Below are 56,143 nucleotides of genomic sequence, written 5' to 3' on the forward strand. Positions count from 1 at the left end.
CCATGGCCGCGCGACGCCGCCCGATCTGGGAGGGGGTGACGCGCTCGCTGCGGCGCTCGCTGCAGTGGCGCGTCGTCGCGGCGAGCATGGCGCTCTCGACGCTCGCGCTCGTCGGCGTCTTCGGCTACATGTCGCTCTCGGTCGGGCAGAACCTCTTCGAGACGCGCCGCGACGAGGCGCTCGTCGAGGCCGTGCGCGCCTCGGGCGAGATGCAGCAGATCTTCGACGAGGCGGTCACGGCCACGCTCACGAGCGGTGAGGTGGATGCGCTCCAGGACCGGGCGCTCGACGCCGTCACGGGGCTCATCGCGAGCCGCACGTCGACCGAGTACGCGATGCTCCGCACCGACCGGCAGGGCGAGACGCTCCTGCAGATGAACGACGTGCAGTCGCAGGCCTTCGACACCGACCTGCTCTCGACCGAGCTCCGCACGGCCGTCGCCGACGCATCCGACACCGCGCCGTACTACCAGTCGGTGCGGCTCGAGCAGGGCGGCGGCTCGGAGCCCGCGATCATGGTCGGCACGACCGTCGACGTGCCGCTCGCGGGCCGCTACGAGCTCTACCTGCAGACGAGCCTGCAGTCGACGCAGGCGACGCTCGGCTTCATGCAGCTCACGATGGTGCTCGGCGGCCTCGCGCTCATCGCGCTCATCGGCCTCATCACGTGGTTCGTCGCCCGCATGGTCGTCGGGCCGGTGCAGCAGGCGGCCGACTCGGCCGCGCGCATCGCTGCCGGCGAGCTCGACGTGCGCATCCCCGTGCGGGGCGACGACGAGGTCGCGACGCTCGGGCGCTCGTTCAACGACATGGCTGACTCGATCGAGGTGCAGATCAACGAGCTCGCGACCCTCTCGACCGTGCAGCAGCGCTTCGTGAGCGACGTCTCGCACGAGCTGCGCACGCCGCTCACGACGATCAAGCTCGCGGGCGACGTGCTGCACGACCGGCGGGAGGCGTTCGATCCCGTCGCCGGCCGCACGGTCGAGCTGCTGCACACGCAGATCGAGCGCTTCGAGCGGCTGCTCGCCGACCTGCTCGAGCTCAGCCGCTTCGACGCGGGCGCCGCGCAGCTCGAGATCGAGCCGACGAACCTCGTGCGTCTCGCGGAGGGCGAGATCGCGGCGCTCGAGCCGCTCGCCGCCGAGCACGGCAGCGAGCTGCGGCTCGTCGCGCCCGGCGGGCACTTCGAGGCGGAGGTCGATCCACGCCGCATCCGCCGGATCCTGCAGAACCTGCTCGGCAACGCGATCGACCACGGCGAGGGGCGCCCGATCGTCGTCACCGTCGACTCGTCGAGCGACGCGGCCGCCATCGCGGTGCGCGACCACGGCGTCGGCATGACCGAGGAGCAGGCGTCGCGCGTGTTCGACCGCTTCTGGCGGGCCGATCCGTCGCGCCAGCGACGCACGGGCGGCACGGGCCTCGGCCTCTCGATCAGCCGCGACGACGCGGCCCTGCACGGCGGCTGGATCGACGTGTGGTCGCGGCCGGGGGAGGGCACCGCGTTCCGGCTCACGCTCCCGCGCGCCGGCGCGCGCGCCGTCGTCTCGCCCATCGACCTGCCGCCCGCCGAGGAGCCGCCGAGCGAGGCGCCGCCCGCGCAAGCGGCCGACGACACGGCGAGCGCGCCCATCGCGCTCGTCGACCCCGCGACCCGCACGACCACCGAGGAGGTGGAGCGATGAAGCGCGCCCTCGCCGCCCTCGCCGCGCTGCTCGTGCTCACCGGCTGCGTCGCGATCCCCGACTCCGGCCCGGTGACCGCCGGCCGCGTCGACGACGCCGAGCAGGCGAGCGACCTCGTCTTCATCGCCGAGTCGCCGCGCGTCGGGGCGACGCAGGAGGAGATCGTGCGCGGCTTCCTCGCGGCCGCGATCACCCCCGACGACGACTTCGCGATCGCCCGCGAGTACCTCGTCTCGGGCGAGGCCGAGCGCTGGCGCCCCCAGGCGGGCGTCATCGTGCGCTCGGGGCAGCCCGAGATCTCGCTCGGCGGCGAGACCGCCGCGACGGCGGTCGTGACGGCGGTGTCGGAGCTCGACGAGGGCGGCGCGCTCGAGCTCGTCGGCAGCGACCGGATGCTCGAGTTCCGGATGCTGCGGGTCGCGGGGGAGTGGAGGATCGCGCAGGCGCCCGACGGCATCGTGCTCTCCGCCTTCCACTTCGCCCAGCTCTTCCGCTCGCACGCGCTCGCGTGGGTCACGCCCGACGGCGCTCGCGCGGTGCCGGAGGTGCGCTGGTTCGAGCGCACCGCCTCGACGCTCGCGGGCCGCATGGTCGACGCGCTGCTCGAGGGCCCGTCGACGTGGATCTCGCCGGCGGTCACGACCGCGGGCGCGCCCGAGGCGCGGCGCGTCGGGGAGCCCGTGGTCGAGGGCTCCGTCGCGACCGTGACGCTCGACTTCGCCCAGGTGGAGCAGCGCGGCAGCGCGAGCCTCCAGCAGCTCGCCGCGCAGCTCGCGCTCTCGCTGCGGTCGCTCGGGGTGCGGGAGGTGCGCGTCGAGATCGACGGACTCGACGGGCTCGCCGCCTCGAGCGCCGACGCGGCGCCGCTCGACGACGGCGACGTCGACCAGCGACCGCTCGTGCTCGACGGCTCGACGCTGCGGCCGATCGGCGGCGGCGCGTCGAGCATCGACGACGTCGGCCCGACCCTCGCGTCGATCGGCGCGACCGACTACACCGTGGGCGCCGCGGGCGGCGTCGCGACGACCGGCACGACCGCGCTCTGGCTCGCGCCCGGCGCCGACACCGTCGCGGTCTCGGCCGACGCCGCGCTGCCCGCGACGACCGACGACAGCGGCTGGGTGATCGTGCAGGAGGCCGCGGCGCCGCAGCGGCTGCTCGCGTGGCGCGCGGGCGAGCGCGCAGAGCTGCAGCTGCCCCCGGGCGCCGATCGCATCGCGGCGATCGAGCTCTCGCGCGACGGCGCGCGGCTCGCGATGACGACCGTCGACGGGAGCGTGAGCCAGGTCTGGGTCGCCGCGGTCATCCGCGACGCCGCGGGCCGCCCCGTCGCGCTCGGGGAGCCGTACGCGCTCCCGCGCGTCGACGGCGCCGCGAGCGACGTCACGTGGGCGAGCGCGACGCAGGTCGCGGTGCTCGCCGCTGCCGGCGACCAGTCGCAGATCGTGCTGCTCGAGGTCGGCGGCGCCTCCGAGCAGCTGCCCGCGCCGGGCGAGCCCGTGCGGGCGGTCGTCGGCGGGAGCGAGGGGGCGTCGACGCTCCGCGCGCTCGGCGTCGACGGCTCGCTGCTCGCGCTGCGCGGCAGCGTCTGGAGCCCCGTGCCGGGCCTCGGCCCCGTCGCGCTCGTCGCGACGCAGCAGTGACGTCCTCCACAGCGGCGCCGACGGCCTGAGCGGACCGGCGCGCCCGCGTGCGACCGTGCGGGCATGCGGATGCGCTCGGCACGCCACGCGGCACCGGTCGCGGCACCCGTCGAGGGGCTCGGCACCGCTCTGCGCGCGGCGCTCCGCGAGGCGGCGAGCGTGCTGTGGCCGGTGGAGTGCGCCGGCTGCGGCGCCCCCGACATCGCCGTCTGCCCGGCGTGCGCCGGACTGCTGCTCGCCGGCGCCGAGCGCGAGCTCCTCGACGGCGTGCCGCTCGTCGCCGCCGCGCGCTACGAGGGAGCGGTGCGGGCGCTCGTCGGCGCGTGCAAGGAGCGCGGCGACCGGGCGACGGCCCGCGCGCTCGGCGCCGGGCTCGCCCTCGCGATCGCCGCGGCCCCGGCGGGGCAGCTCGTGCGCGTGCCGTCGAGCCGCGAAGGGCTGCGGCGGCGCGGCTTCGATCCCGTCGAGCTCGTGCTCCGCGGCGCGGGCATGCGGGCCGTGCCCCTCCGCCGCGTCGCCTCTCGCGCCCCGCCCGGCACGCAGAAGGAGCGCTCCGCCGACGAGCGCGCGCTCGCGGCGCACGGCTCGCTCGAGCTCGGCCGGCGCCACACCGCGCGGCTCGCCGGCACCGCCGCCGTGCTCGTCGACGACGTCGTCACGAGCGGCGCGACGGTGCGCGAAGGAGTCCGGGCGCTGCGCGCCGCGGGCTGCGAGCCGGTCGCGATCGTGGCCGTCGCGCGCACGCCGCGACGCCTCCCGGCGCGCCCGGCCCACGCTCGGACGAGCGGGGTATGGTGATCGCCACGCAAGTCGGCCCGCAGCCGCTGGCGCCGACGCCGTACCTGATGGGAGGCAACGATGGAGATCACATTCGGCGCGAGGGGCGCGAACATCACCGACAGGTTCCGGGCCTACGCGGAGGAGAAGCTCGGCAAGGTCACGCAGCTCCTGCCGCGAGCCACCGCCCTCGACGTCCGGCTCTCGCGCCACGCCGACCCGCATGCGGCCGCCGGCGGCCGGGTCGAGATCACGGTGCACGGACCGGGCTCGATCATCCGCGCCGAATCCGACGGCCCCGACAAGTACATCGCCTTCGACGCCGCGTTCCACCGCATCATGGAGCGCGCCCGCCGCGTGCACGACAAGCGGCACGATCACAGCGCCCGACGCCGCACGCCGCTGCGCGAGGCGGTCGTGACCGGCTTCGAGCAGGTCGCGATCACGCCCGCCGACCCCGAGATCGTCGAGGCGGTCGCGACCGGCGCCATCCCGGTCGTCGAGCAGCAGCCCGAGCAGGAGCAGGAGTGGTCGCCGGTCGTGATCCGCAAGAAGCGGTTCCCGGCCAAGAAGATGAGCGTGAGCGACGCCGTCGACCAGATGGAGCTCGTCGGGCACCCCTTCTACCTCTTCGTCGACGAGGCCACCGACGAGTGCGCCGTCGTCTACCGCCGCAAGGGCTGGTCCTACGGCGTCATCTCGCTCGACGCATCCATCGCCGAGCCCGAGGCCAGCGAGGAGAGCGCTCCCGCGGCCGCATCCTGACGCGACCCCGCGGCGCCGCTGAGCATCGCAGGGGCGCCGCAGGGCGCCGGTTGCTACGATGGGCAGTCGGTCAAGGACCGTCCCTTTCCCCCAACGCACGGGAGGCATCCCTCGTGGCCAACTTCTTCGAGAAAATGCTGCGCGCCGGCGAAGGCCGGCTGCTGCGGCGCCTCGAGCGCATCGCCGCCGACGTCGCGAAGCTCGAGGATGCCTTCGAGGAGCTCACCGACGAGGAGCTGGCGCAGGAGACCGCCGAGTTCCGCCAGCGCTACGCCGACGGCGAGGCGCTCGAGACGATGCTGCCCGAGGCCTTCGCCGCGGTGCGCGAGGCCGCGAAGCGCACGCTCGGGATGCGTCCCTACGACGTGCAGATCATGGGCGCCGCCGCGCTCCACCTCGGCAACATCGCCGAGATGAAGACCGGTGAGGGCAAGACCCTCGTCGCGCCGATCGCCGCCTACCTCAACGCCATCACCGGCGAGGGCGTGCACATCGTCACGGTCAACGACTACCTCGCGAGCTACCAGTCGGAGCTCATGGGGCGCGTCTTCCGCGCGCTCGGCATGACGACCGGCTGCATCATCGCGGGCCAGTCGCCCGAGGTGCGGCGCGAGCAGTACGCCGCCGACGTCACCTACGGCACGAACAACGAGTTCGGCTTCGACTACCTGCGCGACAACATGGCCCACTCGAAGGAGGCCATGGTGCAGCGGGGCCACGGCTTCGCGATCGTCGACGAGGTCGACTCGATCCTCATCGACGAGGCCCGCACGCCGCTCATCATCTCAGGCCCCGCCGCGGGCGAGGCGAACCGCTGGTTCGCGGAGTTCGCGCGCATCGCCAAGCGCCTGCGCCCCGACGTCGACTACGAGGTCGACGAGAAGAAGCGCACCGTCGGCGTGCTCGAGCCCGGCATCGAGCGGGTCGAGGACCTGCTCGGCATCGACAGCCTCTACGAGTCGGCGAACACGCCGCTCATCTCGTTCCTCAACACCGCGCTCAAGGCGAAGGCGCTCTTCAAGCGCGACTCCGACTACGTCGTCATGAACGGCGAGGTGCTCATCGTCGACGAGCACACCGGCCGCATCATGCAGGGCCGCCGCTTCAACGAGGGCATCCACCAGGCGATCGAGGCGAAGGAGGGGGTGCAGATCAAGGCCGAGAACCAGACGGTCGCGACGGTCACCCTGCAGAACTACTTCCGCCTCTACAAGAAGCTCTCGGGCATGACCGGCACCGCCGAGACCGAGGCCGCCGAGTTCATGTCGACCTACAAGCTCGGCGTCGTCCCCATCCCGACGAACAAGCCGGTGCAGCGCATCGACCAGCCCGACCTCGTCTACTCGACCGTCGAGGGCAAGTTCAAGCACGTCGTCGAGGACATCGTCGAGCGCCACGAGGCCGGCCAGCCCGTGCTCGTCGGCACCACGAGCGTCGAGAAGAGCGAGTACCTCTCGGGGCTGCTCGCGAAGGCGGGCGTCGCGCACGAGGTGCTCAACGCCAAGAACCACGCGCGCGAGGCATCGATCGTCGCGCAGGCCGGCCGCCTCGGCGCCGTCACGGTCGCGACGAACATGGCCGGTCGAGGCACCGACATCATGCTCGGCGGCAACGCCGAGCACCTCGCCGTCACGCGCATGCAGGAGCTCGGCCTGAGCCCGGCCGAGACCCCCGAGGAGTACGAGGAGCGCTGGGACGAGGTCTTCGCCGAGGTGAAGGCCGCCGTCGAGGCGGAGGCCAAGCAGGTCGTCGAGGCCGGCGGCCTCTACGTGCTCGGCACCGAGCGGCACGAGTCGCGCCGCATCGACAACCAGCTCCGCGGCCGCTCCGGCCGTCAGGGCGACCCGGGCGAGAGCCGCTTCTACCTCTCGATGCAGGACGACCTGCTGCGCCTGTTCGGCGGCGCCGTCGCGCAGCGGTTCATGGCCGTCGACGCCGACGAGGACGAGATCCCGCTCGAGTCGAAGATCTTCTCCCGCACCATCCGGTCCGCGCAGGCGCAGATCGAGGCGCGCAACGCCGAGATGCGCAAGAACGTCCTCAAGTACGACGACGTCATGAACCGCCAGCGCGAGGCGATCTACTCCGACCGCCGCCACATCCTCGACGGCGACGACCTCCAGGGCCGCGTGCAGGGCTTCCTCGAGGGCACGATCCGCGAGCTCGTCGACGCGCACGCGGTCGGCGGCGACAGCGACGAGTGGAACCTCGAGGCGCTCTGGACCGAGGCGAGGACGATCTACCCCGTGAGCATCACGATCGACGAGGTCGTCGCCGAGGCGCAGCCGCGCCTCACGGCCGACTTCCTCTACGAGCAGCTCGTCTCCGACGCGAAGCTCGCCTACGAGCGCCGCGAGGAGTCGCTCGGCTCGCCCGCGATGCGCCTGCTCGAGCGCCGCGTCGTGCTCTCGGTCATCGACCGCAAGTGGCGCGACCACCTCTACGAGATGGACTACCTGCGCGAGGGCATCGGCCTGCGCACGATGGCGCAGCGCGACCCGGTCGTCGAGTACCAGAACGAGGGCTTCGCGCTCTACCAGCAGATGATGTCGGCGATCCGCGAGGAGTCGGTGCAGTTCCTGTTCAACCTCGAGGTCAAGGTGCACCAGGGCGCGAGCCCTGAGGCGCCCGCGATCGAGGGCGGCGGTCTCGAGGAGGTCGAGGACGACGCGGCGAAGCTCACCTACTCGGCACCCGACGAGGACGGCGAGGCGTCGGTGCACGACTCGCGCGGCAAGGAGCTCACCGCGGCGACCGCGAAGGGGCGCGCCAAGAGCGGCAACCCGGCGGTCGCGGCGAAGGCGCAGGCGCAGGGCGGCAACCGCCAGCAGCGGCGCGCGGCCGACAAGCAGGCGAAGGCCGCGCCGAAGAAGGTCGGCGCCTTCGGGCAGTCGCAGGACGACGCGAACGACTGACGCGCGTCAGCCGTCGATCGACCGCAGCCCGTTCCAGGCGGTGACGCCGAGCGGCGGACCGTAGGCGCCGGTCGCGCCGCCGTTGGAGAAGACCGCGGTGATGTGGCCGGCGCCGGTCGTCGGGTCGAGGTTCGAGACGAACGCCGAGCCTGAGGCGCCGTCGCCCATCTCGCAGTCCGCGCCGTAGTTCGCGTCGCCGCCCGCGCCGTAGTCGAGCCGGTCCTCGGCGCAGTGCCGCAGCACCTCGCTGTCGAACGGGTCGTTGCCCGGGTAGCCGGCGATCACGACGCCGTTCGTCTCGGCCGTGAAGCTCACGCCCTGGCCGCCCACCGCATCCTCGAGGGTCGCGCCGTCCTGCGGCGCGAAGCGGATGAAGCCGAAGTCGAAGCCCATCCAGCCGTCGTCGTCGGCGCCGTCGAGCCAGCGGTCGTTCGCCTCGAGGTACTGCTCAGGCACCCACCACTCCTCGGCGACCCAGGTGCCGAAGGGCGCCTCGCCGCGCTCGTAGGCGGGCGCGAACGAGATGCGGTCGTACCAGTCGCGCGTGTCGTCGTCGAAGATGCAGTGCGCGGCGGTGAGCACGATGAGGCCCGACTCGCTGTTGATGACGGTGCCACTGCACGTGTACTCCGCGCCGCCCGCCGAGAGCTCGAGCCGGCCGCTCGTCGTCAGCAGCAGGTTGCCGCTGCCCTCGTGCGCCGTGCCGGGCAGCAGCTCGTCGCCGTCCTCGTGCACGGGGAGCGCGATGCCGGGCCGCACGACGGGGGTGCCGGCCGTCGGCGGCAGCACGACGTCGACCGCGGCGTCGGGGAGGAACCCGTCGCTCGTCTCGCCGGCCTCGCCCGCGTAGAGCTCGCCCGTGTCGCTCGCGGTCGTGTCGCCGCTCGTGACGGGCGCGTCGGGCTCGACGGGCACGACCTCCGGTGCCGCTGCGCCGCTCGGCGTCGTCGGGGCGCGCGGAGCGGTGCGCTCGACGGGCCGCTCGGGTGGGGAGGGCAGCAGGCAGCCGCCCAGGGTGAGGGCGGCGGCCGCCACGAGGGCGGCGGTCGCGAGTCGGGGGAGGCGCACTCGCACCACGCTAGCGGCGCGTCAGGCGGGCGGCGCGACCGCGACGATCACGATCGCGGTGAAGTGGCACACGAAGGCGATGAAGGTGCACGCGTGGAAGATCTCGTGGAAGCCGAAGTGCCCCGGCACGGGGTTCGGCCGCTTCATCCCGTAGACGATCGCGCCCACCGTGTAGGCGAGGCCGCCCGCGATGACGAGCAGCGCCGTCGTCGGGTTCGCCGCCCAGATCTGCGGCAGGAAGGCGACGGCCGCCCAGCCGAGCGCGAGGTAGATCGGCACGTAGAGCCAGCGCGGCGCCCCGATCCAGAAGACGCGGAACGCGATGCCGAGCAGGGCGCCGCCCCAGATGACGGTGAGGAGGATCCAGTCGGTGGGCGAGGGGAGCGTCAGCAGCGAGATGGGCGTGTAGCTGCCGGCGATGAGCAGGAAGATGTTGGCGTGGTCGAAGCGCTTGAGCAGCACGCGCGTGCGCTCCCGCCACGTGAAGCGGTGGTAGACGGCCGAGACGCCGAACATCAGCAGGCTCGAGAGCGCGTAGACGGCCGTCGAGAGCTGCGCGGTCGCGCCGTCGGCGACGAGCACGAGCACGATGCCGGCGACGAGCGCGAGCGGCGCGGTCACCGCGTGGATCCAGCCGCGCCACGAGGGCTTCGCCTCGACCTCGGCCTCGGCGATCGCGTCGCCGGCCGCCTCGATGAGCGGCAGGTGGGGCACGTCGTCGCCGGGAGCGGGATCCGGCTCGCGCCGCAGGCCGTCAGCTTCGGGATCGGAGGTCACGGGCATGCCTACAGCGTACGGCGTACGCAGTGCCGCTGCGGACATCCGGTCGTGTCCCCCGGTAGATTCGACGCGTGCGACTGCGCAGCGCCCCGGGGTCACGACTCGTGTACCGCTACTACGAGCGGCGGCTGCGGCGCGACCTCCAGGGCAGCCCCGTGCCGCGCCACCTCGCGATGATCATCGACGGCAACCGGCGCTGGGCTCGCGAGCAGAAGCTCGCGAGCGTCGGCCACGGGCACCGCGCGGGCGCCGCGAAGCTGCACGAGTTCGTCGAGTGGTGCGCGCAGATCGGCGTCGAGGTCGTCACGCTCTACCTGCTCTCCCGCGACAACCTCACCGGCCGCGCGAGCGAGGAGCTCGGCGAGCTGTGCGAGATCATCGCCGAGCTCGCCGACGGCCTCTCGCACACGCCGGGCCGACGCATCCGCCACGTGGGCGACCCGCGCGGGCTCCCCGAGCCGCTGTGCGCCGCCCTCACCGCGGCGGCGGAGCGCACCGAGGGGGAGCCGGGCATCGTCGTCAACCTCGCGGTCGGCTACGGCGGCCGGCACGAGCTCGTCGAGGCGGTCAAGCGCATCCTCGAGACGGCCGACGGCGCGAGCCCGGCCGAGATCGCCGAGCGGTTGAGCCCCGAGCTCATCGCCGACCACCTCTCGACCGCGGGCCAGCCCGATCTCGACCTCGTCATCCGCACCTCGGGCGAGCAGCGGCTGAGCGACTTCATGCTGTGGCAGAGCGCGCACAGCGAGCTCTACTTCGTCGAGGCGCTCGGGCCCGACCTGCGCGAGGTCGACTTCCTGCGGGCGATCCGCTCCTACGGGCTGCGCGAGCGGCGCTACGGGCGCTGAGAACCCTCAACCTCCGCTCGAGGTGAACTCTCGGTGACGGCGGTGTGTCTTCCGACACGGCGCATCGGGAGCGCGCGTACATTCAGCCGTGTCGGGCACCTTCGCCCGGCGAGCGAGCGGCCTTCGCGCCAGCGAGCACCTCGGGAGGCGACGGCCGCGTGAGATCCGACCTCGGTCGGAAGGGAGCGCCACGTGCCTGCACGCACCACCACCTCCGGAAGCGCCGTCGAGATCGCCGAGACCGACACGCGCCAGCGCACCTACGTGCTCGACACGAGCGTGCTGCTCTCCGACCCGGGGGCCATCCACCGCTTCGCCGAGCACTCGGTCGTGATCCCGGTGGTCGTCATCGCCGAGCTCGAGAAGAAGCGGCACGACCCCGAGATCGGCTACTTCGCGCGCAAGGCGCTCCGCAACCTCGACGACCTGCGCGTCGAGCACCACCGGCTCGACTTCCCGGTGCCGACCGAGGGCGGCGGCAGCCTGCGGGTCGAGCTCAACCACTCCAACCAGCAGATCCTGCCGAGCGGGCTGCAGCTCGGCGACAACGACTCGCGCATCCTCGCGGTCGCCTCGAACCTCGCGGCCGACGGGCTCGACGTGTGCGTCGTCTCGAAGGACCTGCCGATGCGCGTGAAGGCCGCATCGATCGGCCTCTCGGCGGAGGAGTACCTCGCCGAGCAGGCGGTCGACTCGGGCTGGACCGGCATCGAGCAGCTCGCGCTCTCGGGGGAGGAGATCAACCGGCTCTACGAGCACGAGCGGCTCGAGACGGCGGCCGTCGCCGACATGCCGGCCAACACGTGCCTCGTCATCTCGTCCGAGCGCGGCTCGGCGCTCGGCCGCGTCAAGCGCCCGGGCGTCGTGACGCTCGTGCGCGGCGACCGCGACGTGTTCGGCGTGCACGGCCGCTCGGCCGAGCAGCGGCTCGCGATCGACCTGCTGCTCGACGAGGAGGTCGGCATCGTCTCGCTGGGCGGCTCCGCCGGCACGGGCAAGTCGGCGCTCGCGCTCGCGGCGGGCCTCGAGGCGGTGCTCGAGCGGCGGCTGCACAAGAAGGTCATCGTCTTCCGCCCGCTCTACGCGGTCGGCGGCCAGGAGCTCGGCTACCTGCCCGGCGACAAGGACGAGAAGATGAACCCCTGGGGCCAGGCGATCTACGACACGCTCGGCGCGCTCGTGAGCGACAACGTGCTCGACGAGGTGGCCGACCGGGGGATGCTCGAGGTGCTGCCGCTCACGCACATCCGCGGCCGCTCGCTGCACGACGCGTTCGTGATCGTCGACGAGGCGCAGTCGCTCGAGCGCAACGTGCTGCTCACGGTGCTCAGCCGCATCGGGCAGAACTCGCGCGTCGTGCTCACCCACGACGTCGCGCAGCGCGACAACCTGCGCGTCGGCCGTCACGACGGCATCGCGAGCGTCATCGAGACGCTCAAGGGGCAGGACCTCTTCGGCCACATCACGCTGCAGCGCTCGGAGCGCTCGAGGATCGCGGCGCTCGTCACGAGCCTGCTCGAGGGCTGAGGCGCTCGAGCCGTCGCCTGCGGGACCCCTTCCGCCACGCGGGACCCGGTGCACCGGCTCCCGTTCGGTGGCAGGGGTCCCGCGCGCGAGGACTCTGCCCGCCCGCGCGGTCGGCGGATGCGTCGGCGAGCGGATGCGTCGGCGCGCGTGGGCGGGCGGGGCTACCGTGGGCGCATGGTCGGGCCCCGCTCGGAGACGCCGACGCAGGCGCGGCGGCTCCGCCTGGCCTCGCAGCGGCTGCTCGGGTCGACGCTCGCGCCCGCGGACGTCGTCCGCCGCTTCGTCGCGATGCAGGGGCAGGACCTCGCGGGCGTGCTGCGCGCGATCGCGATCCGCTCGGCGCCCGGCACGACGCTCGCCGACGTGCGGGCCGCGTTCGACGCGGGGCTGCTCGTGCGCTCGTGGGCGATGCGCGGCACGCTCTTCGTCGCGGCGCCCGACGACCTCGCCGCGCTGCACGCCGCGACGGCCGAGCGGATGCGACGGCAGGAGCGGCGCATGTGCGAGCAGCGCGGCATCGACGAGGCGACGGCCGAGCGCGCCGCCGAGGTGCTCGTCGAGCAGCTCGCGGCCGGCCCCACCCGCCGCCGCTCGATGCTCGAGGCGTGGGAGGCGGCCGGCATCGGCACGGCGGGCGGCGACGGCTACCACCTGCTCGCGCTCTGCGCCTACGACGGCCTCGTGCGCTTCGGGCCGTTCGAGGGCGACGAGCAGCTGCTCGTCGGGGGAGCGCCGCCCGAGATCGCCGACCCCGAGGCGGCGCTCGGCGCCGCGCTCGAGCGCTTCGCGATCGCCCGCGGACCCGTGCGAGCCGACGACGCCGCGTGGTGGCTCGGCGCCGCGAAGCGCCCCGTGCGCGCCGCGCTCGAGCGGGCGAGCCGGCTCGAGCGCGCGCGGCTCGGCGAGGAGGAGCTGCTCGTCGAGGCCGGCGCCGAGCCGGGCGGCCGCGTCGGCGTCACGCTCGTGCCCGCGTTCGACGAGTGGCTCCTCGGGTACGAGGGGCGCTCGCGCGACGTGAGCGAAGCGGTGCTGCGCGCCGCGGTGCCGGGCGGCAACGGCGTCTTCCGGCCGCTCGTGCTCGTCGACGGCGTCGCGGTCGGCACGTGGCGCATCCCCGTCGCGCGAGGCCGCGCGGCAGAGCCGCTGCTCGAGCTCGTCGAGCCGGTGCCGGATCGCACGCGCGCGGCGATCGAGCGGGCGCTGGAGCGCTGGCCGCACCGCTGACGCGGCTCAGCTCTCGAGCGCTCCCCGCCAGAGGCTGTCGCCCGAGTGCGTCGGGTCGCCGTCGAAGGGCTCGACCGAGACGTCGACGATCGGGAACGCGTCGAGGTCGAGGCCGCCCGGCAGCGCGAGCTGCGTCGTCGAGGCGTCCATGACGCCGAGGCTCACCATCTGCTGCGCGTCCGGGTCGAGCAGCCACACGTCGAGGTAGCCCTCGACCTCGGGCAGCTCGTCGACGTCGACGACGAGCAGCCGCTGCCCGTCGCGCTCGACGACCTCGGCGCGAGCCGCCCCGACGGTCGTCGCGAGCGGGTCGAGCGTCGCCTGGGCGACGTTCGTCGACCGGGGGTCGCTGCCGAGCTGCGTCACGACGAGCACGGCGATGCTCGCCGCGACGGCCGCGGAGGCGAGCGATGCCGCGACGAGTGCGCCGACGCCGAACCTGCGCCGCCGACGGCGCGCGACGTCGATCGAGGTCACGGGAGCGCCGGTCGATGCGGGTGCCTCGAGCGAGGCGGCGGATGCGTCGCTCGCGCTCGTCGGCGCGGCGCCCGTCGCGCTCGGCACGTCGAGCTCCGCCGCGATGCGGTCCCACACGCCGGCGGGCGGCGCGACGGGCACGACGTCGGCGGCGCGGACGCGCTGCGCCGCGGTGCGGAACGCCGCGATCTCGGCGCTGCAGGTCGCGCACTCCGCGGCGTGCTCGCCGCCCTCGACGGCCTCTCCGAGGGCGAGCGCGACGAGCGACTCCTCAGGCAGATGCTGCATGCGACTCCTCCCATCGGTCTCGCAGTCGTCGCAGTCCTCGCGACAAGTGGCTCTTCACGGTGCCGGCCGGCATGGCGAGGCGCTCGGCGATCCAAGCGGTGGAGCGGTCCTCGACGACGGCGAGCCGCACGATCGTGCGGGCGGGCTCACCGAGCCGCTCGAGCTCCTCCTGCACCGTCAGGGCGTTCTCGACCGCGTCCGACACCGGATCCCCCTCACCGGCCTCGAGCGCGCCGTGCAGCGTCTCCGGATCGACGGCGAGCTCGCTCGCCGAGCGGGAGCGCCAGTGGTCGGCGATCCTGCGGCGCGCGATCGCGACGATCCACGCCCCGAGGGGTCCCGCATCCGGGTCGTACGACTCGCGCGAGCGCCACACCGAGACGAAGGTCTGCTGCACGACGTCCTCGGCGTCGTGCGGCGCCATCGCGCGGCACGCGATCGCGAAGACCATGCCGCCCCAGCGCTCGTACGCCTGGCGCAGCGCTTCGGGGGAGGGATCGTGGGCGAAGGCTCGCGAGAGGCGCTCGGCCTCCACCGTCTCCTCGCTCGACACCGCCAGAACGTATCACCCCTCCGGCTCGGTCACGGCGCATCGGGCACTGCCGTGACGACGATGTTGTCCTCGTAGGCCCCGGCCGCGGCATCCCACTCGCCGCCACACGTGATGAGCCGCACGAGCGGGTCGCCGTCGCGCGCGAAGATCGCGTCGAGCGGCAGGTCGTCCTTCGAGAACCGCTCGACGGCGACGATGCGGAACCGCAGGTCGGCGCCCGAGGTGGTCGCGACCTCGACGCTCTCGCCCGCGCGGGCGCTGAGCAGCTCTGCCATCGGCGCTCGGCCGCGGTCGCTGTCGACGTGGGCCGAGAGCACGGCCGAGCCGCGGTCGGCGCCCGGCGCGGGGCCGAAGCGGTACCAGCCGACCTCGCGCACGAGCTCCGGCACGTCCATCTGGCCGTCTTCGCGCACCCCGACCGGGATGACCTCGAGGTCGATGCCGACGGAGGGCACCTGCACGCGCGTCGGAGCGTCGACCGCGGTCGTCGCGGCGCCGATCGACGCGTCGCGGGTGCCGACCGCGCTCGGCACGGGCGCGGCCGTCGCGGCCGCGTCGGGCAGGGCGGATGCGCTCGGCGCGCTCGTGGGGGTCGGCTCGGCCATCGGCGTCATCGACGCCGTCGGCGAGTCCGGCTCGAGCGAGTCGGGCAGCAGGAGCCACACGCCGATCGCGGTGGCCGCGGCTGCCGCGATCGCGGCGAGCACGGCTGCCGGCCGCCACGCGCGCCGAGCGGGCTCCCGCCGCGCGGTGCGCGGAGGGAGCCCGTCGGTGGTGCGCATGTCAGCCGCGCTGCTTCGCGAGCTGCTGCTGCCGCACCGCGATGGTGGTGAGCCCGAGCGCGCCGGCGAGGGCGAGCAGGAGCGCGAGGGCCGACGGCGACGCCGCGCCGCCGTTGCCCGAGGGGACGCCGCTCGGGGCGCTGTGCGCCTCGACGGTCTGCACCGCGAGCGCGAGGTTGCCGTCAGCGGCCGAGCCCCACGCGGTCACGATCGTGTGGACGCCCTCGGCGAGCTCGAGCTCGGCCGGGCCGATCGCGACGTCGGTCGTGCCCGCGAGCACGACATCCGCCGACACCGTGCCGGCCGTCGTGACGAGCGAGGCCTCGTTCGGGTTCGTGAGTCCGGGGGCGACGACCGTCTCGTTCGCGCGGATGTCGACCGCGGGAGCCGCGGCGAGGTGGCGGACGGTGAGGCGGGCCTCGCCGGCGGCGACGGGCTCGGTGCTGTTCGCGAAGGCCGCGAGCGCGGGCTCGCCGGCCTCGGTCAGGTGCGCGTAGAGCGTCAGGTTGGCGTTCGCGGGCACCTCGACGCCCATCGCCTCGATCGCGGGCTCGGCCGTGTCGGGCGTGCCGCCGTCGGCGAAGACCTGGATGTCGTAGCTGCCGGCGGGCAGCATCATCGGGTCGGTGAGCGTGCCCGGCGCGAAGTCGCTGATGGCCTCGTCGCCGTTGATGAAGACGTCGACCGTGAGGCCGGGCACGCCGTGCAGGACAGACACGGTCGAGTCGCCCTCGGCGGCGAACGCGGGGGCGCCGCCGAGCGTGGCGAGAGCGAGAGCGGCGCCGGCGCCGATCGCGAGCTTGCGCTTCATGGTGTTCTCCTTGATGTCTGGTCGGGCACTCGGTGCGCCCTCTCTGCCCCCATATCGGCGGAGGGCCCCGGATCGGTTGCAGGTAGTTCGAAATCGAACATCCCGGGCGTGTCGCGCCGCCGTGGTGGTTGTGGAGAGCGGCCGCGCGCTGCGCTCCGCCGCGGCTACCGTGACCGCGTGACGACCGCAGCGACCGCACCGACGCCGACCCTGGCGCCGCCGCTGCGGCTGCGGCCGGTCGATGCGCTCGGTGTGCCCCTCGCGCTCGCGACCGCGTGGTCGCTCATCGACGCGGGCCTCGACGCCGCCGCGGTCGTGCCGCTCTTCGCGGCCGCGCTCGCGGCGCCGCTCCTGTGGCGCGTCGACGTCGCCGAGCACCGGCTGCCCAACGCGGTCACGCTCCCGCTCCTGCTCGTCGGCGCGGTCGGCGCCGCCGCGCGCCTCGCGACCGGCGACCTCGCGCCGGTCGCGGCGCTCGCGAGCGCGGGCGTGCTGCTCGTGATGGCGGTCGCGGGCGGGATGGGGATGGGCGACGTCAAGCTCGGCGCGGCGCTCGCGCTCGCGACCTCGACCCTCGGCTGGATCGCGCCCCTCGCCGGACTCGCCGCCGCCGTCGTGGTGGGCGGGCTCGCGGGCCTCGTCGCGCTCGCGGCGGGGCGCCGCTCGCTCGCCTTCGGGCCCTCGCTGCTCGCGGGGCACGCGCTCGTGGGCGCGCTCGCCGTCGCGTCGTCGGCAGTGTGACGATCCGTGACGGCGCCGCTGGCGGCCGGTGCTGTCTGATTCCTACCATGGAGACAGTCCCACCCCACGAAGGAGTCCGCCCATGTCCACCCGACGCATCCGCCCGCTCGCCATCGCCGGTTCGCTCGGCCTCGCCGCCGCCCTCGTCGGCTGCAGCGCGAGCGCCGGAGCCGGCGACGCCTCCGCAGCCCTCGGCTCGGCCGACAACCCCGTGCAGCTCGGCGTGGTCGGCGCCGCCGAGCCGTACTGGGCCGCCTACGAGGAGGCCGTCGAGGCCGAGGGCATCGAGCTCGAGATCGTCGACTTCACCGACTACAACCAGCCGAACCCCGCCGTGAGCGAGGGCGAGCTCGACATCAACCAGTTCCAGCACATCATCTACCTCGCGAACTACAACGTGCAGGCGGGCGACGACCTGCAGCCGATCGGCTCGACCGCGATCTACCCGATCGGGCTCTACTCCGACAAGCACCAGTCGCCCGACGAGATCCCCGACGGCGCCGAGGTCATCGTGCCGAACGACGACACGAACCAGGCGCGTGGCCTGCTCGTGCTGCAGTCGGCCGGCCTCATCGCGCTCGAGGGCGGCGGCAGCCCCTACTCGACCGTCGAGGACGTCATCGAGGGGGAGTCGCGCGTCACCGTGCGCGCCGTCGACGCCGCGCTCACCGCGACGTCGCTGCCCGATGTCGCCGCGGCGATCATCAACAACGACTTCATCACCGACGCGGGCCTGAGCCCCGAGGACGCGATCGCGCAGGACGACCCGAACGACCCGGCCGCGGCGCCCTACATCAACATCTTCGCGACGACCGCCGAGAACGCCGACGACGAGGTGCTGAACCGCCTGGTCGAGATCTACCAGACGAACGAGGAGGTCCAGGCGGGTGCGCTCGAGGCCTCGGGCGGCTCCGGCATCTTCACCGTCACGCCGAAGGCCGACCTGCAGGCGGCGCTCGAGGCCGTGCAGGCGGAGCTCGAGGCGAACTGACCGATCCGGACGGGCGGGGGATGCGTCCCCCGCCCGTCCGCGCGGTCCGGCAGGCAGAGCGAGAGGAGGCGGCATGGCGCAGCACATCGTGCTCGACCGGGTGTCGAAGCGGTTCCCGCCCGCGAAGCGGGGCGGCGAGGAGATCGTCGCGGTCGACGACGTGTCGCTCTCGATCGACCGGGGCGAGGTCTTCGGCATCATCGGCTACTCGGGCGCCGGCAAGTCGACGCTCGTGCGGCTCATCAACCAGCTCGAGCCCGTCTCGAGCGGCCGGATCACGATCGGCGACGTGCCGATCACCGAGCTGCGGGGGCGGCGCCTCCGCGAGCAGCAGACCGGCATCGGCATGATCTTCCAGCGCTTCAACCTGCTCACGTCCCGCACGGTCGCGGGCAACGTCGCCTACCCGCTCGAGGTCGTCGGCGTCGAGCGGGCGGAGCGGAAGCGCCGCGTCGCGGAGCTGCTCGAGTTCGTGGGCCTCGCCGGCCGCGCCGACGCCTACCCCGAGCAGCTCTCGGGCGGGCAGCAGCAGCGCGTCGGCATCGCCCGCGCACTCGCGACCAACCCGCAGGTGCTGCTCGCCGACGAGGCCACGAGCGCGCTCGACCCCGAGACGACCGTGGAGGTGCTCGACCTGCTCGCGCGCGTCAACCGCGAGCTCGGCGTGACGATCGTCGTCATCACGCACGAGATGGAGGTCATCACCCGGATCGCCGATCGCGTCGCCGTCATGGAGGCGGGCAGGGTCGTCGAGGTCGGCACGACCTACGACGTCTTCACCCGTCCCTCGACGCCCGTCGCGAAGCGCTTCGTGCAGACCGTCGTGCGGGCGCTCCCGCAGGGCGACGAGCTCGAGCAGCTGCGCGCGAAGCACGAGGGCCGCCTCTTCACGATCTCGTTCACCGACGAGGGCGCCTCCGAGGCGCGCGTCTTCTCGGCGCTCGCGAAGGCGGGGATCGACTTCAACCTCGTGCACGGCGGCGTCGACGACATCCAGGGCCGGGTCTACGGGCTGCTGACGATCGCCGTGCGCGGCGACGCCGACGCCATCGCGTGGGCGCTGCAGCGGGTGGGCGCCGGCGTGCGGGTGGAGGAGCAGCGATGAGCGAGCTCGCGGGCATCCTCCCGACCCTGCTCGAGCAGACCGCGATCATGCTGTGGATCGTGGCGGTCTCGCTCGTCTTCGGCGGCTTCGGCGGCCTCGTCATCGGCACGGGCCTCTACGTCACCCGCCGCGGCGGCATCCTGCAGCAGCCCGTGATCTGGTGGGTGCTGGGCGTGCTCGTCAACACCTTCCGACCCATCCCGTTCATCATCTTCCTCGCGGCGATGCAGCCGATCGGACGGCTCGTCGTCGGCAAGGGCATCGGCACCGAGTACGCGATCTTCGCGATCGCGCTCGCGGCGACCTTCGGCATCGCCCGCATCGTCGAGCAGAACCTCGTCTCGATCCCGACGGGCGTCATCGAGGCGGCGCGCTCGACCGGTGCGAGCCCGTGGCGCATCATCCGCACCGTCATCCTCCCGGAGGCGCTCGGGCCGCTCGTGCTCGGCTACACCTTCGCGGTCATCGCGATCGTCGACATGTCGGCCGTCGCGGGCCTCGTCGGCGGGGACGGGCTCGGCAACTGGGCGATCACCTACGGCTACCGCCAGTTCGACCCGCTCGTGACGTGGTCGGCGCTGCTCGTGATCGTCGTCGTGGTGCAGCTCATCCAGGCGCTCGGCAACTGGCTCGCGCGCCGCATCATGCGGCGCTGAGAGCAGCCCTGCCTCAGCAGCGGGCGGCGCGCGCGTCAGACGGGCGGATGCGTGAGGTCGGCTGCGTAGGCGAGCACCGACCGGCGGTAGATCGGCAGCGTCGGCGCGAGCGCTTCGAGCGCGACCCGGAGCGCCTCGTCGTGCCGGCCGGCGCCGTGGAGCGCGAGCGCGAGGAACGCGTCGCGCGCCGCTCCCGTCGAGGGATGCTCGGGCGCCGCCTCGAGCATCGCGATCGCCTCGTCGACGTGCCCGAGGTTGCGGAGCGTCGACGCGTGCTGGATCACGAGCTGCGCGGCCCGCGCGGGATCGGCCTCCGCGAGGCCGGCATCGGTCGCCGCGCGGTACAGCACGTCGGCGTCCGCCTCGAGGCCCGCCGCGTCGTGCGCGCCCGCGAGCTCGAAGAGCCCGATCGCCACGACCGGCGCGCGCTCGGCCAGCGCCGACATCGGTGCGATGCGCGCCTCGTCGTCGAGCGACTCGTCGTCCCACAGCGCCGCGACCTCGTCCTCCCAGGTCGCGGCCGACGCATCCGTCATCGCACGTCCAGCCCGGTGTGGTGCGCCGCGAACGCGAGCTGGTCGGCGAACTCGAGCGCCGCCGCGTCCTTCGGCTTGCCCATGCCGTGCCCGGCGCGCGTGTCGACCGAGAGCAGCACCGGCGCATCCGCCCCCGTCGCCGCTTGCGCGCGCTGCAGCTCGGCGGCGAACTTGAACGAGTGCGCGGGCACGACGCGGTCGTCGTGGTCGCCCGTCGTGATGAGCGTCGGCGGGTAGGCGACGCCGTCGCGCACGTTGTGGAGCGGCGAGTAGGCGCGCAGGTACGCGTGCGCCTCGGCGTCGTCGGGGTCGCCGTAGTCGCTCGCCCACGCCCAGCCGATCGTGAAGCGGTGGTAGCGCAGCATGTCGAGCACGCCGACGCCCGGCAGGACCGCGGCCCACAGCTCGGGCCGCTGCGTGAGCGCGGCGCCCGCGAGCAGGCCGCCGTTCGAGCGGCCGTGCAGCGCGAGCTGCTCGCGCGTCGTCACGCCCGTCGCGATGAGGTGCTCGGCGATCGCGAAGAGGTCGTCGAAGACCTGCTGCTTGCGCTCCTTCGTGCCGCCCTTGTGCCACTCGGAGCCGAACTCGCCGCCGCCGCGCAGGTTGGGCACGACGAGCACGCCGCCCGCCTCGACCCACGCCGCGAGCACGGCGCGGAAGGCGGGGTTCATCGGGATGTTGAAGCCGCCGTAGCCCCAGATGAGGGTGGGGCGGGGCGCGTCGCCCGCGTCGCCTGCGGGCCGCACGAGGAACGCCGGCACCTGCTGCCCGTCGCTCGAGGCGGTGCGGATGCGGTGGGTCGCCGCGCGCGGTGCGGCCGGTCCGGGCGCGAGGAGCGCGCGGTGCTCGACGAGCCGGGCGCCGTCGACCACGATCACGTGGCGCGTGCCGCGGTCGACGAAGCTCGACGTGGACGCGAAGACGGTGCCGGTGCCGCTCGACGCCTCGGAGCCGGTGATCGAGACGCCGTCGCCGAGCGGCACGGCGTCGCCGAGCTCGCCCTCAAGGCTCGCGAGCTGCATGCGGTGGCTCGCGTCGTGCGAGTACTCGAGCACGAGGCCCCGCTCGGTCAGGCTCGCGTCGAGGAGCACGTCCTCCTCGTGCTCCGGCACGATCGTCGACTGCTCGCCCGTCTCGAGGTCGAAGGCGGCGAGCCGGTAGCGCGGCGCCGACTCGTCGGTCACAGCGAAGAGGCGGCCGCCGTGGATGCCGATCGCGCTCCACTCGTGCTCGTGCCCCTCGACGAGCTGGCGGAGCGCGGCCGCCTCGTCGCCGTGGCGGCGCACCGCGAGGTCGTTGCCGCTCGACGAGCCCGTGTCGGTCGAGAGCACGAACCACTCGTCGTCGCGCGGCCAGTGGCGCGCGAAGAGCCGCGGCTCGTCGGGCCGGGCGAAGAGCACGGCGTCGGTCGAGGGGTCGGCGCCGATCTCGTGGCGCATGAGCCGGCCCGCGCCCATCTCGTCGGTGAGCGCGTCGCCCGTCGGGGCGTCGTAGGCCCAGTAGCTGAAGGCGCGGCCGCCCGGCAGCCACACGGGCGGGTTCCACTTCGTCCACGGGATCTCGTCGGCGAGGTCGTCGCCCGTCGCGACGTCGCGCACCCGGATGGTGCGCCAGTCGGAGCCGCCGTCGGAGACGCCGTAGGCGAGCAGCGCGCCGTCGGGCGAGACGCTCGCGACGTTGACGGCGACGGTGCCGTCGGCCGAGAGCGCGTTCGGGTCGAGCAGCACCCGGCCCCGCTCGAGCTCGTCGACGGCGTCGGCGACCACGAGCACCGGCTGGTTCTGCTCGCCGCCGTGCCACGCGAAGACGCGGCCGCCGCGCTCCCACGGGCAGCCGCGCGTCGGCGCCGTCAGCAGCGCCGCGACCCGCTCGCGGAACGCCTCCCGGGCCGGGAGCGCCGCGAGGATCGGCTCGGCGAACGCGTTCTGCGCCTCGATGAACGCGCGCGTCTCGGCGGCGTCGCCGTCCTCGAGCCAGCGGTACGGGTCGGGGATCGCCTCCCCGTGGACCGTCTCGACCGTGCCGTCTCTTCTCACCTCGGGGTAGCGCATCCGGCCACCCTACGACTCGGTCGGGCCTGTGCCCGCGTCAGCGCGCGAGGATGCGGCCGAGCGTGCGGGCGTAGTCCTCCTTGATGACGTCGTAGTGCGTCCACGACTCGAGGGCGCTGACCTGCTCGATGCTGCGCAGCTCCTCGATGACGTCGAGCAGCGGACCGGAGGCGGGGCCGGCGACGGTCGCGATGAAGTCGAAGACGCCGTGCGAACGGGCCGCGAAGTCGATCGCCGCCGACTCGAGCAAGTAGTCGCGGATCGGGGCGGTGTCGCCGACCGCGGTGATGCCGAGGCCGATCGCGAGCCGGTTGGGGGAGGGGCCGCCCGCCTGGATCGCCGAGATGCGCAGCACGCCCGCGTCGATGAGCCGGTGCACGCGCGCCCGCGCCGAGGAGGGGGAGAGGTGCACCGCGTCGGCGAGCGCGCGGTAGCTCGCGCGCCCGTCCTGCTGCAGGTGCGCGATGAGCGCCCGGTCGAGCGCGTCGAGCACGACCTCGTCGCGGCGCTTCGAGACGAAGAACCCCTTGAGCACCTCCGCGTAGGTCGACACGCGCACGCGCCGCACGCTCGGCAGGCTGCGCATGACGTCGAGCGCCTCGTGCAGCTCGGTCACGCTCCCGTGGCGCGACTCGACGACGAGCGGGAGCGCGCCGCTCGTCATCGAGACGAAGACGGCGTCCGGCAGCTCGGCCACGAGCTGCGCGACCGGCCGCACGGGCCCGTCGACCGCGAGCATCGTGTGCACGAGCACGTGGTGCCCGACGACGCCGGGATCGAGCGCCGCGACGACGCGCAGCCCGTCGCGGTGCAGGCGCTGGAGCCGCTGCGAGACGAGGTCGCGGCTCGCGCCGACCGTCGCGGCGAGCTCGCTGATGCTCGCGCGACCGTCTGCCTGCAGCGCGCGCGCGAGCGCCGCATCGATTCGGCTGCCGTCCCTGCCGGGCTCCGTGGCCATGCTCGCTCCTCGTCGGTGTGGCGAAGTCCGCGCATCTGCGGCGCGGGCGACGCAGATCGCCGGTGCCGGCCATCGTACGTGACGCATCCTCGGCCCGATGCCGTCGACCGGCACGCACATCGTCGGTCGACGCCCCGGTCCCGCCGCAGATCTGGGGTCGCGGCCGTGCGCCGGCTGGCCTATCGTCGTCGCATCGCCGCACGCAGTGCTGGCGCATCCACTGAGCGAGGGAGCTCTCATGACCACCGCCGCCGCGCACCCCAACACGCACCGCCGCGCGCTGAAGTCCGGCACCGCAGCAGCCGTCGGCACCACCATCGAGTGGTACGACTTCTACGTCTACGCGACCGCCGCCGCGATCGTGTTCCCGACCGTCTTCTTCCCCGACGCCGACCCCGCGATGGGCACGCTCGCATCCTTCGCGACCTACGCCGTCGCGTTCTTCGCCCGCCCGCTCGGCGGCATCATCTTCGGCCACGTCGGCGACCGCCTCGGCCGCAAGCCCGCGCTGACGATCACGCTGCTCCTCATGGGCATCGCGACCGTGCTCGTCGGCCTCGTGCCCGACTACAACACGATCGGCATCGCAGCCCCGATCCTGCTCATCGCGCTGCGCATCTGCCAGGGCCTCGCGGTCGGCGGCGAGTGGGGCGGCGCGAGCCTCATGTCGGTCGAGAGCGCCCCGCCGAAGTGGAAGACCTTCTACGGCGGCTTCACGCAGCTCGGCAACCCGCTCGGCGCGCTGCTCGCGACCGGCGCCTTCTGGATCCTCGCCGCGATGGGCGACGACGTGCTCATGACGTGGGGCTGGCGCGTGCCGTTCCTCGCGAGCATCGTGCTCATCGGCGTGGGCCTCTGGGTGCGCTGGCGCGTCGAGGAGACGCCGGTGTTCGAGGAGAAGGTGCAGGAGCGCCAGCAGTCGACGCCGCTCGTCTTCGCGCTCAAGAACAACTGGTATCCGATGCTGCTCGGCTTCGGCATGGTCGGCATCGCGTCGGGCGGCTACTACCTCGCCACGACCTACGTGCAGAGCTACGCGACCTCGCCCGACGTCGGCCTCGACGCCGAGATCATCCTCGGCGCCATGACGGTCGCCTCGTTCGTCGAGGCGCTCGTGACGCTGCCGCTCGCCTACCTCGGCGACAAGTTCGGCCGCAAGCGCCTCATGTACCTCGGCATCGGCCTCTCGGTGCTGCTCGTCGTGCCGCTCATCCTCGCGATCGGCGCGCACGAGGTCGCGCTCATCTACGTGCTCGTCTCGGCCATCCGCCTGACGATGAGCGGCACGTGGGCCCCGCTGTCGGCGCTCATGTCGCAGATGTTCCGCCCGCAGTCGCGCTACACCTCGATGTCGCTCTCCTACGGCGTCGGCGCGGCGGTCTGGGGCGGGCTCTCGCCCGTCGTCGCGGCCGCGCTCTTCGCCGCGACCGGCAACATCTGGACCGTCATCGGGCTCTACGCCTTCCTCGGCGTCGTCGCGTGGGTCTCGACCGCGCTCGCGCCGCAGCACTCCGACGAGGCGCCCGTGACGAAGTCGTTCGAGCCGCGGCTCGACACCACCGCCGTCCAGCGACCGAAGGGGGAGTGACGTGCGCCGCCTCGCCACGTTCGACGACCGGGACTCGCGCCCGACGATCATCACCGCCGACCGCATCCTGACGGTCGACGACGGGCAGCCCGAGGCGCGCGCGATGCTCACCGCGGGCGGCCGGATCCTCGCGATCGGCGAGGTCGCCGAGGTCGAGGCGGCCGCGGCCGGGATGGACGCCGAGCGGGTGGACCGGCCGGGGACCACGATCGTGCCGGGCTTCATCGACGCCCACGCGCATCCGCTCATGTACGGGCAGCTGCTCACGTGGATCGACGTGTCGCCCGCGAAGGCCGGCTCGATCCCCGAGATCGTCGAGCTGCTCCGCGAGGGCGCGAAGCGGCTGCCGGCCGGCGTGCCGATCCGCGGCTACGGCTACGAGCAGCGCAACCTCGCCGAGCGCCGCCACCCCACGCGGCACGAGCTCGACGAGGTGGCGCGCGACCGCGAGGTGTACATCATGAACGCCTCCGGCCACGGCGGCGTCGTCAACTCGTTCACGCTCGAGCGCTACGGCGTCACGCGCGACACCCCGAACCCCGAGGGCGGCGAGTTCTTCCGGGATGCGTCGGGCGAGCTCACGGGGGAGCTCTCGGACGCCGCGTGCAACGTGCTCACTGGCCTCCACGGCGTGAAGATCGGCCACCACGGCCCCAACTTCCACCTCGCCGACGAGCCCGCCGAGCACCAGCGGCAGCTCGACCTCGTGCAGCGCGAGTTCCTCGCCGGCGGCGTGACCGCGATCGGCGACGCGCAGGTGTCGAAGCGCGAGCTCGCCGCCTACCTCGAGATGGCCGACCGCGGCGCCCTCTCGATGCGCGTCTCGATGTACTTCCTCTCCCACCTGCTCGACCAGGTGATCGAGCTCGGCATGACCGGCCCGTTCGGCAACGCCTTCCTCTCGGCGACCGGCATCAAGCTCTACGCCGACGGCACGCTCGGCGGGTGGACCGCCTACTTCCCGGAGGGCTACGTCGGCGACCCGTGCCGCACGGGCCAGCTCTACCACGACCCCGAGGAGTACGCCGGGCTCGTGCGCCGCGCGCACGCCGCGGGGCTGCAGACCGCGACGCACGCGCAGTCGCCGACCGCGATCGCGATGGTCGTCGACGCGCTCGAGGCGGCGCTCGCCGAGCGGCCCGACGCCGACGCGCGCCACCGCATCGAGCACTGCGGCCTGCCCACCGAGGGCGACATCGCCCGCATGGCCGAGCTCGGCATCCGGCCCGTCAACCAGCCGCAGCACCACTACAACTGGGGCGAGGGTGTCGAGCAGGCGATCGGCACGCCCGGCGAGCGCTTCAACCCGCTCGGCGAGTTCGTCGCCGCGGGCGTGCCCGTGACGATCTCGTCCGACGCGCCCGTCGCCGAGCCGCGCCCGCTCGAGGCCATGCAGGCCGCCGTGACGCGCGTCACCCGCCGCGGCACGAAGCTCGGTCCCGACGCGCTGCGGATCGACGCGGCGACGGCGCTCCGCGCCCACACCCTCGAGGGCGCCGTCTCGATCGGCCGCGAGCACGAGCTCGGCTCGCTCGCGGCCGGCAAGCGCGCCGACTTCGCGGTGCTCTCGGCCGACCCGCTCGCGGTGCCGGGGGAGGAGCTCGCCGCGATCCGCGTGCTCGAGACGTGGGTCGACGGCTCGGCGCGGTACGCCGCGGAGCAGCCGTGACGACCACCGTCGGCCACGCGGTCATGGCGACGCTGCGCGCCTATGGCGTCGACACCGTCTTCGGCATCCCCGGCACGCACAACCTCGAGCTCTACCGGCCGCTCGCCGAGCTCGGCATCCGCCCTGTCACGACGAGGCACGAGCAGGGCGCGGGCTACGCCGCCGACGGCTGGTCGCAGCGCACGGGCCTCCCCGGCGTCGTCGTCACGACGAGCGGCCCGGGCCTGCTCAACGCGCTCTCGGCCGCCGGCACGGCGTTCGCCGAGTCGCGGCCGATGATCCTCATCGCGCCCGGACCCGAGCGCGGCCGCGAGTTCGCCGACGCGGGCACGCTCCACGAGACGAAGGACCAACTCGGCGCCGCGAGCGCGATCGTCGAGCGCGCCGTGCGCGCGCAGTCGCCGGCGGAGGCCGTCGAGGCCGTGCACGACGCCTTCGCGCTCTTCGCGACCGGCCGGCCCCGCCCCGTCTACCTCGAGCTGCCGCTCGACCTGCTCGCGGAGGACGCGGGCCTGCCCGACGACGCGCTCGTCGCGCGCGAGTCCGCGCCGCGCCCCGCGATCGACGGCGGCCTCGTCGCCGCGGCCGCCGCGCTGCTGCGCGAGGCGGCCGACCCCGTGATCCTCGCTGGCGGCGGCTCGCGCGGTGCGTGCGAGGAGCTCCGCGCCCTCGCCGAGCGGCTCGGCGCCCCGGTCGTCACGACGCTCAACGCGAAGGGCGTGCTCGACGAGCGCCACGAGCTCTCGCTCGGCGCGAACCTCCGCCTCGCCGCGGCCCGCGACCGCGCCCGCGACGCGGATGTGCTGCTCGTCGTCGGCTCGAAGCTCGGCGAGGCCGAGCTCTGGGTCGACCGGCTCGAGGCGCGCGGCCGCGTCATCCGCGTCGACGTGCTCGAGTCGCAGCTGCAGCGCAACCAGCAGGCCGAGCTCGGCATCGTCGGCGACGCGCGCGCCGTGCTCGCGGTCCTCGCCGCCGAGCTCGGCGAGGGGCAGCCGCGCGACGCCGCCGCGGGAGTCGCGGCGACGCTCGAGCGCGTGCGCGCCGAGTCGTTCGAGCTCTCGGCCGAGAACACCGCGATCGCCGAGGCGATCGCCGCGGCGCTCCCGGCCGAGGCGATCGTCGCGACCGACTCCTCGCAGATCGCCTACTGGGGACTCGTCAACGCGCTGCGCGCGAGCGAGCCCGGCACCGCGCTCTACATGGCGACCTACGCGACGCTCGGCTACGGCCTGCCCGCGGCGCTCGGCGCCCGCGTCGCGAGCCCCGAGCGGCCGACCTTCGCGGTCGTCGGCGACGGCGCGCTCATGTTCTCGGTGCAGGAGCTCATGACGATCGTCGAGCAGCGGCTCGACGTGACGGTCATCGTGGTCGACAACGGCGGCTACGCCGAGATCAAGCAGAACGAGCTCGACGCGGGGATCGCGCCCGTCGGCGTCGACCTCGCGCAGCCCGACTGGGCGAGGCTCGCGGATGCGTTCGGCGGCACGGGCCGCCGGGTCGCCGACGCCGCGGGGCTCGGCGAGGCCGTCGACGCGGCCCTCGCCGCGGGCGGGCTGCAGCTCATCCACATCGAGCAGGCGGCGTTCGACGCCGGGCCGCGCACGGCCGACGACGCGAAGGAGCAGGGATGACGACGCAGCTGACCGCCGAGGCGAAGGCGACCGCGCAGGCCTGGATCGACGAGCAGCTCGAGCAGCTCACCGAGTGGCACACCCGCATCTGGGAGCTCGCCGAGCCCGCGTGGCGCGAGTACCGCTCGCAGCGCTGGTACGTCGAGCTGCTGCGCGCGGAGGGCTTCGAGGTCCAGGACGGCTCGGCGGGCATGCCGACCGCGTTCAGCGCCCGCTGGTCGAACGGCGAGGGCCCCACCCTCCTCACCTACGCCGAGTATGACGCCGTGCCCGGCAACAGTCAGGCGGCCGCGACGAGCGAGCAGCCGCGCGAGGGCCTCTCGCGGTTCGCGCCCGGCCACACCGACCCGCACTCCGCGCTCGGGATCTCGACGCTCGCGGGGCTCCTCGCGACGAAGCACGCGATGCAGCAGCACGGCATCGGCGGCACGCTCCACTACACGGGCGAGCCCGCCGAGAAGATGCACGGCTCGAAGGTCGTGCACGGCCTCCGCGGCTACTACGACGACGCCGACGCGATCGTCTCGTTCCACCCCTTCTACATGCTGCCGCTGTGCAACACGGCGCGGTGGGACACGCAGTGCGGCGCCTACTACTCGAAGGTCTACTCCTTCGTGTGCGACCACCCCGAGTCGTGGCAGCTCTCGAGCGCCGACCCGAACTCGCCCATCCCCGCCTCGCACTCCGCGGCGCGGGCGCCGGGCGCGAACGTCTCGCTCATGCAGATGTACACGGCCTCGCGCACGATGCTCGACTCGATGCTCCCCGCGACGGGCGGCTGGAGCTTCTCCGACGCGATCCTCACCGACGGGCAGGCGACGGCCGACAACCTGCCGCAGCGCGTCGCGCGCATCCAGTTCTCGTGGCGCACCCCCGACGTCGAGATGGCCGAGCACATCCTCGCCGTGCTCGACCGCAACGCGCAGGCGGCGGCGATGATGGGCCACTGCGAGGTCGAGGAGCGCTGGATCGCCCGCAGCCGCCCCGGCCGCACGAACCACGCGATGGCCGAGGTGCTCTACGCCAACCTCGAGCGGGTCGGCGCCCCGAGCTACGGCGACGAGGCGATCGCGGTCGCGCAGGAGATCCAGCGGAGCCTCGGCCTCGAGCCGAGCGAGCGGCCGTTCCTCGCCGAGACCGAGCAGCTCATCGCGCCGCGGGAGGCGGAGCGGCTGCTCCGCGAGCACATGCCGGCGTGGCAGCGCAACTGGACGAGCGACGACTACGTCGAGATGTCGCACTACGCGCCGCTCGTGCGCTTCTACGTCTCGCGGCCCGCGCTGCAGCCCGTCGAGGGCGCAGGGCCCTACCCCGCGTGGGTCATGAACGCGCTCGGCGGCATCCCCGCGACGATCGCGCCGACGATCGTGACGGCGGGCAAGACGGTCGCCGGCACCTTCCTCGACCTCCTCACGCGGCCCGAGCTGCTCGCGGCGGCGAAGGCAGAGTTCGACGAGCGGGTCGCGGCCGAGCCGATGCCGGCCCTCCTGCCCGCCGACTTCGAGCCGCCGATCGACCTGCCGTGGCCCGACTACGCCGGCGCGGGCGACGACCGCCGCTGGTGACACCGGCGCGAGAGAGGGGCACCCGCCGCGTGAACTGACCCCCGGGAGTTGGACTGAGTAATTCAGTTCCGACTCCTGGGGGTCAGTCATATGGACCAGCGAAGTTCGCTGACGGAGCAGCAGCGCGAGTTCGCTGTAGCGTGCTTCGAGGAAGGTCGCGGCGAAAAGTCGGTCGTGACGGAGTTGGGCGTGAGCGGGCCGGCGGTGAAGCGGCTGTACGACCGCTGGCGCGTGCGTGGTCGAGGAGCGCTGGTGACCAAGCCGACGAAGCAGTCCTACCCGTTCGAGATCAAGCTCGCGATCGTCACCCGGTTCCTCGGGGGCGAATCGAAGGTCGCCCTCGCTCGCGAGTTCGAGCTGTCGTCGCCGAAGCTCATCGAGACCTGGGCGCGCAAGTATCGCAACGATGGTGAGGAAGCGCTGCGGCCGAAGCCCTTGGGCAGGCCGCCCGGCTCGGCGCCGCCCGCAGGCGGTGAGGAATCGGAGCTGCAGCGGCTCCGGCGGGAGAACGAGTACCTGCGGGCTCAGAACGCCTACCTGGGAAAATTGCAGGCCTTGATGGACCAGCGACGACGGACAAGGTGAACGCCGTCGTCGCCCTCAAGGCCGACCACCCCCTCACCGCCCTGCTGACGGTCGCCGGGCTCGCCCGGTCGACGTTCTTCTACCACCAGGCGCGCCTCGACGCCGAGGACAAGCACGCAGGCCTGAAGGCCGAGATCGAGCGGATCTTCGACCGCTGCAACGGCCGCTACGGGCATCGCCGCATCCGCGACCAGCTGCGTGCCGCCGGCTGGGCGGTGTCGAAGAAGACGGTGCTGAAGCTGATGCGGGAGCTCGGGCTGCGGTGCCAGATCCGCCGCAAGCGCTACGCCTCGTTCAAGGGCGAGGTCGGCAAGATCGCCCCGAACCTGCTGCGACGGGACTTCACCACCACCGCCCCGAACCAGAAGTGGGTCACCGACGTGACCGAGTTCCGCGTCGGCGACCGCAAGCTCTACCTCTCGACCGTGATGGACCTGTTCGGGCGAGAGATCATCGGCCACGCGACCAGCTCGTCCCCGAACCTCGAGCTGACCAATAGCTCGCTGCGGCAGGCGCTCACGCGGCTCACGCCGCGCGAGCAGCCGATCGTGCACTCCGACCAGGGCTTCCAATATCAGCACGCGACCTGGCGCAGGCTGCTGGAAGGTCGCGCGGTCCAGTCGATGTCGCGCAAGGCCAACTGCCTCGACAACGCCGTCATGGAGAGCTTCTTCGGCCACCTCAAGGACGAGCTCTACTGCAACACCACGTTCCTCAGCACCGAAGCGCTGACCGCGGCGATCGACGACTACATCGCCTGGTTCAACACCGAGCGCGGCCACTCAACGCTCGAGGGCCTGAGCCCGGTGCAATACCGGACCCAGGCCCTCGCGGCGTAGGCTCCTACTTGGCCAGTCCAACCTTCGGGGACCAGTTCACGCGGCGGGTGCCCCTCTTCGTGGGGGTCGGCTACTTCGCGACGCCCGGGTGCGTCATCGACAGCAGGTCGAGCGCCTTGTCGAGGTCGGCCTCGGTGAGCTCGCCGCGCTCGACGTAGCCGAGGTCGATGACGGCCTCGCGCACCGTGATGCCCTCCTTGACCGAGTGCTTCGCGATCTTCGCCGCCGCCTCGTAGCCGATGAGGCGGTTGAGCGGCGTGACGATCGAGGGGCTCATGCCCGCGAGCGCCGCGGCGCGCTCGAGGTTCGCCTCGAGGCCCGCGATCGTCTTGTCGGCGAGCACGCGCGAGGCGTTCGAGAGCAGCCGGATCGACTCGAGCAGCGCCGTGCCCATCACCGGGATCTGCACGTTGAGCTCGAACGAGCCCGACGCGCCGGCCCACGCGATCGTCGCGTCGTTGCCGATGACGCGCGAGGCGACCATGAGCACGGCCTCCGGCACGACCGGGTTGACCTTGCCCGGCATGATCGACGAGCCCGGCTGCAGGTCGGGGATCGCGACCTCGCCGAGGCCCGTGTTGGGGCCCGAGCCCATCCAGCGCAGGTCGTTGTTGATCTTCGTGAGCGAGACCGCGATCGTGCGGAGCGCCCCGGATGCCTCGACGAGACCGTCGCGGTTGGCCTGCGCCTCGAAGTGGTTGCGCGCCTCGGTGATGGGCAGCCCGCTCGACGCGGCGATCTCGGCGATGACCTTCTCGGGGAAGCCGAGCGGCGTGTTGATGCCCGTGCCGACCGCCGTGCCGCCCTGCGGCACCTCGGCGACGCGGGGGAGCGCCGCCTCGATGCGCTCGATGCCGTAGCGAATCTGCGCGGCGTAGCCGCCGAACTCCTGGCCGAGCGTGACGGGCGTCGCGTCCATGAGGTGCGTGCGGCCGGGCTTGACGGCGTCGGCCCAGAGCGCCGCCTTCTCCTCGAGCGCCCCGGCGAGGTGCTCGAGCGCGGGGATGGCCTGCTCGACGAGCGCGCCGGTGACGGCGATGTGCACCGAGGTCGGGAAGACGTCGTTCGACGACTGCGAGGCGTTGACGTGGTCGTTCGGGTGCACGGGCTCGCCGCGGTGCTTCGTCGCCAGCGTCGCGAGCACCTCGTTCATGTTCATGTTCGACGACGTGCCGGAGCCCGTCTGGTAGGTGTCGACCGGGAACTGGTCGTGGTGCGCGCCGCCGATGACCTCGTCGGCCGCCGCCACGATCGCGTCGGCGATCGACGCCTCGAGGATGCCGAGGTCGCGGTTCGCGATCGCGGCGGCGCGCTTGATGCGCGCGAGCGCGACGATCTGCGCGGGCTCGAGGCCCGAGCCCGAGATGGGGAAGTTCTCGACCGCGCGCTGCGTCTGCGCGGCGTAGAGCGCGTGCTTCGGCACCCGCACCTCGCCCATCGTGTCGTGCTCGATCCGGTACTCGACGTCGTTCACTGCGCTGTGCCTCTCACTCGGGTTCGCCCTGCCGGGCTCGGTTCTCTCGTCACTCGACGGCCGTCAGCGCTGCGCTGACGGCCTCGACGAACGTCTGGATCTCGTCGTCGGCGGCGGTGCCGGCGACGACGACGGTGGATGCGTCGTGCTCGGTCGTGAGCACGAACGCGAAGTTCCCGGGGTCCTCGGCGTCGCGCTGGTCGTGCTCGGTCCACGTGAGCCCGCCGACCGTGCGCTCGCCCGACTGGACGGCGACGGCCCCGTCGGTCGCGGCGAGCAGCCACGTCGGGTTGGCGTCGAGGGCCTGCGTGAAGGAGACGAACTGCTCGGCGGGCGTCACGTAGCCCGCGTACCAGGTCGTGACGCCATCGGCGCCGACGCGGATCTCGGCCGCGTTCGAGTCGAAGCCCTCCGGCAGCTCCGGCGCGATGAGCGGTGCGCCCACGCTCGGCTCGGCCGAGGCGGCGGCAGCGGCGACGTCGATCGGCTCGCGGGGCGGCGGCGAGGGCCGCAGCACGACGAGCACCATGACGAGCACGAGGCCGAGGCACGCGACGATCGCGACGATGAGATTGGAGAAGGTCTGGTTCTCGCGGTGCCGCCTCGACGCGGCCGCCTTGCGCGCGGCCGCCTCCTCCGGCGTCTCCGGGCGGCCGAGCTCGGCGACGACCCGGGGCTGCTTGGGGCTCATGCCTCGGCAGCCCCCTCGGCGGGCGCGGTCGCGCGCGCGGCGTCGAGTCGCGCCTTCGCGCCCTGCAGCCACTGCTCGCAGCGCTCGGCGAGGGCGTTGCCGCGCTCCCACAGCGCGAGCGACTCCTCGAGCGACGCCCCGCCCGACTCGAGCGCCTGGACGACGCGCACGAGCTCGTCACGGGCCTGCTCGTAGCTCAGCTCTGCGACAGCGTCGCTCGCGGGGGTGGTCACGGTGCCAGTCTACCGTCGGGCCGCCGACGTCGAGCGCTCATGCAGGCGCGATCGGGGGACGCCTGCGAGGATCGATCCATCCCCACCGCCGACCGTCAGGACGTGTTCACCGTGCCCTCCGCATCCGCCGCGACCATGGCCGAGATCGAGCGACTGCTCCGATTCGACACCACGAGCCGCGACTCCAACCTGCCGCTCATCGACCACGTCGCCGCCCTGCTCGGCGACCTCGGCATCGAGTCGACGCTCGTGCCGAGCCCCGACGGCGCGAAGGCGAACCTGCTCGCGACGATCCCCGCCGCCGATGGCAGCGTGCGCGGCGGCATCGTCCTCTCGGGCCACACCGACGTCGTGCCGGTCGACGGCCAGGCGTGGTCGAGCGCGCCGTTCGAGCCCGAGGTGCGCGACGGCCGGCTCTACGCGCGCGGCAGCGCCGACATGAAGTCGTTCCTCGGCGTGCTGCTCGCGAAGGCGCCCGCGATGGCGTCCGCGCGGCTCGCAGAGCCCATCCACCTCGCCCTCTCGTACGACGAGGAGGTGGGCTGCGTCGGCGCGATCGACCTCGTGGCCGAGATCGAGCGGCGCGGCATCGAGCCCCGCGGCTGCGTCGTGGGGGAGCCGACGAGCATGCGCATCGTGCGCGGCCACAAGTCGATGAACGTCTTCCGCGTCGACGTGCGCGGACTCGCTGCGCACTCCTCGCTCACGCCGCAGGGCGAGAACGCGATCGTCGCGGCGGCCGAGCTCGTGCGCTTCGTGCAGGGCGTCGCCGACGAGCTGCGCGCCGAGGGGCCCTTCGACGAGGGCTACGTCGTGCCGTTCACGACCGTGAGCGTCAACCGCATCGACGGCGGCATCGCGATCAACACGATCCCCGCCGAGTGCACGGTGCACTTCGAGTTCCGCGCGCTCACGACCGTCGACCACGAGGCACTCGTCGAGCGCTTCCGCGCCGAGTGCCGGCGCATCGAGGCGGGCATGCGCGAGCGCCACCCCGGCGCGAGCGTCACGCTCACGACCACCGCCGCCGCGCCGGGCGTCGACACGCCCGCAGACGCCGACATCGTCGCGCTCGCCGCCGCGTGGGGCGCCGAGCCGAGCGACGACAAGGTCACCTACGGCACCGAGGCCGGGCTCTTCGCCCAGGCCGGCATCCCCACCGTCGTGTGCGGCCCGGGCGACATCGCCCAGGCGCACGCGCCCGACGAGTTCATCGAGCTCGAGCAGATCGCGCGCTGCGAGGCGTTCGTCGACCGGCTCATCGCCGCCCTCAGCACGCAGGAGACCGCATGACCGCCACCGTCCAGGCCACTCCCGAGCGGCTCGCCGCCGCGCGGAAGGCCGTCATCTCGAGCTCGATCGGCGCCGCCCTCGAGTGGTTCGACATCATCGTCTACGCATCGTTCGCGGTCGTCATCACGCGCAACTTCTTCCCCGACGCGGGCGAGTACGGGCTCATCTACACGTTCGCGACCTTCGCGACGACCTACCTCATCCGCCCGCTCGGCGGCATGATCCTCGGCAGCTACGCCGACCGCAAGGGCCGCAAGAACGCGCTGACGCTCACGCTCATGCTCATGATGGTCGGCACGCTGCTCATGGCCGTCGCGCCGACCTACGCCGTGGTCGGCGTGTGGGGCGGCGTCATCATCCTGCTGTCGCGGCTCATCCAGGGCTTCTCGGCGGGCGGCGAGTTCGGCACCGCCACGACGTTCCTCATCGAGACCGCGCCCCACAAGAAGATGTTCTACGCCTCGTGGCAGATCGCCGCGCAAGGCGCGTCGATGCTGCTCGCCTCGGCGTTCGGCTTCGCGCTCAACACCTGGCTCACCGAGGAGGCGCTGAACGACTGGGGCTGGCGCGTGCCGTTCTTCGTCGGGCTGCTCATCGGCCCCGTCGGCCTCTACATCCGCGCGCGGCTCGCCGAGCCCGAGGAGCTCGGCGTGCAGGAGCGCCGCAAGTCGCCGCTCGGCGCGCTGCTGCGCGAGCACTGGGGCCGGCTGCTCGCCGGCTCGGCGGTCATCGGCGTCGCGACGATCTCGGTCTACATGATCCTGTACATGCCGACGTTCGCGATCACGAACCTCGACATCCCGCCGACCGCCGCGTACCTCGGCGGCGTCGTCGCCGGCACGATCACGATCTTCGGCTCGCCTTACGTCGGGCGGCTCGCCGACCGGGTCGGCCCCGCCAGGATCATGACGTGGGCGGCGGTCGCCGCGCTCGTGCTCGCGTGGCCGATCTTCCAGATCATCGTGAGCCTGCGGAGCGTCGCGGGGCTCGTCATCGCGATCGGCCTGCTCGGCATCATCATGACGTTCTACTTCGCGCCGCTGCCGGGGCTGCTCTCGAACATGTTCCCCGCCGAGGTGCGCGGCACCGGGCTCTCGGTCACCTACAACGTCGGCGTCACGGTGCTCGGCGGCATCGCGCCGCTCGTGCTCACGTGGCTGCTCGAGGTCACCGGCAACCTCAACACGCCGAGCGTCTACTACATGGCGATCGCGGTGCTGTCGCTCGTCGGCCTGTACTTCGTGCGGAAGCGCTACCGGCTCTCGTGAGGGCCAGCGCCGCTCACGCCTCGGCGTGGGCGGCGCGCACCTCCGCGTCGAGCGCGCCGCGCGCGAGCGTCACGAGCAGTGCGTCGCCCGCGCCGAGCTCGGCCGCGTCGCGTGCGACCGAGCCCGATGCCGTCTGCACGACCGCGTAGCCGCGATCGAGCGTCGCCTGCGGGCTGAGCGCCCGGAGCGTCTGCCTCAGGTGGTCGAGCCGCTGGTGCGCGACGTCGACGAGGCGCGCGGCGAGCTCGTCCGAGCGCGCCGTGAGCCGCGCGAGGTCCTCCTCGCGCGCGTCGACGATCGACTCGGGGCGCGCGAGCGCCGGGCGCGAGCGCACGGCCTCGAGCCGCTCCGCCTCCCGCGCGACGAGCTGGGTGACGCGCTGCCGCAGCTGCGCGCGGGCCTGCGCGATGCGGGCGAGCTCCTCGGCGACGTCCGGCACGACGCGCTTCGCCGCGTCCGTCGGCGTCGATGCGCGCAGGTCGGCGACGTCGTCGAGGAGCGGCCGGTCGGCCTCGTGGCCGATCGCCGAGACGATCGGCGTCGTCGCCGCCGCGACGGCGCGCACGAGCCGCTCGTCGCTGAAGCCCAGCAGGTTCTGGAAGTCGCCGCCGCCGCGGGCGATGATGATGACGTCGACGTCGGGGTCGGCCTCGAGCCGCTCGAGCGCGGCGAGCACGGTCGGCACGGTCGCATCGCCCTGCACCGCGGCGTGCTCGACGCGGAACTCGACGCCGGGCCAGCGCAGCTGGGCGTTGCGCAGCACGTCCTTCTCGGCGTCGGAGTCCCGGCCCGTGATGAGGCCGATGCGCCCGGGGAGGAAGGGGAGCGGGCGCTTCCGCGACGCGTCGAAGAGCCCCTCGGCCGCGAGCGAGCGGCGCAGCGCCTCGAGCCGCGCGAGCAGGTCGCCGAGCCCGACGTGGCGGATCTGCTGGGTGATCATCGAGAGCGTGCCGGCGCGCGGCCAGTAGTCGGGCTTGACGAGCAGCACGACGCGGTCGCCCTGGCCGAAGTCGCCTTCGATCCGCGCGAGCGTCGAGCTCCACACGTTGAACGCGACGGTCGAGTCGCCCGAGACGTCCTTGAGCTTGCCGAAGACGTTGCCGCGCGAGGCCGACCACTGCGTGATCTCGCCCTCGACCCACAGGTGGCCGAGCCGGCCGATGTAGCCCTTGAGCTCGGCGCCGAGCCGGTCGACGCTCCACGGCTCGTCCGGCGTGCCCGTGATCCGCTCGGCCATCCCGCTCCTCTCGCGGCCGCCCCGCGGAGAACCGGAGGACCGGGGCAGCCCATAGGTCGGCATCGTAGACTGGACCGGTGACCATCACGAACGGCAGAGTGCCCCTCGACGCCCCGCGTCCGGTGCTCCGTCGGGGTCGCCTGCAGGCCGTCCCGACCGACGAGCCCAAGCGCATCCTGCTCGCGACGCCGCGCGGCTACTGCGCCGGCGTCGACCGCGCGGTGCTCGCCGTCGAGAAGGCGCTCGAGCAGTACGACGAGCCCATCTACGTGCGCAAGGAGATCGTGCACAACAAGCACGTCGTCTCGGCGCTCGAGGCCGAGGGCGCGATCTTCGTCGACGAGGTGGATGCGGTGCCCGAGGGCGCGCGCGTCATCTTCAGCGCGCACGGGGTGAGCCCTGCCGTCGTGCAGGCCGCCGAGGATCGCGGGCTCTCGGCGATCGACGCGACGTGCCCGCTCGTGACGAAGGTGCACCGCGAGGCCGTGCGGTTCAGCCGCGACGACTTCGAGATCCTGCTCGTCGGCCACGAGGGCCACGAGGAGGTCGAGGGCACCGCGGGCCACGCGCCCGACCGGGTGACGATCGTCAACAACCCCGACGAGGCCGACACCGTGCAGGTGCGGAACCCCGACAGGCTCGTGTGGCTCAGCCAGACGACGCTCTCGGTCGACGAGACGATGGAGACGGTGCGGCGGCTGCGCGCGCGCTTCCCCAACCTGCAGGACCCGCCGAGCGACGACATCTGCTACGCGACGCAGAACCGCCAGGTCGCGGTCAAGAAGATCGCGCCAGAGGCCGACCTCGTGATCGTCGTCGGCAGCGCCAACTCCTCCAACTCGGTGCGGCTCGTCGAGGTCGCGCTCGAGCACGGCGCGAAGGCCGCGCACCGCGTCGACTTCTCGACCGAGATCCAGCAGGAGTGGCTCGAGGGCGTGCGCACGATCGGCGTCACGAGCGGCGCGAGCGTGCCGGAGGGGCTCGTGCGCGAGGTGCTCATGGAGCTCGAGGACGCGGGCTTCGGCGACGTCACCGAGGTGCGCACCGCCGAGGAGGACCTCATCTTCTCGCTCCCGAAGGAGCTGCGGCCGAGCCGTCGCCGCTGACCGGCTTCCTGGCGTCATCCAGCATGCGTGGATACGCTCGCCGCATGGCAGACGTGCAGCAGGACGACCAGTGGGCCGAGCAGATGGCTGACGGCGAGGACTTCGACGAGTCGATGGGCGACCCGGCGGACGACGACCGCGTGCTCGCCACCGACGAGCTCGACGAGATCGGCGACGACGACGCCCCGGAGGGCGCCGAGTCGCGCGACGAGGAGTGGGAGGGCGACGACCCCGCCGACATCCCCGACGAGCACGGCGGCACGCAGGCCGGTGTCGACACCGACGACAACGGCGTCGACGACACGACGCTCCCGGAGGGCACGGACAGCATCATCGACGCGGGAGATTGGGAGTAGGACCATGGCGGAGCGACGAGGCTTCATGGCACGGCTCACGCGGTTCTGGCAGGGGCTGACGGGCTCGGGTGTGCGCACGTACGGCGACGACTCGCTGCCCGGCGCGCACGACGGCGACCCCGCCGCGCAGGCGAACGCCGAGATCCAGACCCGCAACCGGCTGCAGTTCGGCACGAAGCACTGACCGCGCACCGGCGTGACGAAGGGCCCCGCCGCGGCGGGGCCCTTCGCACGTCTGCCTACTTGCTCGACCAGCCGGCCGAGCCGAGCTGCTGCGTCGCCTCGACGACGCGCTGCGCCATCGCCGACTCGGCCGTCTTGCCCCACGAGCGGGGGTCGTAGACCTTCTTGTTGCCGACCTCGCCGTCGATCTTGAGCACGCCGTCGTAGTTCGAGAACATGCTGCCCGCGATGGAGCGCGTGTACGCGTACTGCGTGTCGGTGTCGATGTTCATCTTCACGACGCCGTTCCGCACCGCCTCGGCGATCTCCTCGTCGCTCGAGCCCGAGCCGCCGTGGAAGACGAGGTCGAGCGGCTTCGCATCCGTCCCGTACTTCTCGGCGAGGCCCGCCTGGATCTCACCCAGCAGCTCGGGGCGCAGCTTGACGTTGCCCGGCTTGTAGACGCCGTGCACGTTGCCGAACGTGAGCGCCGCCATGTAGCGGCCGTGCTCGCCGAGGCCGAGCGCCTCGACCATCGCGATCGCGTCGTCGAGCGTCGTGTAGAGCTGGTCGTTGATCTCGTGGCTCACGCCGTCCTCCTCGCCGCCGACGACCCCGATCTCGACCTCGAGCACCTGGCCGAGGGCGTGCGTGCGGGGGAGGATCTGCTTCGCGATCTCGAGGTTCTCCTCCAGCGGCACCGCCGAGCCGTCCCACATGTGCGACTGGAAGAGCGGCGCGCGACCTGCGCGCACCTCCTCCTCGCTCGCCTCGAGCAGCGGCATGACGAAGCCGTCGAGCGCGTCCTTCGGGCAGTGGTCGGTGTGGAGCGCGACGGTGATGGGGTAGGCCTTCGCGACCTCGGTGGCGAAGCGCGCGAACGCGATCGCCCCGCCTGCGCGGTTCTTGACGCTGTGGCCGGCGAAGTAGTCGGCGCCGCCCGTCGTGACCTGGATGATGCCGTCGGAGCCGGCCTCGGCGAGCCCCTGCAGCACGGCGTTGATCGTCGAGGAGGATGAGACGTTGATGGCGGGGTAGGCGAAGGCGTTCGACTTCGCCTTGTCGAGCATCTCGGCGTACTGCTCGGGCGTTGCGACGGGCATCGTGCGGCTCCTGACTCGTCTGTGGCGCGAGCCGCCAGGCGCGGCGTCGCGGGATCGGTCTCAGTCTAGGCTTCAGGCATCCGCAGGGGGCGAGCCCCTCGGCTCGAGGAGGGTCAGCATGCAGCACGACGACATCGTCCGCGCGGCGCTCGACCGCATCGTCGCGGCGCTCGCGGAGGCGAGCGACGACCTCGACGGGCTCGACGCGGTCGCGAGCGACGGCAACCACGGCCAGCACATGCTCTCGGGCGCGACCGCCGCGCGCGACGCGGCCGCGGGCGCGCCCGCGGGCGCAGCGCTCTCGGCCGCCGCCGAGGCGTGGCGCACGGGCGCGGGCTTCTCGAACCCGCTGTGGGGCACGGTGCTGGGCGCCGCCGCCTCCGTCGAGCGGCAGGGTCCGGTCGCCATGATCGACGCGGCGCTCTCAGCGCTCCACGCGATGACCGACGCGAACGTCGGCGACAAGTCGGTCGTCGACACGCTCGTGCCCGCGCTCGACGACGCGCGCGACCACCTCGTGCGCGGCGAGACCGTGACGGTCGCCGCGGCGCGCGCCGCCGACATCGCCGAGGAGGCCGCGCTCGAGACGGCCGCGCTCGAGGCGCGCTTCGACGCATCTAACCCCGACATCGGCTACCCCGACCCCGGCGCGACCTCGTCGGCCGTCATCCTCGGGGCGCTCGCCGCGACGATCGCCGAGCTGAGCGACGACGCCGACGCGTGACGCGCAGTCGCGCCGCGCCCGCATGGCCTGGCCCAGGCATCCGCATCACTAGGCTCGAGGGCAAGGCCAACCGATGGAGGACACCGTGGCGACCAGCTCCGATTCGATGACGGCACCGGTCTTCGAGCACCCAGACCGCAACCTGGCGATGGAGCTCGTGCGAGCCACCGAGGCAGCGGCGATCCGCGCGGTGCCGTGGATCGGGCGCGGCGACAAGAACGCCGCCGACGGCGCCGCGGTCAACGCGATGCGCACGTTCCTCGCGACCGTCGCGTTCGACGGCGTGGTCGTGATCGGCGAGGGCGAGAAGGACGAGGCGCCGATGCTCTTCAACGGCGAGCACGTCGGCAACGGCCGCGGCCCCTCGTGCGACATCGCCGTCGACCCCATCGACGGCACGTCGCTCACGGCGGCCGGGCGCCAGAACGCGCTGAGCGTCATCGCGGTCGCCGATCGCGGCACGATGTACGACCCGGTCGACGCCTTCTACATGGACAAGCTCGTCGCCGGCCCCGAGGCGCACGGCGTCATCTCGCTCGAGCAGTCGATCGGCGACAACCTCCGCGAGCTCGCGCGCGCGAAGGGCAAGGACGTCGGCGAGATGGTCGTCGCGATCCTCGACCGGCCGCGGCATGCGCAGCTCATCGACGAGATCCGCTCGGCGGGCGCCGGTACGCGCCTCATGCGCGACGGCGACGTCGCGGGCGGCATCAACGCCGCGCGCTGGGAGACCCGCATCGACATGTGCGTCGGCGCCGGCGGCACGCCCGAGGGCGTCATCACCGCGTGCGCGATCAAGGCGCTCGGCGGCTTCATGGAGGGCCGCCTCGCGCCGCAGAGCGACGAGGAGCACCGCAAGGTCGTCGCGGCGGGGCACGACCTCGACCGCGTGCTGGGGCTCAACGACCTCGTCGCGAGCGACAACACCTACTTCGTCGCGACCGGCGTCACCGACGGGCAGCTGCTCGACGGGGTGCGCCGCAAGGGGCCGCTCATCCGCACCGAGTCGCTCGTGCTGCGCTCGAAGACCGGCACCGCGCGCCGCGTCATCGCCGAGCACCGCAGCGACAAGTGGCTCGAGTCGAAGGCCTGATCGCCTGAGCCGCTGATCGCCTGAGCCGCTGAGCGCCTGCGGGCGCCGAGCGCCTGCGGGCGTCGAGGCGAACCGGACCCCTTCTCCCGAACGGGACCCGACATGCGGGGCCCCGTTCGGCGGAACGGGTCCGCGAAGGGCCGGGACTTGACGACTCGACCTGTTCTCGCCGAGTCGAGCCGTTGCAGCGGGTCGAGTGAGCGAAAGCGGGTCGGCTCGTTGCTGGAGGCGGTCGGGTCGGCGGGAGTGGATCGAGTCGCCGTACCGGTCGTCACCGAGAGCCCCTGGCACGGCGGATGCGGTGCACTCGGCGAGGCGCGTGCGGCACGATGGTGCCGTGGCCGGCACGCGACTCGTGGGCATCGACCTCGCGCGGCTCGCGGCCGTCGCGGGGATGATGGCGGCGCACACCGTCCTTTGGGAAGCGCCGGCGCCGGGCGTCGTCGCACTCGTCGACGGACCGCCGTCGACGCTGTTCGCCGTGCTGGGCGGTGTGAGCGTCGTGCTCGCCGCGCGGCAGCGGCTCGCGGCGGGGGATCGGCGGGGCGCGATCCGCTCGACGCTCGCGCGCGGCGCGGTCGTCGCCGTGCTCGGCGTCCTCGTGGCGCCGCTCGCGACCGCGGTCTTCGTCGTGCTCGTGCCCTTCGGCGTCGCCATCGCGCTCGCCGGGCTGCTGCTGACGCTGCCGTCGTGGGCGATCGCCGCGCTCGCAGCGGCGCTGTGGGCGGCGGGCGGCTCGCTCGCGGCGATCGCCCGCGAGAGCCTGCCCGCGGAGCTCGTCGAGCCCGAGGGGCCCGGCGACGCGCTGCTCGCCGGGGCGGTCGACGTCGTGCTCACGGGTGTCTACCCGGTCGTGACGTGGCTCGCGTACCTGCTCGTCGGGATGCTCCTCGCTCGCGCGCTGCTCGCGGCCCGCGCGCGCGGCCGGGAGCGGCGGGCGCTCGCCACCGTCGGCGTGGCCGGTGCGGCGCTCATCGCCGCGGCCGTCGCGGCGAGCGAGCTCGGCGTGCGGCTCGTCGCCGAGGCGGTGCTCGAGCAGCCCGCCGAGGCGATGCGCGACTCGATCCTCATGAACGCCTACGGCGCCGCGCAGGGCACCGAGCCCGCGTGGCAGCTCGTCGCCGCGCCGCACTCGGGCACGCCCACCGACATGGCGCGCACGGTCGGCATCGGGCTCGTCGCGATCGCGCTCCTCGGGCTGCTCGCCGCGTCGCTGCCGCCGCGCGCGCTGCGCGCGCTCGAGCCGCTCCGCGCGGCGGGCGCGGCGCCGCTCACGATCTACGTCGTGCACGTCGTGCTGCTCTCGACGCTCGCGCTCGCCGCCCCTGAGCTCTCGACGGGGTGGGGAGCGTGGGCCGCGCAGCTCGCCGTCGCGATCGGGATCGGGGCGATCCTCGCCGCCTCGCGCGCCCGCGGGCCGCTCGAGCGGCTCGTCGGCGCGGCTGCGACGCGCGCCGCGGGCCCGCGCGAGCCGACCGCGCCCGCCCGGGCCGAATGAGCGCATCCGCCCCTTGACACGCCATCCGCGTCGTCGTACATTGCCAAGTGGTTATAGAACTGGGTGGTGATGAAGATGCGAGCGCAGCGACTCGACGACGAGCAGCTCGACCGCATCTTCGCCGCGCTCTCCGACCGCACGCGCCGCCGCATCCTGCTGCGGCTGCGGTCGGGGCCCGCGACCGTCACCGAGCTCACCGCGCTCGCCGGGCTCAGCCAGCCGGCCGTCTCGAAGCACTGCAAGGTGCTCGAGGAGGCCGGCCTCGTCCGACCCGAGCGCGACGCGCAGCGCATCCACCGCATCATCGAGCTCGCGCCGCTCATCCGCGCTGCCGTCTTCGTCTCGCAGTTCGAGGTCCAGGTCGACGCCCGACTCGACCGCCTCGAGGCGCACCTCCAGTCGGGAACCGATGAGGAGTGACCATGAAGACCCGATTCACGATGCCCGACGACACGTCGATCGCCTACGAGCGCGACTTCCGCGCCCCGGCCGCCGAGGTCTGGCGGGCCTACACCGACCCCGAGGTCGTCCGCACGTGGCTCCTCGGCCCCGACCCCGAGACCGAGTTCCCCGTGTGCGAGATGGACATGCGCACCGGCGGCTCGTTCCGCTGGGTGTGGGTCGACGCCGAGGGCGAGCTCGAGATCGCCGGCGAAGTGCTCGAGGCCGACGAGCCCCGCCGGCTCGTCTCGACCGAGCGGATGGGCGGCTCGGCGATGGGCGGCATGGATCTGCCGCCGACGCACAACGTCGTCACCTTCGCGGAGTCCGACGGCGTGACGACGATGCGGACCGTCATCACGTACGCGTCGAAGGAGCACCGCGACGGCGCCTACGCGAGCGGCATGGCCGATGGGATCGAGGCGGGCTTCGATCGCCTCGACCCGTACTTCGCGAGCCTCACCGCGCGCTGACGGCGGGCTGCGGGCGGCGCCGGCGAGAGCCGGTTGCCGCCCGCTCTCGCGCGCCGCGAGCATCACGATCCGGTCACGGAAGCGGCACCGGTTTGACATGCGCGCACGCCTCTTGCATGCTCGAACCTGAAACCTGAACCACCTGTCAGGTTTGGAACCGTGAAGCCGCACGAGGGAGTGCTGTCTCGCCAGTCGAGCAGCGCCCTGACGGGGCTCGCACCGCTCGAAAGGCAACTCATGCGCAGGACAACGAAGTTCGCCGGCGTGGGCGTCGCCCTCGCCGCGCTCGCGCTCACGGCGTGCGCGCCGACCGCGTCGACCACCTCGCCCTCCACCGCCGGCTCCGAGGGCGCGGAGGAGACCGTCGCCGTCAACGTGGGCATGATCACCTCGATCACCGGCCCGCTCGCGGCGTACGGCGCCGCCTACCAGCAGGGCTTCGAGGCGGGCCTCGACTACGCGACCGACGGCACCGGCGAGATCGACGGCGTAGAGCTCACGATCGAGTGGGTCGACGACCAGGGCAACCCCGACACGGCCGTCACGCAGGCCAAGGACCTCATCGGCCAGGGCTTCCAGGTGCTCGGCGGTTCGGCCGCCTCGGGCGTCGCCCTCGCGGTCGCCGAGCAGGCGGCGCAGAACGACGTGCTCTTCCTCTCGGGCCCGGCCGCCGCCGACGCCATCACGGGCATCAACGAGCAGACGTTCCGCTCGGGCCGCCAGACGCTGCAGGACGTCGCGACTGCCGCGACCTTCCTCGACAGCGTCGAGGGCTCGAACATCGTCGTCTTCGCGCAGGACAACGCGTTCGGCCAGGGCAACGTCGCCTCGGTCGAGGCCGTGCTCGGCGCGGAGGGCGCGAACGTCACGCCCATCCTCGTCGCCGAGGACGCGACGGAGTTCACCCCATTCGCGCAGCAGATCTCGGCGGCCTCGCCCGACCTCGTCTTCGTGGCGTGGGCCGGCGCGACGACCGGTGCGATGTGGGAGGCGCTCGCGCAGCAGCAGGTGCTCGCCTCGACGACCGTCGTCACGGGCCTCGCCGACCGCGCCTCGTACCAGGCCTACGGCCCGGGCTCGGCCGACATCCAGTTCCTCAACCACTACTTCCCGCAGGCGACCGACACCGAGGCGGCGCAGGCGATGGATGCGTTCCTCGAGGCCGAGGGCCAGGAGGCCGACCTCTTCACCGTCGACGGCTTCGTGGGCGCGCAGATGCTCGTGCACGCGATCGCCGAGGGCAAGGGCGACACCGCCGCGATGATCGAGGCGCTCGAGGGCTGGACCTTCGAGTCGGTCAAGGGCGAGCTCACCATCCGCGCCGAGGACCACGCGCTCATCCAGCCGATGTTCCAGGTGCGGCTCGTCGACGAGGCCGGCACGTGGGTGCCGGAGCTCATCGAGGTCGCCGACGCCGAGGCCGTCGCGCCGCCGGTCGCGGGCGAGTGAGGGTGATGCAGTGATGGTCGACCGACCCGCGCTCCAGCTGGACGCCGTCGGCCTGCAGATCGGCGGCGCGCGCATCCTGCACGACGTCACGATGCAGGTCGGGACCGGCGAGATGGTCGGGGTCATCGGCCCCAACGGCGCTGGCAAGACCACGCTGTTCAACATCATCTCGGGCGTCATGATCCCCACGAGCGGCACCGTCCGCCTCGCGGGGGACGACGTCACCGGTCACAAGGTGCACCAGCGGGCGCGGGTCGGTCTCGGCCGCACGTTCCAGACCTCGAGCGTCTTCGCCGGCCTCACGGCGGGCGAGAACGTGCGCCTCGCGGCGCAGTCGAAGCTCGGGGGAGCGACGAGTCCCTGGAGGTTCCCCCGGCAGGGCGACGACGCGGCGCAGGTCGCGGACCGCTGCCTGCAGGAGGTCGGCCTCGCCCACCACACCGACACGGCTGCGGGCGTCCTCTCGCACGGCGACAAGCGCAAGCTCGAGATCGCGATGCTCATCGCGACCGAGCCGGAGGTCGTGCTGCTCGACGAGCCCATGGCGGGCGTCGGCTCCGGCGACGTCGCGGGCCTCGTCGAGGTCATCCGGCGGCTCCACGCCTCTGGCCGCACCGTGCTCATGGTCGAGCACCACATGGAGGTGCTGCTCGGCCTCGTCGACCGCGTCGCGGTCATGCACCACGGCGAGCTGCTCGCGATCGACACCCCCAAGGCCGTCATGGCCAATCCGCAAGTCCAGAAGGCCTACCTCGGGGAGACCGTGTGACCGCCATCCTGACCGTCCGCGGCCTCGACGCGCGGATCGCCGGCCAGCAGGTCGTCGAGGGCGCCTCGTTCGAGGTCGCCGAGCACGGCGTCACCGCCCTCCTCGGCCGCAACGGCGTCGGCAAGTCGTCGAACATCAAGGCGCTGCTCGGCCTCTACGAGCGCTCGGGTGAGGTGACGTTCGCGGGCGAGCGCATCGACCGGCTCATGACGCACCGCATCGTGCAGCGCGGCATCGCCTACGTGCCCGAGGATCGCGAGGTCTTCGGCGGCCTCACGGTCGAGGAGAACCTGCGGCTCGCCGAGCGCGGCGGCGCCCCGAACCGCGGCATCGTCGCCGAGCTCTTCCCCGAGCTCATCCAGCGCGCCAAGCAGCAGGCCGGCACCCTCTCGGGCGGCCAGCAGCAGATGGTCTCGCTCTCGCGCGCGCTCATGAACGACAACCGGCTGCTGCTCGTCGACGAGCCGACGAAGGGCCTCGCGCCCCTCATCGTCGGCACCGTCACGAAGGCCCTCGAGGCCGCGGCCGAGCGCACGCCCATGCTGCTCGTCGAGCAGAACCTGCAGGTCGTGCGCGCGCTCGCGCACTCCGTCATCGTCCTCTCCGGCGGCCGCGTGGTCCACACGGGCCCGGCCGCCGACTTCCTGGACTCCGACCTCGTGCACCGGCACCTCGGCGTCTCGACCGACGAGGAGGCAGCGTGAGCACCGTCCTGCTCCTGCTCATCACCGGCATCGGCCTCGGCGCCCTCTACTTCCTCGTCGCGAGCGGCCTCTCGCTCATCTACGGGCTCATGGGCGTGCTCAACTTCGCGCACGGCTCCTTCCTCACCCTCGCCGGCTTCCTCGGCTGGGAGGTGGGGCGGCGGATCGGCGACGGCACCTGGGCGGGACTGCTCACGGGCATGCTCGTCGGCCTCGTCGTCGGCGCGGTCGTCGCGGCGCTCACCGAGCTCATCTTCATCCGGCCGCTCTACAACCGGCACATCGAGCAGGTGCTCGTCACCGTCGGCCTCGGCCTCGCCTCCGTCGCGCTCTTCGAGGGCATCTGGGGCACCGACCCCATCCAGATCCGCCTGCCCGAGTGGCTCGGCGGCACGACGGACGTGCTCGGCGCCAACATCCCGAACGACCGCTGGCTGCTCATCGCCACCGCCGTCGTCGTGCTCGTGCTCATCGTGCTCTTCCTGCAGCGCACGAGCTACGGCCTCGTCATCCGCGCGGGCGTCGAGAACCGCACGATGGTCACCGCGCTCGGCATCGACGTGCGCCGCGCCTTCACGATCGTCTTCGCGATCGGCGGCGCCGCAGCCGGCCTCGGGGGCGTGCTCGCCTCGGTCTACTACGGCCAGGTCGGCGCGCACCAGGGCACGAGCCTGCTGATCTACGCGTTCATCGTGACCGTCATCGGCGGCCTCGGCTCCCTCACGGGCGCGGCCATCGCATCCGTGCTCGTCGCCGTCATCCAGCAGTTCGCGAACTTCTACCTCGGCGGCACCGGCGACCTCGCCATCGTGCTCGCGCTCGCCGCGGTGCTGCTCGTCCGACCGACCGGCCTCATGGGCAAGGTCAAGCACTAGGAGATGAGCGTGCGCACCTTCTTCACCTCCGTCTGGGGCAAGCTCGTCGTCGGCGCCGTCATCGTCGGCGTCGCCGCGATGCTGCCGCTGCTCGCGATCGACATCCCCGGCATCCTCCCGGGACCGACCTACACGCCCGGCACCCTCACGGTGCTCGCGTACGCGATGCTCATCGCCGCGCTCGCCCTCAGCTACCACCTGATCTTCGGCGTCGCGGGCCTGCTCTCGTTCGGCCACGCGATGTTCTTCGCCGCCGGCGCCTACGGTCTCGGCATCATCCTCAAGCTGCTCGCGCCGAGCGGCATGCCCGCCGAGGCCGTCTTCCTCGTCGCGATCGTGCTGACCCTCGTCATCGCGCTCGTGCTCGGCAACCTCGTCGGCGCGCTCGCGCTGCGCGTCACCGGCATCTCGTTCGCGATGGTGACGCTCGCGGTCGCGCAGGCGATGAACGTCATGATCCGCCGCAACGTCGGCGGCCTCACGGGCGGCGAGGAGGGCGTGCGGCTGCCGGTCGACGTCGTGCCCGACGTGCTCGTCGGGGTCGTCAACACGCGCAACCTCTACTGGCTCGCGCTCGCGATCCTCGTCATCGTCTACCTCGCGTGCGTGTGGATCGAGCGCTCGCGCCTCGGCCACGTCGTCGCGGCGGCGCGCGAGAACGAGCTGCGCGTGACGGTGCTGGGCCTTCGCCCCTACTTCGTGCGCCTCTTCCTCTTCGCGGGCGCCGCGGTGCTCGCCGCCGTCGCCGGCATCGGCTTCATGCTGCTGCAGTCGAGCGCGACGCCCCGCATCTCGACGAGCGACTTCACGCTCACGCTGCTCGTCATCGTCGTGCTCGGCGGCGTCGGCTACCGCTGGGGCGCGATCGTCGGCGGCATCGTCTACACGCTGCTCGACCAGCGGCTCGCGGCGCTCGCCTCGGCCGAGTGGATCCGGGGGCTGCCCGACGTGCTGCGGATCCCGCTCTCGGAGCCGCTGTTCATCCTCGGCATGCTCTTCGTGCTCGTCGTGATGTTCGCGCCCGGCGGCATCGTCGGGCTCTCGCACCGCGTGACGCAGCGGCGCGGCAGCAAGCGCGACGTCGCGGAGCCCAAGGCGCTCCAGGACATGGAAGCCTAGGACGATGGCACCCGATGCGCTGACGCTCGGCCGCTGGACCACCGACCGCGCCGCGATCGACCCGGCCCGGCCGGCGATCGTCGACCGCGGCGTCGCGGTCTCCTACGGCGAGCTCGAGGCGCGCGCGACCGCGCTCGCGCACGCGCTCGGCGAGGCCGGGCACGGACGCGGCGCGCGCATCGCGACGGTGACGGGCTCGACCGCCGACCAGGTCGTGCTGCTCTTCGCGTGCGCGAAGGCCGGCGCGATGCTCGTGCCGCTCTCGTGGCGGCTCACGGCGGGCGAGCTCGCCGAGCAGCTGCGCATCGCCGACCCCTCGCTCCTGCTCGTCGAGGACGACCACCGGCCCGTCGCCGAGGCCGCGCTCGACCGCCTCGCCGGGCACCGCATCCCCACGACGGCCCTCGGCGCCGCAGGGATCGAGACGGCGGTGCCGGATGCGTCGGTGCACCTCGGGCACGGAGCCCCGGTCGACGACGACGGCCTCCTCATGCTCTTCACCTCCGGCACGACGAGCGCCCCGAAGGCGGTCGTGCTGAGCCACGCGAGCTGTGCGTGGAGCAACCTGTCGCTCTCGCGCGCGACGCCCATGACGCCCGACGACGTCGTGCTGCAGGTGCTGCCGCAGCACCACGTCGCGGGCTGGAACATCCAGCCGCTGCTCGCGTGGTGGGTCGGCGCGCGCGTCGTGCTCGAGCGCACCTTCGACGCGGGCCGCGCGCTCGCGCTCATCGAGCGGCACCGCGTGACCGCGACGATGGGTGTGCCGACGACCTACCGCGCGCTCGTGCAGCACCCCGACTTCCTCGCCCGCGACCTCTCGAGCCTCACGACCGCGATCGTCGGCGGGGGCATGCTCGATCCGCGCGCGACCGAGCTGCTGCGGCGGCAGGGCGTGCCGGTGCGGCAGGGCTACGGCCTCACCGAGGCGGCGCCGAACGTGTCGCTCGCGCGCGACGAGAGCGACGACGGCACCGCCGGGCGCCCCTACCCGCACGTCGACGTCGCGCTGCTCGTCGACGGCCGCGTGCAGACCGCGCCCGGGCGGGGCGAGCTGCTCGTGCGCGGGCCGGCGCTCTTCCAGGGCTACTTCCGCGACCCCGAGGCGACCGCCGAGGCGCGCTTCGGATCGTGGCTGCGCACGGGCGACCTCGTCGAGCGCGACGCGGCCGGCCGCATCCGCGTCGTCGACCGCATGAAGGACATCGTGCGCTCGGGCGCCGAGTCGATCGCGCCGATCGAGGTCGAGCTCGCGCTGCTCGAGCACCCCGCGGTCGCCGAGGCGGCGGTCGCGGGCGTGCCGAGCGAGCGCTGGGGCGAGGAGGTCGTCGCGTGGCTCGTGCTCGAGGGTGAGGCGACCGAGGCCGAGCTGCGTCGGCACCTCGACGGCCGCATCGCCGACTTCAAGCACCCGAAGCGCTTCGTGGTCGTCGACGCGATCCCGCGCACGAGCACGGGCAAGCCGCTCCGCCGCGCGCTCACCGCGTCGCTCGAGCAGCAGGGAGCGGCGTCGTGAACCAGCCGAGGACGAAGCGCGGCGAGCAGACGAAGGCGAAGCTGCTCGCGGCCGCAGAGGGCGTCTTCGCCGAGCAGGGCTACCAGGCGGCGTCGATCGCCCGCATCACCGAGCGCGCGAGCGTCGCCCAGGGCACGTTCTACCTCTACTTCGAGTCGAAGCTCGACCTCTTCGAGCAGCTCGTCGACGACCTCAACCGGCGCGTGCGGAAGGCGATGAGCGACGGCGCCGCGCGCGGCTCGAACCGCGCCGAGGCCGAGCGCGAGGGCTTCCGCGAGTTCTTCGCCTTCACCGCCGAGCACCCCGCGCTCTACCGCGTCGTGCGCGAGGCGGAGTTCGTCTCGCCCGGCGCGATGCGCGCGCACTACGAGCGCATCGTCGAGGGCTACCGCGAGGGCCTCGAGCGCGCTCGCGCCGCCGGTGAGATCGGCGACGTCGACCCCGAGGTCGCGGCGTGGGCGCTCATGGGCGTCGGCGAGATGATCGGGATGCGCTACGTGCTGTGGCCGACGGGCGACGACGGCCCGTACGGCACCGGCGCGACGCCCGTGCCCGACGATGTGTTCGACGAGATGGTGGCGTTCGTGCAGCGCGCGCTCGGCACCGCCCCGTCGGAGTTGACCGCTGCCGCTCCCGCGGCTCGAACCCAGGAGGACTCATGAGCACGCTCTCCGGCCGCAGGGCCGTCATCACGGGCGGCGCCGCGGGCATCGGCGCCGCGATCGCCCGCTCGTTCGCCGCGGAGGGCGCGCACGTGGTCATCGCCGACCGCGACGCGGCCGCCGCCGCGGCGCTCGCGAGCGAGCTCGGCGGCGAGTCGTGGGAGGTCGACCTGCTCGACGTCGGCTCGCTCGAGTCGCTCTCGCTCGAGGCCGACATCCTCGTCAACAACGCGGGCATCCAGCGCGTCGCCCCGATCGAGAGCTACGAGCCCGAGATGTGGCGCCGCATCCACACCCTCATGCTCGAGGCGCCCTTCCTGCTCATCCGCGCGGCGCTTCCCGGCATGTACGAGCGGGGCTTCGGCCGCATCCTCAACCTCTCGAGCGTGCACGGCCTCCGCGCATCCGCCTTCAAGTCCGCCTACGTCGCCGCGAAGCACGGCCTCGAGGGGCTCTCGAAGGTCACGGCGCTCGAGGGCGCGCCGCACGGCGTCACCTCGAACTGCATCAACCCCGGCTACGTGCGCACCGCGCTCGTCGAGGCGCAGATCGCCGACCAGGCGAAGACGCACGGCATCCCCGAGTCCGACGTGCTCGAGCAGGTCATGCTCACCGAGGCGGCCGTCAAGCGGCTCGTCGAGCCCGAGGAGGTCGCCTCGCTCGCGACCTGGCTCGCCGGCCCGCACGCGGGCATGGTCACGGGCACCTCGTACGTCATGGACGGCGGCTGGAGCGCCCGATGACCACCGCGACCCCACCCACCTCGGCGGAGCAGCCGCTGCGCGTCGCCGTCGACGGCGGCGAGCTCGCCGCGACCGTGTGGCGGGCGGATGCGCCGGGCACGCCCGTCGTCGCGATCCACGGGATCACGGCGAACCACCGCTCGTTCTCGCCGCTCGCCGAGCGCCTGGGCGCCCCCGTGCTCGCCGTCGACCTGCGCGGCCGCGGCGGCTCGCGCGCGCTGCCCGCGCCGTTCAGCATGGTGCAGCACGCCGAGGACGTCGCCGCGGCGATGCGCGCCGCGGGCTTCGGGCGAGCGATCGTCGTCGGCCACTCGATGGGCGCCTACGTCGCGACCCGGCTCGCGAGCGCGCACCCCGAGCTCGTCGCCTCGCTCGTGCTCGTCGACGGCGGCCTGCCGCTGCGGCCCGCACCCGAGGGCTCCGACCTGAGCCCCGAGGACGTGCTCGGGCCGGCGATCGAGCGGCTGCGCATGACGTTCCCCGACACCGCCGCCTACCGTGACTTCTGGCGCCAGCACCCGGCCTTCGGGCCCTACTGGAGCCCGGCGATCGAGGAGTACGTCGACTACGACCTCGTGCCCGACGCGCGGGAGGAGTCGGAGGGCTTCGCGCTGCGCCCCTCGGCGAACCCCGACGCGGTCGTCGCGAACCTCGTCGAGCTCGACGGCCGCGGCGGCTACACCGAGGCGCTCGAGGCGCTCGAGCTGCCGATCGCGCTCCTGCGGAGCCCGCGCGGCCTGTTCGACGAGTCGCCGGGCCTCTACGATGACGAGTGGCTCGCGACATGGCGGTCGCGGCTGCCCGGACTCGAGGTCGACGACGTCGAGGACACCAATCACTACACGATCCTGATGGGCTCGGGCGTCGACGCGGTCGCGGCCGTCGTCGCGCGCCTGCAGGCAGCGGGGCAGGGATCCCGCACGGAAGGGGCACGCTGATGGCGATCGACAAGACCTACGGCTCGGCGGCGGAGGCCGTCGCCGACATCCAGGACGGGGCGACCCTCGCGGTCGGCGGCTTCGGCCTCTCCGGCAACCCGATGGCGCTCATCCGCGCGATCGAGGAGCGGGGCGTCAAGCACCTCAAGGTCGTCTCGAACAACTGCGGCGTCGACGACTGGGGGCTCGGGCTCCTGCTCCGCAACGGCCAGATCGACAAGATGACCTCGTCGTACGTCGGCGAGAACAAGGAGTTCGAGCGCCGCTACCTCACGGGCGAGCTCGAGCTCGAGCTCACGCCGCAGGGCACGCTCGCCGAGAAGCTCCGCGCGGGCGGCTCGGGCATCGCCGCGTTCTACACGCGCACGGGCGTCGGCACGCAGGTGCAGGAGGGCGGACTGCCGCAGCTGTACAACCCCGACGGCACGGTCGCCAAGGCATCCGCCCCCAAGCCGACCGCGACGTTCGACGTCGACGGCACGCCTACGGAGTTCGTGCTCGAGGAGGCCATCACGACCGACTTCTCGCTCGTGCACGCGCTGCGCGGCGACCGGCACGGCAACCTCGTCTTCAACAAGGCCGCCCGCCAGTTCTCGCCGCCCGCGGCGATGGCGGGTCGCATCTGCATCGCGCAGGTCGAGGAGCTCGTCGAGCCGGGCGAGATCGACCCGGATGCGGTGCACCTGCCGGGCGTGTTCGTGCACCGGATCGTCGAGGTCGGCACCGACATCGAGAAGCGCATCGAGCGACGCACGGTCCGAGAAGACTGAGGGCGAGAGGAGACCAGCCATGGCACTGACCCGCAACGAGATGGCCGCGCGCGCAGCGAAGGAGCTCGAGGACGGCATGTACGTCAACCTCGGCATCGGGCTGCCGACGCTCGTGCCGAACTACGTGCCCGACGACGTGACCGTCGTGCTGCAGAGCGAGAACGGCATCCTGGGCGTCGGCCCGTACCCGACCGAGGACGCGGTCGACCCCGACCTCATCAACGCCGGCAAGGAGACGGTGACGACGCTCCCGGGCACGTCGTTCTTCGACTCGGCGACGTCGTTCGCGATGATCCGCGGCGGCAAGATCGACGCCGCGATCCTCGGCGCGATGCAGGTGTCGGCCTCGGGCGACATCGCCAACTGGATGATCCCCGGCAAGATGGTCAAGGGTCCCGGCGGCGCGATGGACCTCGTGCACGGCGCCGCGAAGGTCATCGTGCTCATGGAGCACACCGCGAAGGACGGCTCGGCGAAGATCCTGCACGCGTGCTCGCTGCCGCTCACGGGCAAGGGCGTCGTGGACCGCATCATCACCGACCTCGCGGTGCTCGACGTGACGCCCGAGGGGCTGCGGCTCGTCGAGCTCGCGCCGGGCGTGACGATCGAGGAGCTGCGCGAGAAGACCGAGCCGGAGATCCTCGAGTGACGACGATCCTCGCGGGGATCGAGCAGTCGAGCATCCGCACCGAGCGGCTCGCCGCATCCGTGCTCCGCCGCGAGGTCGATGGTGCGGAGGGTCAGCGACCCGTCGTGCTCATCCACGGCAACGTGTCGTCGTCGCTGTTCTTCCAGCCGCTCATGCTCGCGCTGCCGCGGCCGTCGATCGCGATCGACCTGCGCGGCTACGGCGACAGCGAGACGCTGCCGGTCGATGCGACGCGGGGCCTGGGCGACTTCGCCGACGACGTCGCCTCGGTGATGGATGCGCTCGGCCTCGCCGACGCCCACCTGCTCGGCTGGTCGATGGGCGGCGGCGTCGTCATGCAGCTCATGCTCGACCGGCCCGACCTCATCCGCTCGGTGACGCTCATGGCGCCCGTGCCGCCGCACGGCTTCGGCACGCGGCTCGACGGGTCGCTCTGCACGCCGGATGCGGCGGGCACGGGCGGCGGGGGAGCGAACCCCGACTTCGTCGCGCGGCTCGCGGCGGGCGACGCGACCGACGAGGCGCCCACGAGCCCGCGGAGCGTCTTCCGCTCGAGCTACGTCGCACCGGGCTTCGCCGACGAGCACGAGGACCTCTGGGTCGAGTCGATGCTCTCGACGAAGACGGGGCCCGACAACCAGCCGGGCGACGGTGTCGCGTCGGAGTCGTGGCCGGGCTTCGCGCCGGGCACGCGCGGCATCCTCAACACGATGTCGGCGGCGCACCTCGACCTCACCGGCATCGTCGCGATCGAGCGGAAGCCCGCGATCCTGTGGGTGCGGGGCGCGCACGACGCGATCGTCTCGGACGAGTCGTTCTTCGACGTCAACACGCTCGGCAAGCACGGCGTCGTGCCGGGCTGGCCGGGCGAGGAGGCGGCGCCGCCGCAGCCGATGATCGCGCAGACGCGGCGAGTGCTCGACGAGTACGCCGCCGCTGGCGGTGCCTACGAGGAGCTCGTGTTCGAGACGGCGGGCCACTCGCCGCACATCGAGGAGCCGGAGCGCTTCCGCGACGCCTTCCTGCGCCACATCGAGGCGAACGACTAGCCCAATTCCCCGGCGAAGTCCAGGCAAGACGAAGGCCCCGCATCCGTCACTCGGATGCGGGGCCTCGCGCGCTCGAGCGACTACTCGGTCGCGGTGAGCGAGTCGACGTACTCCTGGTTCTCGCTGATCCAGGTCGCGACGACCTCGGGGTAGTCGCTCTGCGTCGCGTCGCTGTTGAACATCGCGTTCTCGAGCGAGAAGAGCAGCTCCGAGTCCATCTCGAACGCCTGCAGCCACGCGGTGAGCTGCGGGAAGTCCTCCTCGAAGCCCGTGCGGGCGATCGAGTGGATGCCCTCCGCGGCACCGAGCGTGCCCTCGGGGTCCTCGAGGTCGCGGATGGGGAACTCGTCGTAGGCCCAGTGCGGGCGCCACAGCGTCACGACGATGTTCTCGCCGGCGTCGATCGCGCCGCTCAGCTCGGCGAGCATCGCGGGCGTCGACGAGGTCACGAACTCCATGCCCTCGAGGCCGTAGGTCGGGATGACCGAGTCCTGCGTCGCGCCCGTGAGGCCCGCGCCCGGCTCGATGCCGACGATGCGGTTGCCGAACGCGTCGGCGTTGTCGGCGAGCTCCTCGATCGAGGTGATCGGGGCATCCTCGTTGACCGCGAGGGTCAGCACGGCGTCGTCGTTCCACGAGCCGAGGTCGACGAGGTCGTCGCCGAACTCGGTCATGTAGTCGGCGTGC

55 protein-coding genes (1 of these 55 cut by a window edge) are annotated in these 56,143 nt (G+C 73.0%); 40 read left to right on the plus strand and 15 right to left on the minus strand.

Annotation, left to right across the window (positions count from 1 at the left end):
• Positions 1–2: 2 nt before the first annotated feature.
• The 5 genes from mtrB (at position 3) to secA (ending at position 7,788) form a co-directional block, all read left to right on the plus strand.
• Complete coding sequence (mtrB, locus tag L332_RS24860; RefSeq protein ID WP_021011019.1) at positions 3–1,688, plus strand: MtrAB system histidine kinase MtrB; 1,686 nt, start codon at positions 3–5, stop codon at positions 1,686–1,688.
• Positions 1,685–3,331, plus strand: coding sequence for an LpqB family beta-propeller domain-containing protein (locus L332_RS24865; RefSeq protein ID WP_021011020.1), 1,647 nt, complete (start codon positions 1,685–1,687; stop codon positions 3,329–3,331). Before mtrB ends, L332_RS24865 begins: the two co-directional genes overlap by 4 nt.
• A gap of 63 nt (positions 3,332–3,394) precedes the next feature.
• On the plus strand, positions 3,395–4,129 hold the full coding sequence (locus L332_RS24870; protein WP_021065060.1) for a ComF family protein: 735 nt from the start codon (positions 3,395–3,397) through the stop codon (positions 4,127–4,129).
• Positions 4,130–4,189: 60 nt separating this feature from the next.
• Positions 4,190–4,873: a ribosome hibernation-promoting factor, HPF/YfiA family gene (gene hpf, locus L332_RS24875; RefSeq protein WP_021011022.1), complete on the plus strand. Its 684-nt coding sequence runs from the start codon at positions 4,190–4,192 to the stop codon at positions 4,871–4,873.
• A 113-nt stretch (positions 4,874–4,986) separates the two neighbouring features.
• Positions 4,987–7,788, plus strand: coding sequence for a preprotein translocase subunit SecA (secA, locus tag L332_RS24880; protein WP_021011023.1), 2,802 nt, complete (start codon positions 4,987–4,989; stop codon positions 7,786–7,788).
• 6 nt (positions 7,789–7,794) lie between these two features.
• Here the strand turns inward: secA and L332_RS30375 are convergent, their stop codons facing one another.
• On the minus strand, positions 7,795–8,856 hold the full coding sequence (locus L332_RS30375) for a trypsin-like serine peptidase (RefSeq protein WP_021065061.1): 1,062 nt from the start codon (positions 8,854–8,856) through the stop codon (positions 7,795–7,797).
• 21 nt (positions 8,857–8,877) lie between these two features.
• Complete coding sequence (gene trhA, locus L332_RS24890; protein ID WP_021011025.1) at positions 8,878–9,639, minus strand: PAQR family membrane homeostasis protein TrhA; 762 nt, start codon at positions 9,637–9,639, stop codon at positions 8,878–8,880.
• A gap of 68 nt (positions 9,640–9,707) precedes the next feature.
• Between trhA and uppS the strand changes: the two genes are divergently transcribed.
• From uppS to L332_RS24905, 3 genes are all read left to right on the plus strand, one after another.
• The gene (gene uppS, locus L332_RS24895; protein WP_031223950.1) at positions 9,708–10,484 is read left to right on the plus strand and encodes a polyprenyl diphosphate synthase; all 777 of its coding nucleotides are present in this window, start codon (positions 9,708–9,710) and stop codon (positions 10,482–10,484) included.
• 192 nt (positions 10,485–10,676) lie between these two features.
• Positions 10,677–12,011: a PhoH family protein gene (locus L332_RS24900; protein ID WP_021011027.1), complete on the plus strand. Its 1,335-nt coding sequence runs from the start codon at positions 10,677–10,679 to the stop codon at positions 12,009–12,011.
• 174 nt (positions 12,012–12,185) lie between these two features.
• Entirely contained in the window at positions 12,186–13,235 is a 1,050-nt protein-coding gene (locus L332_RS24905; protein WP_021011028.1) for a winged helix DNA-binding domain-containing protein, read from the plus strand.
• A gap of 6 nt (positions 13,236–13,241) precedes the next feature.
• On the opposite strand, the gene L332_RS24910 is transcribed toward L332_RS24905, so the two are convergent.
• Genes L332_RS24910 through L332_RS24925 form a run of 4 tightly spaced genes read right to left on the minus strand, consistent with a single transcriptional unit; the run spans position 13,242 to position 16,146 of the window.
• The gene (locus tag L332_RS24910; RefSeq protein WP_021011029.1) at positions 13,242–14,000 is read right to left on the minus strand and encodes an anti-sigma factor; all 759 of its coding nucleotides are present in this window, start codon (positions 13,998–14,000) and stop codon (positions 13,242–13,244) included.
• Positions 13,984–14,553: an RNA polymerase sigma factor gene (locus L332_RS24915; RefSeq protein WP_021065062.1), complete on the minus strand. Its 570-nt coding sequence runs from the start codon at positions 14,551–14,553 to the stop codon at positions 13,984–13,986. Before L332_RS24915 ends, L332_RS24910 begins: the two co-directional genes overlap by 17 nt.
• A 29-nt stretch (positions 14,554–14,582) precedes the next feature.
• A complete protein-coding gene (locus tag L332_RS24920; RefSeq protein ID WP_021011031.1) occupies positions 14,583–15,335 on the minus strand; it encodes a class F sortase in 753 nt (250 codons plus the stop codon).
• Between the two features lies 1 nt (position 15,336).
• The gene (locus L332_RS24925) at positions 15,337–16,146 is read right to left on the minus strand and encodes a DUF4397 domain-containing protein (RefSeq protein WP_021011032.1); all 810 of its coding nucleotides are present in this window, start codon (positions 16,144–16,146) and stop codon (positions 15,337–15,339) included.
• A 177-nt stretch (positions 16,147–16,323) separates the two neighbouring features.
• Between L332_RS24925 and L332_RS24930 the strand changes: the two genes are divergently transcribed.
• From L332_RS24930 to L332_RS24945, 4 genes are all read left to right on the plus strand, one after another.
• Positions 16,324–16,887, plus strand: coding sequence for a prepilin peptidase (locus L332_RS24930; RefSeq protein ID WP_021011033.1), 564 nt, complete (start codon positions 16,324–16,326; stop codon positions 16,885–16,887).
• Positions 16,888–16,969: 82 nt separating this feature from the next.
• Complete coding sequence (locus tag L332_RS24935; RefSeq protein ID WP_021011034.1) at positions 16,970–17,878, plus strand: MetQ/NlpA family ABC transporter substrate-binding protein; 909 nt, start codon at positions 16,970–16,972, stop codon at positions 17,876–17,878.
• 73 nt (positions 17,879–17,951) lie between these two features.
• Positions 17,952–18,983, plus strand: a complete 1,032-nt coding sequence (locus L332_RS24940; RefSeq protein ID WP_021011035.1) for a methionine ABC transporter ATP-binding protein — start codon at positions 17,952–17,954, stop codon at positions 18,981–18,983.
• Positions 18,980–19,639 (plus strand): methionine ABC transporter permease, encoded by a 660-nt coding sequence (locus L332_RS24945; RefSeq protein ID WP_021011036.1) that lies wholly within the window; start codon positions 18,980–18,982, stop codon positions 19,637–19,639. The genes L332_RS24940 and L332_RS24945 overlap by 4 nt, the downstream gene beginning before the upstream one ends.
• 35 nt (positions 19,640–19,674) lie before the next feature.
• Here L332_RS24945 and L332_RS24950 read toward each other — a convergent pair whose 3' ends face one another.
• From L332_RS24950 to L332_RS24960, 3 genes are read right to left on the minus strand one after another with little or no spacing between them, the layout of a single operon-like run.
• On the minus strand, positions 19,675–20,175 hold the full coding sequence (locus L332_RS24950) for a tetratricopeptide repeat protein (RefSeq protein WP_021011037.1): 501 nt from the start codon (positions 20,173–20,175) through the stop codon (positions 19,675–19,677).
• Complete coding sequence (locus L332_RS24955) at positions 20,172–22,226, minus strand: prolyl oligopeptidase family serine peptidase (RefSeq protein WP_021011038.1); 2,055 nt, start codon at positions 22,224–22,226, stop codon at positions 20,172–20,174. The genes L332_RS24950 and L332_RS24955 overlap by 4 nt, the downstream gene beginning before the upstream one ends.
• A 37-nt stretch (positions 22,227–22,263) precedes the next feature.
• On the minus strand, positions 22,264–23,184 hold the full coding sequence (locus L332_RS24960; RefSeq protein ID WP_021011039.1) for an Lrp/AsnC family transcriptional regulator: 921 nt from the start codon (positions 23,182–23,184) through the stop codon (positions 22,264–22,266).
• 238 nt (positions 23,185–23,422) lie between these two features.
• On the opposite strand from L332_RS24960, the gene L332_RS24965 reads away from it, so the two are divergent.
• From L332_RS24965 to L332_RS30160, 6 genes are all read left to right on the plus strand, one after another.
• Entirely contained in the window at positions 23,423–24,772 is a 1,350-nt protein-coding gene (locus L332_RS24965; RefSeq protein WP_021011040.1) for an MFS transporter, read from the plus strand.
• A gap of 1 nt (position 24,773) precedes the next feature.
• Positions 24,774–26,441 carry an amidohydrolase gene (locus tag L332_RS24970; protein WP_021011041.1) on the plus strand — a complete coding sequence of 556 codons (1,668 nt, stop codon included), beginning with the start codon at positions 24,774–24,776 and terminating at the stop codon, positions 26,439–26,441.
• Positions 26,442–26,464: 23 nt separating this feature from the next.
• Positions 26,465–28,072, plus strand: a complete 1,608-nt coding sequence (locus L332_RS24975; protein WP_052588717.1) for a thiamine pyrophosphate-binding protein — start codon at positions 26,465–26,467, stop codon at positions 28,070–28,072.
• On the plus strand, positions 28,069–29,637 hold the full coding sequence (locus L332_RS24980; RefSeq protein ID WP_021011043.1) for a zinc-binding metallopeptidase family protein: 1,569 nt from the start codon (positions 28,069–28,071) through the stop codon (positions 29,635–29,637). Before L332_RS24975 ends, L332_RS24980 begins: the two co-directional genes overlap by 4 nt.
• A 90-nt stretch (positions 29,638–29,727) precedes the next feature.
• A complete protein-coding gene (locus L332_RS30775; RefSeq protein WP_021065063.1) occupies positions 29,728–30,222 on the plus strand; it encodes a helix-turn-helix domain-containing protein in 495 nt (164 codons plus the stop codon).
• Positions 30,219–31,061, plus strand: coding sequence for an IS3 family transposase (locus L332_RS30160; RefSeq protein WP_021065064.1), 843 nt, complete (start codon positions 30,219–30,221; stop codon positions 31,059–31,061). Before L332_RS30775 ends, L332_RS30160 begins: the two co-directional genes overlap by 4 nt.
• A gap of 70 nt (positions 31,062–31,131) precedes the next feature.
• Here the strand turns inward: L332_RS30160 and L332_RS24995 are convergent, their stop codons facing one another.
• Genes L332_RS24995 through L332_RS25005 form a run of 3 tightly spaced genes read right to left on the minus strand, consistent with a single transcriptional unit; the run spans position 31,132 to position 33,459 of the window.
• A complete protein-coding gene (locus L332_RS24995; protein WP_021011044.1) occupies positions 31,132–32,535 on the minus strand; it encodes a class II fumarate hydratase in 1,404 nt (467 codons plus the stop codon).
• Between the two features lie 49 nt (positions 32,536–32,584).
• Positions 32,585–33,226, minus strand: a complete 642-nt coding sequence (locus L332_RS25000) for a DUF4245 family protein (protein WP_021011045.1) — start codon at positions 33,224–33,226, stop codon at positions 32,585–32,587.
• Positions 33,223–33,459, minus strand: a complete 237-nt coding sequence (locus L332_RS25005; RefSeq protein ID WP_021011046.1) for an exodeoxyribonuclease VII small subunit — start codon at positions 33,457–33,459, stop codon at positions 33,223–33,225. The genes L332_RS25000 and L332_RS25005 overlap by 4 nt, the downstream gene beginning before the upstream one ends.
• Positions 33,460–33,561: 102 nt before the next feature.
• Between L332_RS25005 and argE the strand changes: the two genes are divergently transcribed.
• Both argE and L332_RS25015 read left to right on the plus strand, forming a co-directional pair.
• Positions 33,562–34,752: an acetylornithine deacetylase gene (gene argE / locus L332_RS25010; RefSeq protein WP_021011047.1), complete on the plus strand. Its 1,191-nt coding sequence runs from the start codon at positions 33,562–33,564 to the stop codon at positions 34,750–34,752.
• Positions 34,749–36,020 (plus strand): MFS transporter, encoded by a 1,272-nt coding sequence (locus L332_RS25015; protein WP_021011048.1) that lies wholly within the window; start codon positions 34,749–34,751, stop codon positions 36,018–36,020. Before argE ends, L332_RS25015 begins: the two co-directional genes overlap by 4 nt.
• 13 nt (positions 36,021–36,033) lie before the next feature.
• Here the strand turns inward: L332_RS25015 and xseA are convergent, their stop codons facing one another.
• Positions 36,034–37,257, minus strand: coding sequence for an exodeoxyribonuclease VII large subunit (gene xseA / locus L332_RS25020; protein ID WP_021011049.1), 1,224 nt, complete (start codon positions 37,255–37,257; stop codon positions 36,034–36,036).
• A gap of 83 nt (positions 37,258–37,340) precedes the next feature.
• Here xseA and L332_RS25025 point away from each other — a divergent pair, with 83 nt between their 5' ends.
• From L332_RS25025 to L332_RS30380, 3 genes are read left to right on the plus strand one after another with little or no spacing between them, the layout of a single operon-like run.
• A complete protein-coding gene (locus L332_RS25025) occupies positions 37,341–38,363 on the plus strand; it encodes a 4-hydroxy-3-methylbut-2-enyl diphosphate reductase (RefSeq protein WP_052588722.1) in 1,023 nt (340 codons plus the stop codon).
• 44 nt (positions 38,364–38,407) lie between these two features.
• Positions 38,408–38,719, plus strand: a complete 312-nt coding sequence (locus L332_RS25030) for a hypothetical protein (RefSeq protein WP_021011051.1) — start codon at positions 38,408–38,410, stop codon at positions 38,717–38,719.
• Between the two features lie 25 nt (positions 38,720–38,744).
• Entirely contained in the window at positions 38,745–38,903 is a 159-nt protein-coding gene (locus tag L332_RS30380; protein WP_021011052.1) for a hypothetical protein, read from the plus strand.
• A 55-nt stretch (positions 38,904–38,958) separates the two neighbouring features.
• Here the strand turns inward: L332_RS30380 and fbaA are convergent, their stop codons facing one another.
• Positions 38,959–39,984, minus strand: coding sequence for a class II fructose-bisphosphate aldolase (gene fbaA / locus L332_RS25035; protein WP_021011053.1), 1,026 nt, complete (start codon positions 39,982–39,984; stop codon positions 38,959–38,961).
• A gap of 118 nt (positions 39,985–40,102) precedes the next feature.
• Here fbaA and L332_RS25040 point away from each other — a divergent pair, with 118 nt between their 5' ends.
• The 17 genes from L332_RS25040 to L332_RS25115 all read left to right on the plus strand — a co-directional run bounded on the left by L332_RS25040 (position 40,103) and on the right by L332_RS25115 (position 55,456).
• Complete coding sequence (locus tag L332_RS25040) at positions 40,103–40,708, plus strand: DAK2 domain-containing protein (RefSeq protein ID WP_021011054.1); 606 nt, start codon at positions 40,103–40,105, stop codon at positions 40,706–40,708.
• A 106-nt stretch (positions 40,709–40,814) separates the two neighbouring features.
• Positions 40,815–41,801, plus strand: a complete 987-nt coding sequence (glpX, locus tag L332_RS25045) for a class II fructose-bisphosphatase (protein WP_031223965.1) — start codon at positions 40,815–40,817, stop codon at positions 41,799–41,801.
• A gap of 337 nt (positions 41,802–42,138) precedes the next feature.
• Entirely contained in the window at positions 42,139–43,299 is a 1,161-nt protein-coding gene (locus L332_RS25050) for a heparan-alpha-glucosaminide N-acetyltransferase domain-containing protein (RefSeq protein WP_021011056.1), read from the plus strand.
• Positions 43,300–43,368: 69 nt separating this feature from the next.
• Positions 43,369–43,719, plus strand: a complete 351-nt coding sequence (locus tag L332_RS25055) for an ArsR/SmtB family transcription factor (protein ID WP_021065066.1) — start codon at positions 43,369–43,371, stop codon at positions 43,717–43,719.
• A gap of 2 nt (positions 43,720–43,721) precedes the next feature.
• Entirely contained in the window at positions 43,722–44,213 is a 492-nt protein-coding gene (locus L332_RS25060; RefSeq protein WP_021011058.1) for an SRPBCC domain-containing protein, read from the plus strand.
• A 237-nt stretch (positions 44,214–44,450) separates the two neighbouring features.
• The gene (locus L332_RS25065) at positions 44,451–45,662 is read left to right on the plus strand and encodes a substrate-binding domain-containing protein (RefSeq protein ID WP_031223971.1); all 1,212 of its coding nucleotides are present in this window, start codon (positions 44,451–44,453) and stop codon (positions 45,660–45,662) included.
• Between the two features lie 13 nt (positions 45,663–45,675).
• The gene (locus L332_RS25070; protein ID WP_021011060.1) at positions 45,676–46,431 is read left to right on the plus strand and encodes an ABC transporter ATP-binding protein; all 756 of its coding nucleotides are present in this window, start codon (positions 45,676–45,678) and stop codon (positions 46,429–46,431) included.
• Positions 46,428–47,135, plus strand: a complete 708-nt coding sequence (locus L332_RS25075) for an ABC transporter ATP-binding protein (protein WP_021011061.1) — start codon at positions 46,428–46,430, stop codon at positions 47,133–47,135. The genes L332_RS25070 and L332_RS25075 overlap by 4 nt, the downstream gene beginning before the upstream one ends.
• Entirely contained in the window at positions 47,132–48,010 is an 879-nt protein-coding gene (locus L332_RS25080; protein ID WP_021011062.1) for a branched-chain amino acid ABC transporter permease, read from the plus strand. Before L332_RS25075 ends, L332_RS25080 begins: the two co-directional genes overlap by 4 nt.
• Before the next feature lie 9 nt (positions 48,011–48,019).
• Positions 48,020–49,129 (plus strand): branched-chain amino acid ABC transporter permease, encoded by a 1,110-nt coding sequence (locus L332_RS25085; RefSeq protein ID WP_321163272.1) that lies wholly within the window; start codon positions 48,020–48,022, stop codon positions 49,127–49,129.
• A 4-nt stretch (positions 49,130–49,133) separates the two neighbouring features.
• The gene (locus L332_RS25090) at positions 49,134–50,645 is read left to right on the plus strand and encodes a class I adenylate-forming enzyme family protein (RefSeq protein WP_021011064.1); all 1,512 of its coding nucleotides are present in this window, start codon (positions 49,134–49,136) and stop codon (positions 50,643–50,645) included.
• Entirely contained in the window at positions 50,642–51,307 is a 666-nt protein-coding gene (locus L332_RS0115465; protein ID WP_021011065.1) for a TetR/AcrR family transcriptional regulator, read from the plus strand. The genes L332_RS25090 and L332_RS0115465 overlap by 4 nt, the downstream gene beginning before the upstream one ends.
• A complete protein-coding gene (locus L332_RS25095) occupies positions 51,304–52,050 on the plus strand; it encodes a 3-hydroxybutyrate dehydrogenase (protein WP_021011066.1) in 747 nt (248 codons plus the stop codon). The genes L332_RS0115465 and L332_RS25095 overlap by 4 nt, the downstream gene beginning before the upstream one ends.
• Positions 52,047–52,988 carry an alpha/beta hydrolase gene (locus L332_RS25100; protein WP_021011067.1) on the plus strand — a complete coding sequence of 314 codons (942 nt, stop codon included), beginning with the start codon at positions 52,047–52,049 and terminating at the stop codon, positions 52,986–52,988. The genes L332_RS25095 and L332_RS25100 overlap by 4 nt, the downstream gene beginning before the upstream one ends.
• Positions 52,988–53,758: a CoA transferase subunit A gene (locus tag L332_RS25105; RefSeq protein ID WP_021011068.1), complete on the plus strand. Its 771-nt coding sequence runs from the start codon at positions 52,988–52,990 to the stop codon at positions 53,756–53,758. Before L332_RS25100 ends, L332_RS25105 begins: the two co-directional genes overlap by 1 nt.
• A 19-nt stretch (positions 53,759–53,777) precedes the next feature.
• On the plus strand, positions 53,778–54,407 hold the full coding sequence (locus L332_RS25110) for a CoA transferase subunit B (RefSeq protein WP_021011069.1): 630 nt from the start codon (positions 53,778–53,780) through the stop codon (positions 54,405–54,407).
• Entirely contained in the window at positions 54,404–55,456 is a 1,053-nt protein-coding gene (locus tag L332_RS25115) for an alpha/beta fold hydrolase (protein ID WP_021011070.1), read from the plus strand. Before L332_RS25110 ends, L332_RS25115 begins: the two co-directional genes overlap by 4 nt.
• 80 nt (positions 55,457–55,536) lie before the next feature.
• Here the strand turns inward: L332_RS25115 and L332_RS25120 are convergent, their stop codons facing one another.
• On the minus strand, positions 55,537–56,143 hold the 3' portion of the coding sequence (locus L332_RS25120) for a glycine betaine ABC transporter substrate-binding protein (protein ID WP_021065068.1). Its footprint extends 311 nt past the window's final position; only the last 607 of its 918 coding nucleotides appear in the window; its start codon lies off the right edge, out of view; it ends in the stop codon at positions 55,537–55,539.

It is taken from the genome of Agrococcus pavilionensis RW1, from assembly GCF_000400485.1.
Lineage (GTDB): Bacteria > Actinomycetota > Actinomycetes > Actinomycetales > Microbacteriaceae > Agrococcus > Agrococcus pavilionensis.

What these genes read in the sequence shown, in the direction of transcription:
- L332_RS24925 (WP_021011032.1), bottom strand. Translation starts at nt 16,146, where the DNA reads ATGAAGCGCAAGCTCGCGATCGGCGCCGGCGCCGCTCTCGCTCTCGCC.
- L332_RS24905 (WP_021011028.1), top strand. Translation starts at nt 12,186, where the DNA reads ATGGTCGGGCCCCGCTCGGAGACGCCGACGCAGGCGCGGCGGCTCCGC.
- L332_RS25000 (WP_021011045.1), bottom strand. Translation starts at nt 33,226, where the DNA reads ATGAGCCCCAAGCAGCCCCGGGTCGTCGCCGAGCTCGGCCGCCCGGAG.
- L332_RS24975 (WP_052588717.1), top strand. Translation starts at nt 26,465, where the DNA reads ATGGCGACGCTGCGCGCCTATGGCGTCGACACCGTCTTCGGCATCCCC.
- L332_RS30775 (WP_021065063.1), top strand. Translation starts at nt 29,728, where the DNA reads ATGGACCAGCGAAGTTCGCTGACGGAGCAGCAGCGCGAGTTCGCTGTA.
- L332_RS24920 (WP_021011031.1), bottom strand. Translation starts at nt 15,335, where the DNA reads ATGCGCACCACCGACGGGCTCCCTCCGCGCACCGCGCGGCGGGAGCCC.
- L332_RS24950 (WP_021011037.1), bottom strand. Translation starts at nt 20,175, where the DNA reads ATGACGGATGCGTCGGCCGCGACCTGGGAGGACGAGGTCGCGGCGCTG.
- L332_RS24935 (WP_021011034.1), top strand. Translation starts at nt 16,970, where the DNA reads ATGTCCACCCGACGCATCCGCCCGCTCGCCATCGCCGGTTCGCTCGGC.
- L332_RS25030 (WP_021011051.1), top strand. Translation starts at nt 38,408, where the DNA reads ATGGCAGACGTGCAGCAGGACGACCAGTGGGCCGAGCAGATGGCTGAC.
- L332_RS24865 (WP_021011020.1), top strand. Translation starts at nt 1,685, where the DNA reads ATGAAGCGCGCCCTCGCCGCCCTCGCCGCGCTGCTCGTGCTCACCGGC.
- L332_RS25090 (WP_021011064.1), top strand. Translation starts at nt 49,134, where the DNA reads ATGGCACCCGATGCGCTGACGCTCGGCCGCTGGACCACCGACCGCGCC.
- trhA (WP_021011025.1), bottom strand. Translation starts at nt 9,639, where the DNA reads ATGCCCGTGACCTCCGATCCCGAAGCTGACGGCCTGCGGCGCGAGCCG.
- mtrB (WP_021011019.1), top strand. Translation starts at nt 3, where the DNA reads ATGGCCGCGCGACGCCGCCCGATCTGGGAGGGGGTGACGCGCTCGCTG.
- xseA (WP_021011049.1), bottom strand. Translation starts at nt 37,257, where the DNA reads ATGGCCGAGCGGATCACGGGCACGCCGGACGAGCCGTGGAGCGTCGAC.
- L332_RS25065 (WP_031223971.1), top strand. Translation starts at nt 44,451, where the DNA reads ATGCGCAGGACAACGAAGTTCGCCGGCGTGGGCGTCGCCCTCGCCGCG.
- hpf (WP_021011022.1), top strand. Translation starts at nt 4,190, where the DNA reads ATGGAGATCACATTCGGCGCGAGGGGCGCGAACATCACCGACAGGTTC.
- fbaA (WP_021011053.1), bottom strand. Translation starts at nt 39,984, where the DNA reads ATGCCCGTCGCAACGCCCGAGCAGTACGCCGAGATGCTCGACAAGGCG.
- L332_RS24955 (WP_021011038.1), bottom strand. Translation starts at nt 22,226, where the DNA reads ATGCGCTACCCCGAGGTGAGAAGAGACGGCACGGTCGAGACGGTCCAC.
- L332_RS24960 (WP_021011039.1), bottom strand. Translation starts at nt 23,184, where the DNA reads ATGGCCACGGAGCCCGGCAGGGACGGCAGCCGAATCGATGCGGCGCTC.
- L332_RS24980 (WP_021011043.1), top strand. Translation starts at nt 28,069, where the DNA reads ATGACGACGCAGCTGACCGCCGAGGCGAAGGCGACCGCGCAGGCCTGG.
- L332_RS25095 (WP_021011066.1), top strand. Translation starts at nt 51,304, where the DNA reads ATGAGCACGCTCTCCGGCCGCAGGGCCGTCATCACGGGCGGCGCCGCG.
- L332_RS24870 (WP_021065060.1), top strand. Translation starts at nt 3,395, where the DNA reads ATGCGGATGCGCTCGGCACGCCACGCGGCACCGGTCGCGGCACCCGTC.
- L332_RS25100 (WP_021011067.1), top strand. Translation starts at nt 52,047, where the DNA reads ATGACCACCGCGACCCCACCCACCTCGGCGGAGCAGCCGCTGCGCGTC.
- L332_RS25105 (WP_021011068.1), top strand. Translation starts at nt 52,988, where the DNA reads ATGGCGATCGACAAGACCTACGGCTCGGCGGCGGAGGCCGTCGCCGAC.
- L332_RS24940 (WP_021011035.1), top strand. Translation starts at nt 17,952, where the DNA reads ATGGCGCAGCACATCGTGCTCGACCGGGTGTCGAAGCGGTTCCCGCCC.
- L332_RS24965 (WP_021011040.1), top strand. Translation starts at nt 23,423, where the DNA reads ATGACCACCGCCGCCGCGCACCCCAACACGCACCGCCGCGCGCTGAAG.
- L332_RS24910 (WP_021011029.1), bottom strand. Translation starts at nt 14,000, where the DNA reads ATGCAGCATCTGCCTGAGGAGTCGCTCGTCGCGCTCGCCCTCGGAGAG.
- L332_RS25055 (WP_021065066.1), top strand. Translation starts at nt 43,369, where the DNA reads ATGAAGATGCGAGCGCAGCGACTCGACGACGAGCAGCTCGACCGCATC.
- L332_RS24945 (WP_021011036.1), top strand. Translation starts at nt 18,980, where the DNA reads ATGAGCGAGCTCGCGGGCATCCTCCCGACCCTGCTCGAGCAGACCGCG.
- L332_RS25110 (WP_021011069.1), top strand. Translation starts at nt 53,778, where the DNA reads ATGGCACTGACCCGCAACGAGATGGCCGCGCGCGCAGCGAAGGAGCTC.
- L332_RS25060 (WP_021011058.1), top strand. Translation starts at nt 43,722, where the DNA reads ATGAAGACCCGATTCACGATGCCCGACGACACGTCGATCGCCTACGAG.
- L332_RS30380 (WP_021011052.1), top strand. Translation starts at nt 38,745, where the DNA reads ATGGCACGGCTCACGCGGTTCTGGCAGGGGCTGACGGGCTCGGGTGTG.
- L332_RS25070 (WP_021011060.1), top strand. Translation starts at nt 45,676, where the DNA reads ATGGTCGACCGACCCGCGCTCCAGCTGGACGCCGTCGGCCTGCAGATC.
- L332_RS25040 (WP_021011054.1), top strand. Translation starts at nt 40,103, where the DNA reads ATGCAGCACGACGACATCGTCCGCGCGGCGCTCGACCGCATCGTCGCG.
- glpX (WP_031223965.1), top strand. Translation starts at nt 40,815, where the DNA reads ATGACGGCACCGGTCTTCGAGCACCCAGACCGCAACCTGGCGATGGAG.
- L332_RS25015 (WP_021011048.1), top strand. Translation starts at nt 34,749, where the DNA reads ATGACCGCCACCGTCCAGGCCACTCCCGAGCGGCTCGCCGCCGCGCGG.